The sequence below is a fragment of the Neobacillus sp. FW104-15D2 genome (assembly GCF_058790155.1).
Window position 1 is genome coordinate 57,285 of the sequence record NZ_JBYTCJ010000022.1, and the last position, 42,360, is coordinate 99,644.

39 protein-coding genes (1 of these 39 cut by a window edge) are annotated in these 42,360 nt (G+C 40.4%); 35 read left to right on the plus strand and 4 right to left on the minus strand.

Annotated features, from left to right (window positions below; genetic code table 11):
* The 24 genes from AC3WR0_RS17195 to AC3WR0_RS17310 form a co-directional block, all read left to right on the plus strand.
* Nucleotides 1–108, plus strand: partial view of an EthD family reductase gene (locus AC3WR0_RS17195; RefSeq protein WP_492553453.1) — the end only. Its footprint begins 201 nt before the window's first position; 108 of the gene's 309 nt are visible here — the last part of the coding sequence; its start codon lies beyond the left edge, outside the window; it ends in the stop codon at nucleotides 106–108.
* Nucleotides 101–877 carry an enoyl-CoA hydratase/isomerase family protein gene (locus AC3WR0_RS17200; protein ID WP_492553454.1) on the plus strand — a complete coding sequence of 259 codons (777 nt, stop codon included), beginning with the start codon at nucleotides 101–103 and terminating at the stop codon, nucleotides 875–877. Before AC3WR0_RS17195 ends, AC3WR0_RS17200 begins: the two co-directional genes overlap by 8 nt.
* A gap of 11 nt (nucleotides 878–888) precedes the next feature.
* Entirely contained in the window at nucleotides 889–1,662 is a 774-nt protein-coding gene (locus AC3WR0_RS17205; RefSeq protein WP_492553455.1) for an enoyl-CoA hydratase-related protein, read from the plus strand.
* A gap of 67 nt (nucleotides 1,663–1,729) precedes the next feature.
* Nucleotides 1,730–3,247: an aldehyde dehydrogenase family protein gene (locus tag AC3WR0_RS17210; RefSeq protein ID WP_492553456.1), complete on the plus strand. Its 1,518-nt coding sequence runs from the start codon at nucleotides 1,730–1,732 to the stop codon at nucleotides 3,245–3,247.
* 77 nt (nucleotides 3,248–3,324) lie between these two features.
* Complete coding sequence (locus AC3WR0_RS17215) at nucleotides 3,325–4,185, plus strand: 3-hydroxyacyl-CoA dehydrogenase (RefSeq protein ID WP_492553457.1); 861 nt, start codon at nucleotides 3,325–3,327, stop codon at nucleotides 4,183–4,185.
* A gap of 16 nt (nucleotides 4,186–4,201) precedes the next feature.
* Nucleotides 4,202–5,413, plus strand: coding sequence for a 3-oxoadipyl-CoA thiolase (gene pcaF / locus AC3WR0_RS17220; protein ID WP_492553458.1), 1,212 nt, complete (start codon nucleotides 4,202–4,204; stop codon nucleotides 5,411–5,413).
* Nucleotides 5,414–5,416: 3 nt separating this feature from the next.
* Nucleotides 5,417–6,193 carry an enoyl-CoA hydratase-related protein gene (locus tag AC3WR0_RS17225; RefSeq protein ID WP_492553459.1) on the plus strand — a complete coding sequence of 259 codons (777 nt, stop codon included), beginning with the start codon at nucleotides 5,417–5,419 and terminating at the stop codon, nucleotides 6,191–6,193.
* A 102-nt stretch (nucleotides 6,194–6,295) separates the two neighbouring features.
* A complete protein-coding gene (gene paaX, locus AC3WR0_RS17230; RefSeq protein ID WP_492553460.1) occupies nucleotides 6,296–7,171 on the plus strand; it encodes a phenylacetic acid degradation operon negative regulatory protein PaaX in 876 nt (291 codons plus the stop codon).
* 45 nt (nucleotides 7,172–7,216) lie between these two features.
* Nucleotides 7,217–8,164 carry an NAD(P)H-dependent flavin oxidoreductase gene (locus AC3WR0_RS17235; protein WP_492553461.1) on the plus strand — a complete coding sequence of 316 codons (948 nt, stop codon included), beginning with the start codon at nucleotides 7,217–7,219 and terminating at the stop codon, nucleotides 8,162–8,164.
* A gap of 523 nt (nucleotides 8,165–8,687) precedes the next feature.
* Complete coding sequence (locus AC3WR0_RS17240; RefSeq protein WP_492553462.1) at nucleotides 8,688–9,686, plus strand: ABC transporter substrate-binding protein; 999 nt, start codon at nucleotides 8,688–8,690, stop codon at nucleotides 9,684–9,686.
* Between the two features lie 90 nt (nucleotides 9,687–9,776).
* The gene (locus AC3WR0_RS17245; protein WP_492553493.1) at nucleotides 9,777–10,808 is read left to right on the plus strand and encodes an ABC transporter permease; all 1,032 of its coding nucleotides are present in this window, start codon (nucleotides 9,777–9,779) and stop codon (nucleotides 10,806–10,808) included.
* Complete coding sequence (locus AC3WR0_RS17250; RefSeq protein WP_492553463.1) at nucleotides 10,783–11,577, plus strand: ABC transporter ATP-binding protein; 795 nt, start codon at nucleotides 10,783–10,785, stop codon at nucleotides 11,575–11,577. Before AC3WR0_RS17245 ends, AC3WR0_RS17250 begins: the two co-directional genes overlap by 26 nt.
* A 25-nt stretch (nucleotides 11,578–11,602) precedes the next feature.
* A complete protein-coding gene (locus tag AC3WR0_RS17255) occupies nucleotides 11,603–11,989 on the plus strand; it encodes a thioesterase family protein (RefSeq protein ID WP_492553464.1) in 387 nt (128 codons plus the stop codon).
* Between the two features lie 126 nt (nucleotides 11,990–12,115).
* Nucleotides 12,116–13,261 carry a Leu/Phe/Val dehydrogenase gene (locus tag AC3WR0_RS17260; RefSeq protein WP_492553465.1) on the plus strand — a complete coding sequence of 382 codons (1,146 nt, stop codon included), beginning with the start codon at nucleotides 12,116–12,118 and terminating at the stop codon, nucleotides 13,259–13,261.
* A gap of 23 nt (nucleotides 13,262–13,284) precedes the next feature.
* Nucleotides 13,285–14,355, plus strand: a complete 1,071-nt coding sequence (gene pdhA, locus AC3WR0_RS17265) for a pyruvate dehydrogenase (acetyl-transferring) E1 component subunit alpha (protein ID WP_492553466.1) — start codon at nucleotides 13,285–13,287, stop codon at nucleotides 14,353–14,355.
* Complete coding sequence (locus tag AC3WR0_RS17270) at nucleotides 14,352–15,347, plus strand: alpha-ketoacid dehydrogenase subunit beta (protein ID WP_492553467.1); 996 nt, start codon at nucleotides 14,352–14,354, stop codon at nucleotides 15,345–15,347. The genes pdhA and AC3WR0_RS17270 overlap by 4 nt, the downstream gene beginning before the upstream one ends.
* A 14-nt stretch (nucleotides 15,348–15,361) precedes the next feature.
* Nucleotides 15,362–16,618 carry a dihydrolipoamide acetyltransferase family protein gene (locus AC3WR0_RS17275; RefSeq protein ID WP_492553468.1) on the plus strand — a complete coding sequence of 419 codons (1,257 nt, stop codon included), beginning with the start codon at nucleotides 15,362–15,364 and terminating at the stop codon, nucleotides 16,616–16,618.
* Nucleotides 16,619–18,067 carry a dihydrolipoyl dehydrogenase gene (gene lpdA, locus AC3WR0_RS17280; protein ID WP_492553469.1) on the plus strand — a complete coding sequence of 483 codons (1,449 nt, stop codon included), beginning with the start codon at nucleotides 16,619–16,621 and terminating at the stop codon, nucleotides 18,065–18,067. It abuts the gene before it with no gap.
* Between the two features lie 99 nt (nucleotides 18,068–18,166).
* Nucleotides 18,167–19,282 (plus strand): 4-hydroxyphenylpyruvate dioxygenase, encoded by a 1,116-nt coding sequence (gene hppD, locus AC3WR0_RS17285; protein ID WP_492553470.1) that lies wholly within the window; start codon nucleotides 18,167–18,169, stop codon nucleotides 19,280–19,282.
* Between the two features lie 336 nt (nucleotides 19,283–19,618).
* The gene (hisC, locus tag AC3WR0_RS17290; RefSeq protein ID WP_492553471.1) at nucleotides 19,619–20,731 is read left to right on the plus strand and encodes a histidinol-phosphate transaminase; all 1,113 of its coding nucleotides are present in this window, start codon (nucleotides 19,619–19,621) and stop codon (nucleotides 20,729–20,731) included.
* Nucleotides 20,721–21,341 (plus strand): flavin reductase family protein, encoded by a 621-nt coding sequence (locus AC3WR0_RS17295; protein WP_492553472.1) that lies wholly within the window; start codon nucleotides 20,721–20,723, stop codon nucleotides 21,339–21,341. Before hisC ends, AC3WR0_RS17295 begins: the two co-directional genes overlap by 11 nt.
* 5 nt (nucleotides 21,342–21,346) lie before the next feature.
* Nucleotides 21,347–22,264, plus strand: a complete 918-nt coding sequence (locus AC3WR0_RS17300; RefSeq protein WP_492553473.1) for a fumarylacetoacetate hydrolase family protein — start codon at nucleotides 21,347–21,349, stop codon at nucleotides 22,262–22,264.
* Nucleotides 22,265–22,278: 14 nt separating this feature from the next.
* A complete protein-coding gene (locus AC3WR0_RS17305; RefSeq protein ID WP_492553474.1) occupies nucleotides 22,279–23,439 on the plus strand; it encodes a homogentisate 1,2-dioxygenase in 1,161 nt (386 codons plus the stop codon).
* A gap of 76 nt (nucleotides 23,440–23,515) precedes the next feature.
* Nucleotides 23,516–24,142, plus strand: coding sequence for a CPBP family intramembrane glutamic endopeptidase (locus AC3WR0_RS17310; RefSeq protein WP_492553475.1), 627 nt, complete (start codon nucleotides 23,516–23,518; stop codon nucleotides 24,140–24,142).
* Nucleotides 24,143–24,183: 41 nt separating this feature from the next.
* On the opposite strand, the gene AC3WR0_RS17315 is transcribed toward AC3WR0_RS17310, so the two are convergent.
* Nucleotides 24,184–25,047 (minus strand): DegV family protein, encoded by an 864-nt coding sequence (locus AC3WR0_RS17315; protein ID WP_492553476.1) that lies wholly within the window; start codon nucleotides 25,045–25,047, stop codon nucleotides 24,184–24,186.
* A gap of 224 nt (nucleotides 25,048–25,271) precedes the next feature.
* On the opposite strand from AC3WR0_RS17315, the gene AC3WR0_RS17320 reads away from it, so the two are divergent.
* The 5 genes from AC3WR0_RS17320 to AC3WR0_RS17340 all read left to right on the plus strand — a co-directional run bounded on the left by AC3WR0_RS17320 (nucleotide 25,272) and on the right by AC3WR0_RS17340 (nucleotide 30,479).
* Complete coding sequence (locus AC3WR0_RS17320; RefSeq protein WP_492553477.1) at nucleotides 25,272–26,513, plus strand: MDR family MFS transporter; 1,242 nt, start codon at nucleotides 25,272–25,274, stop codon at nucleotides 26,511–26,513.
* Between the two features lie 35 nt (nucleotides 26,514–26,548).
* A complete protein-coding gene (locus tag AC3WR0_RS17325; protein ID WP_492553478.1) occupies nucleotides 26,549–27,628 on the plus strand; it encodes an NAD(P)H-dependent flavin oxidoreductase in 1,080 nt (359 codons plus the stop codon).
* 209 nt (nucleotides 27,629–27,837) lie between these two features.
* Nucleotides 27,838–28,488, plus strand: coding sequence for a phosphatase PAP2 family protein (locus AC3WR0_RS17330; protein WP_492553479.1), 651 nt, complete (start codon nucleotides 27,838–27,840; stop codon nucleotides 28,486–28,488).
* Nucleotides 28,489–28,590: 102 nt separating this feature from the next.
* A complete protein-coding gene (locus AC3WR0_RS17335; protein WP_492553480.1) occupies nucleotides 28,591–29,790 on the plus strand; it encodes an MFS transporter in 1,200 nt (399 codons plus the stop codon).
* Between the two features lie 149 nt (nucleotides 29,791–29,939).
* Complete coding sequence (locus AC3WR0_RS17340) at nucleotides 29,940–30,479, plus strand: hypothetical protein (protein WP_492553481.1); 540 nt, start codon at nucleotides 29,940–29,942, stop codon at nucleotides 30,477–30,479.
* A 19-nt stretch (nucleotides 30,480–30,498) separates the two neighbouring features.
* Here the strand turns inward: AC3WR0_RS17340 and AC3WR0_RS17345 are convergent, their stop codons facing one another.
* Nucleotides 30,499–30,837 (minus strand): hypothetical protein, encoded by a 339-nt coding sequence (locus AC3WR0_RS17345; RefSeq protein ID WP_492553482.1) that lies wholly within the window; start codon nucleotides 30,835–30,837, stop codon nucleotides 30,499–30,501.
* Between the two features lie 197 nt (nucleotides 30,838–31,034).
* Here AC3WR0_RS17345 and AC3WR0_RS17350 point away from each other — a divergent pair, with 197 nt between their 5' ends.
* Together AC3WR0_RS17350 and argH are read left to right on the plus strand one after the other, a co-directional pair.
* A complete protein-coding gene (locus AC3WR0_RS17350) occupies nucleotides 31,035–32,258 on the plus strand; it encodes an argininosuccinate synthase (RefSeq protein ID WP_492553483.1) in 1,224 nt (407 codons plus the stop codon).
* 10 nt (nucleotides 32,259–32,268) lie between these two features.
* Nucleotides 32,269–33,657, plus strand: a complete 1,389-nt coding sequence (argH, locus tag AC3WR0_RS17355; protein WP_492553484.1) for an argininosuccinate lyase — start codon at nucleotides 32,269–32,271, stop codon at nucleotides 33,655–33,657.
* Between the two features lie 74 nt (nucleotides 33,658–33,731).
* Here argH and AC3WR0_RS17360 read toward each other — a convergent pair whose 3' ends face one another.
* On the minus strand, nucleotides 33,732–34,901 hold the full coding sequence (locus tag AC3WR0_RS17360; protein ID WP_492553485.1) for an MFS transporter: 1,170 nt from the start codon (nucleotides 34,899–34,901) through the stop codon (nucleotides 33,732–33,734).
* A 210-nt stretch (nucleotides 34,902–35,111) separates the two neighbouring features.
* Between AC3WR0_RS17360 and AC3WR0_RS17365 the strand changes: the two genes are divergently transcribed.
* Nucleotides 35,112–35,966, plus strand: coding sequence for an arginase family protein (locus AC3WR0_RS17365; protein ID WP_492553486.1), 855 nt, complete (start codon nucleotides 35,112–35,114; stop codon nucleotides 35,964–35,966).
* Nucleotides 35,967–36,181: 215 nt separating this feature from the next.
* Here the strand turns inward: AC3WR0_RS17365 and AC3WR0_RS17370 are convergent, their stop codons facing one another.
* A complete protein-coding gene (locus tag AC3WR0_RS17370; RefSeq protein WP_027319552.1) occupies nucleotides 36,182–37,735 on the minus strand; it encodes an ABC-F family ATP-binding cassette domain-containing protein in 1,554 nt (517 codons plus the stop codon).
* A gap of 474 nt (nucleotides 37,736–38,209) precedes the next feature.
* Between AC3WR0_RS17370 and AC3WR0_RS17375 the strand changes: the two genes are divergently transcribed.
* From AC3WR0_RS17375 to AC3WR0_RS17385, 3 genes are all read left to right on the plus strand, one after another.
* On the plus strand, nucleotides 38,210–38,641 hold the full coding sequence (locus tag AC3WR0_RS17375) for a GNAT family N-acetyltransferase (RefSeq protein WP_492553487.1): 432 nt from the start codon (nucleotides 38,210–38,212) through the stop codon (nucleotides 38,639–38,641).
* Between the two features lie 101 nt (nucleotides 38,642–38,742).
* The gene (locus AC3WR0_RS17380; protein ID WP_492553488.1) at nucleotides 38,743–39,936 is read left to right on the plus strand and encodes an MFS transporter; all 1,194 of its coding nucleotides are present in this window, start codon (nucleotides 38,743–38,745) and stop codon (nucleotides 39,934–39,936) included.
* A 463-nt stretch (nucleotides 39,937–40,399) separates the two neighbouring features.
* Nucleotides 40,400–42,112: a methyl-accepting chemotaxis protein gene (locus AC3WR0_RS17385; protein WP_492553489.1), complete on the plus strand. Its 1,713-nt coding sequence runs from the start codon at nucleotides 40,400–40,402 to the stop codon at nucleotides 42,110–42,112.
* The last annotated feature ends 248 nt before the right edge of the window (nucleotides 42,113–42,360 follow it).

Here is a 42,360-nt window from a genome sequence, read left to right on the forward strand (position 1 = left end):
TTTAAGGCAGCCATGAAAACAGACGAGGCAAGGGCTTCCGGAAAAGATGTTATGTCCTTTGCAGGTGATCTGGTAAACCTCATGATTGGTGAGGAAGTAAATGAGTAATTATGAATTTATTGAAACAAGAGCAGAGGGCGGAATAGGTTTTATTGAACTTAACCGCCCTAAAGTTCTGAATGCACTTAATCGCGGGATGATTTCTGAGATATTGGCTGCAATGGAGGCTTATGACCGGTCTGAAGAAGTACGAGTCATTATGTTAAGCGGAAAGGGTCGCTGCTTTGCAGCTGGAGCTGATATAGATGAAATGGCCAATGCAGATTCCATCAGTATTGAAAGGTTAAATCAATTTACAGACTGGGATAGGCTTGCATGGATTAAAAAGCCTATTATCGGTGCCATTCATGGCTTTGCCCTGGGCGGAGCTTTTGAGCTGGCCTTAAGCTGCGATTTGCTTATTGCAGCAGAAGATGCTGAATTTGGTTTTCCTGAGGTAAACCTTGGAATCATGCCTGGTGCAGGCGGAACCGTCCGTCTGACAAAATTGGCTGGTAAAACAAAAGCTATGGAATGGCTATTTACTGGTAAAAGAATAACAGCTGCGGAAGCTTTGCATTATGGAATCATTAATAAGACAGTATCAAAAGAGCTGCTGCTCGAGGAAGCTGTCCGTTTTGCCAAGGCAATTGCAGCCCAGCCCCCTCTATCCATTCGGTTTATTAAGGAGTCAGTTCTTAAAGCGATTGATTCTAGTATTTATGAAGGAATGCAGTATGAGCGAAAGAATTTTTCAATGCTCTTTTCCTCGCAGGATCAAAAGGAAGGTATGAGGGCTTTTATTGAAAAAAGAAAACCTGATTTCACCGGAAGGTAGGGGATCCATTCATGTTTGAGACAGTTACATATGAGGTGCGCGGCAATACGGCATGGCTGACATTGAATCGACCGGAGAAGCTAAATGCCTTTAATGCGCAATTAAACAAAGATGTCCAAAAAGCAGTAAAAGAAGCTTCAAAAGATCCAAATATCAGGGTAATAGTTTTAACTGGCGCCGGAAGGGCCTTTTGCTCTGGGCAGGATCTTGAAGGTGTTGATGAACAAACGAATCTTGGTGATGTACTCAGAACACTTTATAATCCAATGGTTCTGGAGATTGAGAAATGCGAAAAGCCAATCATTGCTGCGGTTAACGGTGTTGCGGCAGGGGCGGGAATGAGTCTGGCGCTTGCCTGCGACTTTAGAATTGCTTCTGATAAAGCAAGCTTTCTTCAAGCGTTTATCCATGTCGGACTGATTCCGGATGCGGGTAATCTTTACTTTCTTCCACGTCTGGTTGGCCATGCGAAGGCTCTTGAACTTGCTGTACTTGGCGAAAAAATTCCGGCTGAAGAAGCCCTTCGTCTTGGCCTGGTTACCAGGCTAGCTCCAGCTGATTACTTCCTGGAAGAAACAGCTGCTTTTGCAGAAAGGCTCGCTGCCATGCCAACAAAGGCAATAGGCTTGATCAAACGGAACTTAAAAGCCAGCTGGCATGAAAATCTTGAAGAATTTCTGGAAAGAGACGCTCAGGGCCAGAGGATCGCCGGACAAACAGAGGACCACCGCGAAGGTGTTGAAGCCTTCCTATCCAAAAGAAAGCCTGTTTTCAGAGGGAGATAGATTAAAACAATCATAGTTGAAACCTTTTCTTGCAATCTAAATGAACAATCCAAAGGAGCTGATTTATTTGTCAACTGTAAAGGATAAAAAGCTGGAACCAATGGAAACAAAAAGAGAATTCTATCAACTGATTATTAATGGCGAAAGAACCGAGAGTATAACAGGGGGAACTTTTACCACTTACAATCCTGCTACAGGGGAAGCTGTTGCAACTGTAGCAAAGGCTTCAACAGAGGATGCAGAGAAAGCAGTAAGAGCTGCCAGAAATGCTTTTGATTTTGGAAAGTGGCGCACTTCACCTGTAAACAAGCGCTCCCGTACTTTAAATAAAATTGCAGGAATTATGCGCTCCAGGTTCAATGAATTAGTAGAATTGGAGATTCTGGATACTGGTAAGTCCCTCGCAGCTGCCCAGGGACAGGTTATGCAGGCGATAGAGGATTTCGAATTCTACGCAGGTGCAATTGTGAGTCACCGGGGGGCAGTTAATAGCATGCCAGGTGCTTTTCAGAACATTACTGAAAAAGAACCTGTTGGTGTATGTGCCCAAATCATTCCCTGGAATTATCCATTAATGATGGCGGCATGGAAGATTGCTCCAGCAATTGCTGTAGGCTGTTCGGTTATTGTGAAGCCAGCTTCATTAACCCCGCTGACTGCAATTGTACTAGGTGAAATCTGTATTGAAGCCGGAGTGCCTGAGGGTGTCGTAAATATTATTCCTGGAGCAGGATCAGAAGTGGGTAACTATCTGGTTGAACACAAGCAGGTTGATAAGGTAGCGTTTACTGGCTCAACTCCTATCGGAAAGGATATTATGGGAAAGGCTTCCCAAACGCTAAAAAGAGTAACCCTAGAGCTTGGGGGTAAATCACCGAATATTGTTTTCGAAGATGCTGATCTGGATGCGGCTGTAGATGGTTCGCTGTTTGGAATTTTTTATAACAGCGGACAATCGTGTGAAGCCCGCTCCCGTTTATATGTACAGGAAACTATTTATGATGCTTTTATGGAGAAGTTTATTGCAAAAACAAAGAAACTGAAACTGGGTAATCCTTTTGAAAAGGATACCCATGTTGGTGCCATTATTGATAGAAAACAGCTTGAGGTTATTGATGGTTATGTTCAATCTGCCATTAAAGACGGTGCTGAAATTGCTGCAGGGGGTAAAGAGGCTTCTGTGGAAGGCTACGAAAATGGATTCTGGTATGAACCAACCATCATTACCAATGTAAATCACGAAATGAAGGCAGTCAGAGAAGAAATCTTTGGCCCGGTTGTTGTTGTCATGAAATTCCGTGATGAAAAAGAAGTGATTGGACTGGCAAATGATAGCGAGTATGGCTTGGGTTCAGCAATCTGGACAAAGGATTATGGAAGGGCAACTTGTGTTTCAAAGCAAATCCAGGCCGGTATTGTGATGGTGAATTGTCCATTTTCAGCCTTCCCGGGAACACCGTTTGGCGGCTACAAACAGTCAGGCTTTGGACGTGAACTTTGTGTGGAAACACTGGATCTTTATACTGAAACAAAAAGTGTCATTTCCTACTATGGAGGCCGTCCGCTGAATCCTTTTGGAATTTAACACAAGACGGTTTAGACATTTGCGAGCACCAATTATGCTGGTGCTCGCCATATTTTTTTATGAAGGTGGCTTTGAATATGCAAAAAGTAACTGTAATTGGTTCTGGTGTAATGGGCAGAGGTATCGCATATGTATGTGCTGCTGGAGGATTTGATGTCACTCTTGTCGATATAAAACAAGAGCAGCTGGACAATGCAGAAAAAGAAATTTTGTCGATTATGGAAAAGGGAATGGCAAGAGGGAAAATAACCGTAAGCAAAAGAAACCGGACTATTAATCACTTAAACTACTCTATCGATCTGGAAGATGCAGCAGGAAATTCGGATTTAGTTATCGAAGCAGTACCTGAAGTCCTTTCTATAAAAAAAACTATATTTGAAACTATTGATAAGTTTGCTCCTGAAAATTGCCTTTTTGCTACGAATACGTCAACAATGAGTCCAACCGAAATTGGCTCCTTTACCAAGAGGCCTGATAAGGTAATTGCTATGCATTTTTTCAATCCTGTCCATAAAATGAAGCTTGTCGAAATCATTCGCGGGCTTGAAACAAGCGACAGTAAAGCAGAAGCAATTCGCATAGCAGCAGAAAGAATGGAAAAAGAAACAGTCGTGGTTAATGAATTTCCTGGTTTTGTAACTAGCAGGATCAGTGCCCTGGTGGGAAATGAAGCCTTTTATATGCTTCAGGAAGGAATAGGAACACCTGAAGAAATAGATAAGGCAATCAGGCTTGGATTAAATTATCCAATGGGCCCATTTGAACTTGGAGATCTTGTTGGGCTTGATACCCGCCTGAATAATTTAAAGTATCTCCATGAAAAGCTTGGGGAAAAGTACCGTCCTACTCCGCTCTTGGAACAATACGTCAAAGCGGGAAGACTTGGGCGAAAAACAGGGCGGGGCGTTTATGATTATCGGCAAAATCAAGGAGAATAAATAAGGGGGAATTTTGATGAGGGAAGCTGTTTTTGTAGATGCTGTAAGGACACCAATAGGCAGGTATAAAGGTGCTTTAAAAAGCGTACGCCCGGATGACCTTGGTGCTGTGGTTATAAAGGCCTTAATCGAACGAAATCCGGGAATTAATCCTTTAAGGATTGAAGAAGTCGTATTCGGATGTGCAAACCAGGCGGGAGAGGACAACCGGAATGTGGCACGCATGTCAGCCCTATTAGCGGGACTGCCAGTAGAAATAGGAGCTGTAACCGTTAACCGTCTCTGCGGATCAGGTCTTGATGCAGTTAATTATGCAGCAAGAGCTATTCTGGCCGGAGAAGGCGAGGTATTTATTGCTGGCGGCACTGAAAGTATGACCCGGGCTCCGATGGTAATGGCAAAACCAGCATCTGAATTTCCAAGGGGCAATATGGAACTCTTTGATACAACAATTGGCTGGAGATTTATTAATCCAGCTTTACAAGAGATGTATGGAACTGACAGCATGCCTGAAACAGCCGAAAATGTGGCCAGAGAGTTTGGAATCAGCAGGGAGAACCAGGATGAATTCGCATATTTAAGCCAGAAGAGAGCCATGGCTGCAATAGAATCCGGACGTTTTAAGGAAGAACTTGTCCCTGTAAGTATAAAAGGAAGAAAAGGAGAAGTAACAATTTTTGCCCAGGATGAGCATCCCCGTCCTGAAACTTCTCTTGAAAAGCTATCTAAACTAAAACCACTATTTGAAAATGGCACAGTTACCGCTGGGAATGCTTCTGGTGTAAATGACGGGGCATCTGCCTTAATGCTTGCAGATCATGAAGCGGCTAAGGAAATGGGACTTACACCTCTGGCCAGATATGTTACTTCAGCAACAGCAGGACTGGAACCCCGAATCATGGGCGTTGGCCCAATATACGCGGTTAGAAAAGCTCTTAAAAGAGCCCATCTTTCAATTGAGGATATAGGTCTTGTTGAATTGAATGAAGCTTTTGCTTCCCAGTCGCTTGCCTGTATTAAGGAACTCGGCTTTGATCCAGAAAAAGTGAATGTAAGCGGTGGTGCTATTGCCTTTGGGCATCCTCTCGGAGCAAGTGGGGCACGAATTCTAACAACGCTGATTCATGAAATGAAAAAACGGGGAGTCAGATACGGACTTGCCACCATGTGTGTAGGAGTAGGACAGGGAATTGCGACCATAGTTGAAAACATGAACTGGGAGGCATAAAGTATGAGCCATATTAGGCTGGAAACAAAAGGCCAAATAGCTTTTCTTACCATTAACCGTCCTAAATCTCTAAATTCCTTTAATTATGAAGCACTTGTTGAATTGGGGAAAAAAGTAGATATACTTCACAGCACAAGGGAAGTAAGAGCCATCATCATAACTGGTGAAGGCGATAAAGCCTTCAGTGCCGGTGCGGACCTTAGGGAAAGAAAAGGTCTGGGAGAAGCAGAGGTACGGCGAAATGTAAAAAAAATACGAGATGTATTTAACAGTATAGCCCAGCTGCCACAGCCAACTATTGCTGCTGTTAATGGGTATGCCCTGGGAGGGGGCTTTGAACTGGTGCTGGCATGTGACTTTAAAATTGCGGCAGAACACGCCAAAATGGGACTAACGGAGGTAAGCTGGGGTATCATTCCCGGAGCTGGGGGTACACAGCGATTAACTAGACTTATTGGAGAGATGAAGGCAAAGGAGCTAATTTTTACAGCAAGGAAAATAAATGCACATGAAGCCTTTCATTGTGGAATTTTAACCAAGGTTGTATCAAAAAATAGTCTTATACCGTGTTGTCTGTTACTTGCAGAAGAGATAATTCAAAATGCTCCTCTTGCTGTAGCACAAGCAAAATATGCCATTCAGTATGGTGCAGACCATGATATACAGACCGGTCTCGCTTTTGAAGCCAATGCTTATGAGGTTATAATTCCTACCCGCGACAGAATTGAAGCCCTTGAAGCATTCAATGAAAAACGGAGGCCAGTTTTCATAGGCAAGTAAAATTAATTATTCTAAAAGTATTTTCGCCAACTTATCCCATTTCTAGTAAAATAGAAGCTGGTCTTTACAAGAATTTTTCAAACGAAAAGGATGTTATGATACGTGAATACCAGATCAATGATCTTTACATTATATGGCGATTATATATCTCACTATGGCAATAAAATATGGATTGGCAGCCTGATTCGGCTGCTTGAAGAATTTGGCCATAACAGCCAATCCGTCAGAGCAGCCATTTCAAGAATGAACAAACAGGGTTGGGTACAGGCTGAGAAGTCTGGCAATAAAAGCTACTATTCCCTAACAGAGCGGGGGATTAAAAGGATACAGGAAGCCGGTAATAGAATTTTTAAATTAAAGCCCGAGAATTGGGATGGTAAATGGCGGATTCTCATGTATACCATCCCTGAAGAAATCCGCAGTGTACGGGACGAACTCCGAAAGGAACTGATATGGAGCGGATTTGGAACACTATCGAATAGCTGCTGGATTTCCCCAATCAGTCTTGAAAAGCAGGTCTATGATTTGATTGAGAAATATGAAATAAAGCCGTATATTGATTTTTTTATTGCCGAATATGACGGCCCTTATCAAAATAATAGCCTTGTAAGCAGAGCTTGGAATCTAGAAGAAATTAATGATAAATACAGACAGTTTATTAGCGAATACAGCCAGAAATATATTATTGATAGAGGTAAATTAAACAAGGGCCAGATGACTGATGCGGAATGCTTTGTTGAAAGAGCAAAACTCGTACATGAATATCGTAAATTCCTATTTTTTGATCCAGGCCTGCCAGAAAAGCTTCTTCCCGAAGAATGGCTGGGCAACCATGCAGCTTCACTCTTTTCCAATTACTATAAAGAACTCGCCGAGCCTGCATCCAGATTCTTCGAAGGGGTTTTCAGGGATGGCAACGAACTAGAGGAAAAAGATTCTTCATATAATATGATGGACCATCCTTATATTACTGACTGATAATATCATTCTATAAACCCTTTTTAAACGGAGGGAGGGACTTTTATGAACTTATTAACCGAGGCACTAAATATCAGGTATCCCATCTTTCAGGGAGGGATGGGGAATATCAGTAATAGTATTTTAACTGCAGCTGTTTCCAACGCCGGGGGTCTTGGAACAATAGGTGCTGGAACCATGGACCCAAATCAGGTTGAAAAAATAATCCTAGAGACTAAAAAGCTTACAGACAAACCTTTTGCTCTAAACCTGGCATTAAGTATTTCCCCCTATATTAAAGAAATGCTCTCGCTTGCAATCAAATACTCGGTACCGGCTGTTTCGCTATCTGCAGGAAATCCTGCTCCTTACATACCAAAGCTTCATAAACATAACATAAAAGTTATTACGGTAACTGCCTCTGTCAGACAGGCGGTGAAAGCTGCGGAGGCAGGGACGGATATTATTGTAGCAGAGGGTTATGAGGCAGCGGGAATAAACTCTCCTTATGAAACCACTACTTTGACATTAATCCCACAAATCGTAAAAGCAGTAAATGTACCGGTTGTGGCAGCAGGAGGGATTGCTGATGGCTGTGGCCTAGCAGCCATGCTAATGCTCGGAGCACAAGGTGTTCAAATGGGAACACGGTTCATTGCAACTAAGGACGCGCCCTTTCATCCAAATTATAAGGAAAAAATTCTCACCGCTGGAGATACAGAAACGGTTATTGTTGGGAGGTCTGTCGGCAGAATTCGAAGGGTAATCAAAACTCCGTATTCAGAAAAACTTTTACTATCAGAAAAACACGGAGTTTCTCTTGAAGAATTTAATAGTTTAACAACAGAGGATATTCATAAAGTAGGAGCTATAGAAGGAAACGGAGAACAGGGATTTATGAACAGCGGGCAAATCTCGGGGTATATTGATGATCTGCCCACTGTTTCAGATTTACTGGATAGCATGATGGCGGAGGCAAGTTCGCAAATAAAGAAAATCTCAAATATTTTTTAACAGGAAGCAGAAAATAACTGCTTCTTTTTTTTGAAGAAACTATGAGCAAAAATAGACGAGACACTGCGAAAATGCTTTCGCATTTTCTTCGTGCGGTGACGGTTTACCGATGCACTCTCAACGTCTCGCAGGAAAGCAAGCCAGGCAGTCGTTAGCGACCGAGGAGGCGTGCCGAAGCAGCCAACCTTCAGCTCGTCGCAAAGCGTCTATACACAGATGTTTATCAAGAAGTATTTACAGGCAGTAGTTTGATTTACCTGTGGAAATCGAGTCCATTTTTGTTTTTAAAACAACAAAGTTTACGAAAAGAGCCTTCTTGATAAAAGGCAATTAAAATCCCACTTGCACTTTATGGTTTTATTGATATAATTTTATAAATATATCAAATTTTTAGAATATTATTGACTTTAAGAATAATAAAGTGATAGTATAACGATATATTTACGGTGTCTATATTACATATCATACGATACCGGTTTGTATTACATAATGACAGTCCATTAATAAAAAGAGGGGGATTTTAATGAAAAAACATGTTCGGTCGTTTTCGATTGTTTTGGCCGGAATGCTTCTTCTTGCAGGTTGTGGGAGCAAAGAAACTTCGGGAGGTTCAAAAAAAGAAGCATCCGAAAAAGAATTTAAAATTGGAATCACTCAATTTGCCGAGCATCCATCTCTTGATGCCGCAACGGATGGTTTTAAAAAAGCGCTTGAAGATAAGGGGATCAAGGCTAAGTTTGACGAGCAAAATGCACAGGCAGACATGAATAACACACAGACGATCGCTAATAACTTTGTGGGGAACAAAGTTGATTTGATTTTTGCCAATGCCACTCCTAGTGCGGTTAGTGCTTTGAATGCCACTAAGGATATTCCAATCCTGTTTACTTCGGTTACAGATCCTGTTGGAGCGGGACTGGTAAAATCCTTTGATAAGCCTGGCAAGAACATTACAGGAACAACAGATAATCATCCTGAAGCAACAGGTAAAACCATTAACTTTATTACGGATGAAGTGAAAGCCAAGAAAATTGGTGTTGTTTATAATTCCGGGGAACAAAATTCGGTCGTACAGGTGAAAGCAGTAAAGGAACTGGCAGAGAAAAAAGGGGCTAAGCTTGTAGAGGTTTCTGTTTCTACATCTGCAGAAGTGAAGCAGGCAGCAGAATCTTTAGTTGGTCGTGTTGATGCTATTTATATTCCTACTGATAATACAGTTGTTTCTGCCCTTGAGACAGTTATTTCGGTTGCTAATAGCAAGAAGATTCCGCTCTTTGTAGGGGAGCTAGATTCAATGAAACGCGGTGCGGTTGCAGCAAGCGGATTCAGCTATTATGACCTTGGATATCAAACCGGGTTAATGGCAGCAGATATACTTAGCGGTAAAAAGAAACCTTCCGAAATTCCGGTTGAACTTCCAAAAAGCCTGAAGCTCGTAATTAATAAAAAAGCAGCTGAGGCACAGGGCTTAAAAGTAAATCCGGATTGGGAGAAACTTGGAGAGTTTTACGACGGTAAGTAATTATAAGTAAGCGGGCGGATGAGGGTTAATACCTATCCGCCCCTAATCCATGTCTTTAAGATTTAAAATCCAAAAGAGAGGATGATGAAATTGTTTACAGCCATTTTTGGATCCTTCGAATCAGGAATCATCTACGCAATTATGGCACTAGGTGTCTATCTATCCTTTCGAATCCTTGATTTTCCCGATCTAACGGTCGATGGAAGCTTTGTAACTGGAGCGGCAATTGCGTCGATTATGATGGTCAACGGCACAAACCCTTTTATTGCCACCATTTTCGCTTTAATTGCTGGATTTTTGGCAGGCTGTCTGACTGGTATTCTCCATACCATTGGGAAAATTAATGCCCTTTTATCTGGTATTTTAATGATGATCGCCCTGTATTCGGTTAATCTCCGGATTATGGGAAGATCCAATATACCTTTATTAAACACTGATACGGCTTTTACAAGTGTAAGCCGACTATTTCAAAAAACAGGTATTGATTCTTTTTTTAATAATCTTTTAACCTCAATAGGTCTTGGCGATAGCCTGCCTGAAACATGGGGAATCCTCATTTTTATGATTATCGTCACATTCCTGATTAAATGGTTTACCGATTGGTTCTTAAACACCGAAATTGGGCTTGCTGTCCGTGCTACCGGCGATAACAAGCGTATGATTCGGAGCCTTTCTGCGAATACGAATCTGCTGATTATTCTTGGACTGGGGATTTCTAACGCATTAGTTGCTTTCTCAGGGGCTCTTATCGCCCAGCAGGGAGGATTTGCTGATGTGGGAATGGGAATTGGGATGATCATCATTGGCCTTGCTTCTGTCATTATCGGGGAAGCACTTTTTGGCACAAAAACGATTGCCCGTACAACACTTGCAGTTATTGGCGGTTCGATCATTTATAGAATTGTGGTCACTCTGGCGCTGAGAATTGAATTCCTGAATCCCGGTGATATGAAAATGATTACGGCCGCTATCGTCATTATTGCCCTGACGGCTCCGAAAATTATTGAAGGATCAAAGGAAAGAAAAAGAAAAGCACGCAGGAAAATAGAGCGAATGAATATTGTTCCTATCCCAGCCGACCGAAAGGGGGATAATCATGCTGCAATTAAATCAAATTCATAAGGTGTTTAATGAAGGAACCCCTGATGAAAAAATGGCGATCGATCATGTGAATTTGTCTCTGAAACCTGGTGACTTTGTTACTGTTATCGGAAGCAATGGGGCCGGAAAGTCTACATTAATGAATATTATTTCTGGTGTTCTTATTCCTGATGTAGGTGAAATCCACCTTGATAGCAAAAACGTTACGAATATGACCGAGTACAACAGGTCTAAACTAATCGGCCGGGTATTCCAGGACCCTATGGCAGGAACTGCACCAACGATGACAATTGAAGAAAACTTAGCAATGGCATATTCCCGAAATAAGACAAGAACCTTTCGGCGTGGTGTGACAAGAAGCAGACGGGAGTTTTTTAAGGAAGTATTGGCATCTCTGCATTTAGGTCTTGAAAATCGCCTAACCGCAAAGGTTGGACTTTTATCAGGCGGAGAACGCCAGGCTCTATCTTTGCTAATGGCTACCTTCACGGAACCGGCCATCCTTCTTCTTGATGAACATACAGCAGCCCTAGACCCGTCAAGAGCCGAGTTGATCACAAACCTGACAAGGGAAATTGTTGATCGGTATAAGTTAACTACTATGATGGTAACTCACAACATGCAGCAGGCAATTGATCTGGGAAACAGGCTGATTATGATGGATAAGGGACAAATCATTTTTGAGGTTGATGAAGAAGAAAAGAAAAAATTAACCATTGAAACCTTACTCCTGGAATTTCAAAGGATTCGTGGAGTCCAAATGGCGAATGACCGGGCAATTTTATCATAAATATCTATTAATATAGGAGTTTACGATGAAACCAGGAATTAATGTTGGTCAGTCTATTAGTATTGAAGTGGAAGTTACAGAGGAAATGTTTCCCTGCTTTGAAGGAAAGCTTGTACATCCTGTTTTTTCGACTGCTTCTTTGGTCCATCATATGGAGTGGGCATCAAGGCTTTTGCTTCTGCCTTACCTTGAGGAAGGGGAAGAAGGCATGGGTGCTTCTGTAAATGTTAAACATTTAGCTCCTTCCATTTTAGGTGAGCGGGTGTGCATATCAGCAGAAATCAAAAGTGTAACAGTCAATTCGCTAATAACCGAAGTACGGGCCGAAACCCAAAAAGGAATTATTGGCACTGGCGAGGTGAAGCAGGTCATCCTGCTAAAAAGCAAAATTTATGAATTATTAAAACCATAATCTGTTAGAAAAAAAGAAACAGCCTTTTAGGTTTGTTTCTTTCGTATTTTAATAGGAATAATTTACTTTAAAGCGGCAAAGCAATATGGATTAATTTTTAAATAATGGTTTTGGAGGCAAAGAAAAATGAAAGCGTTATCATCCTTTAAGGGAGAGAAAACAAGCATGGATATCTTTCAAAAAATCAGCGAACATGAACAGGTTGTTTTTTGTAATGATGAGGCTACTGGCCTAAAAGCAATTATTGCGATTCACAGTACACAATTGGGTCCTGCTCTCGGTGGCTGCCGAATGCTGCCCTATAAATCAACCGAGGGAGCTCTCGAGGATGTTCTAAGACTCTCCAGGGGAATGACCTATAAATGTGCCGCTTCGGATGTTGACTTTGGCGGTGGCAAGTCAGTCATTATCGGAGATCCAACCAAGGATAAAAGCCCGGAATTATTTAGGGCTTTCGGACAGTTCGTTGACTCTTTAAACGGGAGCTTTTACACGGGAACAGATATGGGAACCAGCCCTGAAGACTTTGTCCATGCCATGAAGGAAACTCATTGTATTGTAGGGGTTGATGAAGCTTATGGCGGAAGCGGTGACTCCTCCGTTCCAACTGCACTGGGGGTTATCTATGGAATCCAGGCGACAAATCGTGCCATTTGGGGATCCGATACCCTCGCTGGAAGAAGCTACTCCATCCAGGGCCTTGGAAAAGTCGGATTCAAGGTTGCAGAGCAACTGCTTGATGCAGGGGCAGATTTATATGTGACAGATATTAATCCTGATGCTATTGACCGGCTATCAGAAAAAGCAAAGTCCATGGGAGCCAGCATAAAGGCAGTAAATAGTGATGAAATTTATTCTGTACCGGCAGATGTTTTCGTACCTTGTGCACTTGGCGGAATTATTAACGATGACACCATCCCCCTGCTAAAGGTTACGGCAATTGCAGGTTCGGCTAATAATCAGCTGCTGGAACTTAGACATGGCAAAATGCTGCAAGCTAGGGGAATTTTATATGCACCGGATTATATCGTTAATGCAGGAGGATTAATACAGGTAGCTGATGAGCTGTATTCTCCAAATAAAGAGAGAGTTCTTCAAAAAACGAGGGCTATTTATGAAACTCTTACAGATGTTTACCGTCATGCAGAGGCAGATGGTAAAACCACAGTTGAAGCAGCAAATTATTTTTGTGAAAGCAGAATTGCTGCCAGAGTAAAAAGAAATAGCTTTTTCTCTCATACAAAGCGACCTAAATGGTCGGTCCGTTCTTAAATCATTGAAAGTAAGGTGATCAAATGGAAACCAGCTTTCCGATTATACAAATGATCGACCAAAACGGCAATATTACAAAAGAACAATATCACGACCAGATTACAGAGGATTTAATAAGAAGTTTTTATAAGCATATCATCCGTATGCGACTTTTCGACAGGAAAGCAATCAGCCTGCAAAGACAGGGAAGAATTGGCACATATGCCCCTTTTGAAGGACAGGAGGCGGCCCAGGCAGGCAGCGCTCATGCTTTAAAGAAAGACGACTGGTTATTTCCAACCTACCGTGACCACGGTGCAGCTATGGTTTTCGGACATTCTTTAAGGCAAATCCTGCTGTTCTGGAACGGTAGAAATGAGGGCTGTATCCCGCCTGAAGGAAAGAAGATTTTCCCTCCCGGAATTCCGATTGCTACTCAAATTCCTCATGCAGCCGGTGCGGCATATGCAGAAAAGTTAAAAGGGAACAAAAATGCTGCCATTGTTTATTTTGGTGACGGCGCTACTTCCGAAGGAGATTTTCATGAAGGATTAAACTTTGCCAGTGTCGTAAAAGCTCCAGTTGTCTTTTTTAATCAAAATAATGGCTATGCCATTTCTGTTCCTATAGAAAAACAAATGAATTCAAAAACCATTGCCCAAAAGTCTCTTGCCTATGATATTCCCGGAGTAAGAGTGGATGGAAATGATGTGTTCGCTGTTTACTTTGAAACCTTAATTGCACTAGAAAGAGCCCGAAGCGGTCAAGGGCCTACTTTAATAGAAGCTGTAACCTGGAGGAAGGGGGCCCATACCACTGCTGACGACCCCTCAAAATACAGGAATCAGGGAGAAAGTAAAATTTTCCAGGAACAAATGGATCCTTTGAAAAGATTAGACCGATTAATGAAAAATAAAGGGATTTATAACGAGGAATGGATTAAGTCGATTGAAGAAGAAGCAAGCAGAGAAATTGATCAGGCTGTATTGGATATGGAAGCGTTCCCTCCCCCTGATCCGGCCACAATTTTTGATTACGTTTTCGCTGAACTGGTCTGGCCACTTCAAAAGCAAAAAGAAGAATACCTTGCCTTGATAGGTGGTGGAATAGAATGAGCACGGCAACAGGAACGAAAACTTTGACCTTCATCCAGGCAGTAAACGATGCCTTGGCGATTATGCTTGAAGATAATTCAAATGTCATCCTTATGGGTGAAGATATCGGTAAAAACGGGGGGGTTTTTCGAGCAACAGACGGCTTACAGGAAAGGTTCGGAGAGATAAGGGTAATGGACACACCATTAAGTGAGGCTGGTTTTATTGGAGCCGCTATAGGGATGGCCGTTAATGGTTTTATTCCTATCACCGAAATTCAATTTCTTGGATTTATTTATCCCGCATACGAACAAATCATGACACACGCTTCCCGTCTTCGGATGAGAACATTAGGGCATTTCACTGTACCTATGGTTATCCGCGCGCCTTATGGTGCGGGTGTCAGAGCACCAGAAATCCATTGTGACAGTACGGAAGCTCTATTTACCCATATGCCGGGAATTAAGGTGGTCTGCCCTTCTTCACCGGCCGATGCTAAAGGATTGCTGATCGCTGCAATTGAGGATCCTGATCCTGTTCTTTTCCTTGAACCAATGAGGTGTTACCGGTCAGTCAGGGAGGAAGTTCCAGAAGGAAAATATACTATTGAAATCGGAAAAGGCAAAAAGCTGGTCGAGGGCTTCGATGTTACTCTTCTCACCTGGGGTGCAATGGTTCCGCCAGCCATCAAAGCAGCAGAGGAAATGAAAGAAAAAGGGATTAGCTGCGAGGTAATCGATTTAAGAACACTTTATCCGCTCGACCGCGATATTATTGCGGAATCTGTCCAGAAAACAGGGAGGACCGTCATTGTCCATGAGGCCCATGGGACAGGAGGAGTGGGGAATGACATTATGTCGATTATCAATGACACCTCTTTTCTTTATCAAAAAGCACCGGCTGAAAGAGTTACAGGCTTCGATGCACCAGTACCTTACTTTGGATTCGAGGACCATTACCTGCCGAATGCCAAACGTATCGTTCATGCAATTGAAAAAGTAATTCGCTTTTAAGGAGGTGAACCAAGTTGGAAGTTAAACTGCATGATATTGGAGAAGGCATGACAGAGGCTGATATCAACTGTTTTCTCGTAAAGCCGGGAGACATGGTAAAGGCAGATGATCCCCTTCTTGAAGTACAAACCGACAAAATGACAGCAGAAATCCCCTCGCCAGCCTCAGGAAGAGTAGGTGCCTTTAAGGTGATAGAAGGGCAGACGGTTAAGGTGGGAACAACATTATTAATTCTTGAAATAGCTGATGCATCAGGAGTAAATCAGCCAGCCATTCCATTACCTGAAAAAACATCTTTTCACCAGGAGGTATTAGAAACATCAAATGGTGTTCTAAATAATTGTAACCAAATAAAAGATAAAAGAATTCTTGCGTCTCCATTTACTAGAAAGATAGCAAGGGACAATAAAGTAGAAATTGAAAAAATCCAGGGAACTGGGCCGGCAGGGAGGATTACTGACGAGGATGTATACCAGTACATCAGCCAACATAACGAAGAAAAACAAAAGGAAGAATTATATGTCACTGTCATAAAGGAAAAACCGGAAATTGTGTCAGAAAAAGAAGAGAAGAACACGGACAATACACTGCCTTTCCGTGGCCGCAGAAAACAAATAGCAAGGAAAATGCAACATTCTGTTTACACAATACCCCATTGTACGCATTTTGAGGAAGTAGATGTAACAGAATTGATCCAGTTCCGGGAAGAGTTAAAGAAAGATAAAGAAAACATTTCAGCTACTGTATTTTTCATGAAAGCATTGTCTGTTTGCCTAAAGAAATACCCGATTTTTAATGCCGTGCTGGAGGAAGAGAAAGAAAGGATTAGGCTTTTAACTGAGCACCATATTGGTGTTGCAGTTGATACTGAAGATGGCTTGATTGTACCCGTTGTAAAAGATATCGACAAAAAGTCACTTCGCGAAATACATCAGGAAATGAAGGATCTAACCCAGAAAGCCTTAAGGGACCAGTTAACTATTCATGATATTTCAGGAGGAACTTTTACCATCAGTAATGTAGGTCCTTTGGGGGGAAGCCTTGGGGCAACGCCTATTATCCAGCATCCACAGGTTGCATTGGTTTCATTTCATAAAACAAAAAAAATGCCGGTAGTAATGGAGGATGACCAGATTGCTATTCGTTCTGTTATGAACATTTCGATGTCCTTTGATCATCGTGTTGCAGACGGGGCAACAGCAGTAAGGTTTACGAATCTATTCTCGCAGTATATTAAAAACCCTAAAAAGCTTTTACTGGAGTTGATTTAAATGGTCGTTGGAGAAATGGCCCATGAACGTGATTTGGTCATTATTGGCGGCGGCCCAGGGGGCTATCATGCAGCTATTCGGGCTTCCCAGCTCGGCCAAAAAGTTACTCTCATTGAAAAGGAAGAACTCGGAGGAATCTGTCTAAATAAAGGCTGTATTCCTTCGAAGCTTCTGGCGGCCCAGGCGAAAAAACATCGGGAAATTTTAAGTGCGGGCAATATGGGTTTTGAAATTAGTCATTTGAAAATAAATATGGAAAAGCAGGCCTCTAATCGGAAGAAAGTAATGGATCAGTTGAAAAAAGGGATTGAGGCACTTTGCCAGGCTAACAAAGTAGAGCTCCTTAAAGGAAGTGCATATTTTTTATCAGCTGATCGAATTGGAGTAGAGAATGGTGACAGTTTTGAGGTTTACCGGTTTAAAAATGCCATTATTGCCGCAGGAGCAAAACCTGATGTGACTCCGAGCATCTCTTTTGACGGGAAAAGAATACACAATCAGTGGACGATTTCTTTTTTAGATCAAATTCCTGCACATCTTGCGATATATGGAAGTGACGTAAATGCGCTGGAAATAACTGCGGCCTACAGAGCCTTGGGTTCTGAGGTAACCCTTTTGCTTGAAAAAGGAAAAAATGATTTTGGCTTTGATTCAGCGATATCCAAAGAAATAAAAAGAATTTTTAAGAAGGAAAAAATTACGATTCTTAAAGATTCTGAGATACAAAGTACTAAAACAGACCAGGAAGGTGTAATACTTACCTATAAATCTGGCAGTGAGGAAAGAACTCTTACTTGCACCCATTTATTTATTTCATCAAAAAACAAGCCAAATACGTATGATATTGGCGCAGACCGGCTTGGAATAGCAATGAACTCGGCAGGATTCATTCAGGCAGACCGGCAGTGCCGAACTTCAATGCCAAATATATATGCTATTGGAGATATAACTGAGGGTCCTCCTCTGGCAATTAAGGCAATCAGTCAGGGTAAAGCTGCAGCAGAAGCAATCGCTGGACTCTCTCCTGAGATCGACTTGCGCTTTATGCCTATAGTAGTTCATACATTCCCGCCTATTGCTACAGTGGGATTAACTGAGGAAGAGGCTGCAGAACAGGGACTTAATATAAAAATCGGCCAATTTCCACTTATGTCGAACGGTTATTCTACCCTGTCCGGAAAAAAAGAAGGGTTTATAAAAGTAGTTTCCGAGTTTGATACTCATTTAATTCTTGGTATCCATATGATTGGTGAAGGGGCACTTGAATTAATCACAGCTGGAACTATTGCCCTTGAAATGGGAGCAAGGGATGAAGATTTAACTTTCCCTCTCTATCCTCATCCAAGTATCAGCGAGGCAGTGTTAGAAGCTGCCGAAATGCTGAATGGAAAGGCAATACACATTCCGCCGAAGCCAAAAAGTGAAAAGATGAAAGTAAAGTTTCTTTAATACAGAAAAGCGTTTTAGCTTTAGAACGAACTCTTGAAAAGATCAATTGATTTTTAATACTATTAATTCAGAAAATTAAAATACTTGGGAGGGCTACATATGAAAGAACAAATTTTAAAAACAGAAACTTTAACGGAGGACTTTTTTCCAGTAAAAGATGTCGATTACCTTGAGATCTACACAGGAAATGCTAAACAAGCATGCCACTTTTTTGCTACAGCATACGGTTTTACACCTGTGGCGTATTCTGGCTTAGAAACAGGGAACCGCGAAACAGTTTCCTATGTGCTTCAGCAAAAGAAAATCAGGCTGGTAATAACAGGTTCTCTAACAGAAAAAAGCAGAATTGCATCCTTTGTAAAGACACATGGTGATGGAGTAAAGGATGTGGCACTCCTTGTTGATGATGTAGAAAAGGCATTTCATGAAGCAGTAGAGCGCGGTGCGATCGCTATTGCAGCCCCTTTTGAGCTCAGTGATGCTAATGGATCCGTTAAAAAGGCTGTCCTAGGCACATATGGTGATACCATTCATACTCTTGTGGAAAGAAAAAATTACAGCGGTGTCTTTATGCCTGGCTTTGAACCATATACCTTTAGCCTTCCGGTTAAAGATGCAGGTTTAATCGGTATTGATCACGTAGTTGGCAATGTAGAAAGCATGGATGAGTGGGTAGAGTACTATTCAAAGGTGATGGGTTTTAAGGAAATGAAGCACTTCACCGATGATGATATTAGTACAGAATACTCCGCGCTTATGTCGAAAGTAATGCATAACGGAGGAAGAATAAAGTTCCCGATTAACGAGCCGGCAGAAGGTAAACGTAAATCTCAAATTCAGGAATATCTTGAGTTTTACAATGGAGCTGGAGTACAGCACCTTGCCATCCTGACAGAGGATATCCTCTCCACAGTAGCAACATTGAAAAACAACGGGGTTGAGTTTTTGTCCACTCCAGATTCTTATTATGAGGCACTTGGTGAGCGAGTAGGAAAAATCGACGAGGATATCGCAAAGCTGCGAGAGTTAAGCATTTTGGTAGACCGGGATGATGAAGGATATCTCCTGCAAATCTTTACAAAACCAATTGTTGACCGTCCTACACTATTTATTGAAATTATTCAGCGTAAAGGCGCCCGTGGATTTGGAGAAGGAAACTTTAAAGCTTTGTTTGAGTCAATTGAGCGTGAACAAGAAAAACGTGGGAATCTATAGAGCAGATTCGTTCATAGATTAAAAAAGGGAGAATATATTCTCCCTTTTTTAACTAATCAGAATATACATCCCAAAATTTTGAACGCACGACGGACAGGATAAGGAAGGCTTCGTCAGCATTATCATCGCACGAAGGAAAAGCACCTGCTTTTCCGAGGAAGTCCTAGTCAGGCGAAAGCACAGGACAAGGAAAGCTACGTCAGCTTTGCCTCGCACGAAGAAAAAGCATAGCTTTTTCGAGGATGTGCCGATTTGAGCGTGATAAGTAAAACTAAGGCTGCCAAAAGGACTTTGAGAATGCCAAGTTTTTCTAATAGAAGGGGGTGGCAAGCTAGGATGCTAGTTAAGCCGAGAAATGAATTAAAGCGTATGGTTCCATACCAGACGGGAGAAACGCTAGAAGAGCTTTGTAAAAGATATGGCGTTCAAGAGATGATTAAAATGTCTGACAATGAAAATCCATATGGTTTTTCGCCGGTTGTAAAGGAAGTTATTTTAAAAGAAACGGAAAAGATGCATTTTTACCCTGATGGCAGCTGCACCAATCTTGCTGTAAAGCTCGCTACCTTCCATCAGCTGCCGGAGGATCATTTTATTATTGGAAATGGATCGGATGAAATCATTCGTATTTTGACTAGAGCTTTTATCAATAAAAATGACGAAGCTGTCATGGCAGCAGCTACATTTCCAAGGTATCAAACAAATGTCGTTATCGAAGGCGGTATTCCTGTTACCGTACCTCTGAGGGATGGAATACATGATTTGGATGCCATGAAAGCAAAGATTAAGCCACAAACAAAAATGGTTTTTATCTGTAACCCTAATAATCCAACTGGAACAATTACAGGAAAAATAGAACTCCTTAATTTTATTAATTCTGTCCCAGAAAATATTTTAATAGTGATTGATGAAGCTTACGCCGAGTACGTAACATCGATTGATTACCTCGAAGCGATTCCTTTGGTGGAACAGTTTCCAAACCTTGTAGTCTTAAGGACTTTTTCAAAAATATATGGACTTGCAGGACTGCGGGTGGGCTATGGAGTGATGCACCCGGAAACTGCAAAGGAATTAAAAAAGGCTAAGGATGTATTCAATATAAATGTTTTTGCACAGGCTGCTGCTTCAGCAGCACTGATGGACCAGAAGTTTGTTCAAAGGTCCTCTGAAGATAATTCTAGGGAAAGAGAATATGTAAGTAACGGATTGAGAAAAGCTGGATTTAATTCGCTTCCTTCAGAAACCAATTTCCTATTTGTCCCCTTAAATGACCAGGCCCCAGCTATATTTGAATCTCTTTTAAAGGCAGGTCTTGTGGTAAAACCAATGCCGATCCCTGGGATTGCAAACGGTATGAGGGTCACATTGGGTCAAAGAGAGATAAATAATAGATTTCTGCAAGTACTTAATACCTATTCAAGGAAAGGGGTTATGTACCATGGAAATTAACCCACAAAGCTTGGAATGGCGTGATGCCTATAAACTTCTTGTTGGCTCGATTTTGCCCAGGCCAATTGCATTTGTATCGACAGCCAGTAAGGACGGAATTGCAAATGCTGCACCTTTCAGTTTTTTTACTGCCATATGTGCGGATCCCATGCTGATTTGCTTTTCACCAATGAGAAGAGGGACGGATGGTGCAAAGAAAGATACTCTCATAAATATTGAAGAAACAGAAGAGTTTGTCATCAATATTGTCAGCCAGGACTTGGCTGTACAAATGAATGACTGTGCACCGGAATACCCTGCCGAGGTAGATGAAATAGAAGCAGCGGGATTAACGAAGGAAAAAAGTGTTGCTGTTTTCCCGCCTCGAATAAAAGAATCTCTCGTCCATCTTGAATGCAGACTGGAACAGGTTCTCCACTTTGGAGATCGGCCTGGAGCAGGAAGCATTGTTATAGGAAAAGTTCTTCATGTCCATATAAATGATGAGTTGTACGACAACGGAAGAATTGACAGCCAGAAGCTAAAGCCGGTCGGCAGGATGGCAGGGAATACATATACAAACCCGCTTGCAGACCTATTTGAATTAATTCGTAAAACAGAAACAAGGTGATAACAATGAAATGGATCAGTTTTTTAAAAGAAGATGGAAAACAGAGGTGCGGTATTCTTTCAGAGGACGGCTTTGTCATCGATATTCATGAAGCTACATGTAGTGAACTTCCTGATAATTTACTGGATTTTCTTGAAGGATTGTCCTTGTACGAAGACAAAGTAAAGGACCTGACTTCCTTAAAATTATCTGATAAGGGGACTTATCCCATTGAAAGTATTAAGCTGCTGGCTCCGCTGCCAAAACCCAAAAGCTTTCGTGATTTCTATGCATTTGAACAGCATGTTAAAACAGCAAGGGAGAATCGGGGACTGGAAATGGTTCCTGAATGGTATGAAATTCCCGTTTTTTATTTTTCAAACCATATGGCCATTACAGGGCCGGAAGAAAGTATTAATAAACCCGCTGAGTGTGAATGGCTGGACTATGAGCTTGAAGTTGCGGCTGTAATAGGAAAAGAGGGTCGTGATATCCCGGCAGAAGAAGCAGAAAATTATATTTTTGGATTTATGATTTTGAACGACTGGAGTGCCAGGGACCTTCAAAGAAAAGAAATGAAGGTGGGCCTTGGTCCTGCAAAAGGTAAAGATTTTGCCACTTCAACCGGACCTTGGATTTTAACAAAAGAAGAATTAGAGGATGACAGAAAAGGCAAGGGCTACAATCTTCAAATGAAGGCATTTGTAAATGGAAAATTATTATCTCAGGGAAATATGGGAGAGTTATATTATTCGTTTGGAGAAATGATTGAAAGGGCTTCTGCAGGGGTTACTCTTTATCCTGGGGAAATCATAGGATCAGGGACAGTAGGAACAGGGTGCATACTTGAGTTAGGAGCTGATGCACACCGGTGGCTGCAGCCAGGGGATGAAGTAGAGTTACAAATTGAAAAACTTGGAGTTTTGAAAAATACAATAGAATAAATAGGGGTGAAAAAATGTTCTATCGCCAAATGGGCCAAATTCCAAAAAAACGGCATACAATCTTTCGTAAGGAGGATGGCTCGTTATACAGAGAACAAGTTATGGGTACCCGAGGATTCTCTGGTTCGCAATCCATTCTTTACCACCATTACCTGCCAACTAAAGTGGTAAGGGCAGAATTAGTTAATAGCTATCTGCCCGAATACGAAGAGCAGGCAGCTCTTAAACACCGCCATTTTATTACTGATAATATTTCGATAACAGGTAATGCACTAGATGCCAGGGAGTATTTACTTGGAAATCAGGATTTACTGATTGGAACCATTAACGTAAGTGAGCCAATGGAGAGCTTTTACCGAAACGGCGATGGAGATGAGATGCTCTTTATTCATAAAGGGTCTGGAAAGGTAGAGTCAATGTTCGGTACTATTTCCTACAGGCCAGGAGATTATATAATTATTCCAATCGGTACCATATACAGGGTGATTCCAGAAGGAAATGAAACGACCAAAATTCTGTTTATTGAATCCTTCAGCCAGATCACCACACCAAAAAGGTACAGGAATGAGTATGGACAGCTACTTGAACACAGTCCTTTTTGCGAGCGGGACATCCGAGGGCCAGAGAAGCTAGAAACCTTTGATCAAAAAGGCGAGTTCGAGGTGCTGACCAAATCCAGGGGATGTATCAACTCTCATATCCTTGGCCACCATCCTCTCGACGTAGTTGGCTGGGATGGTTATCTTTATCCATGGACTTTTAATATTGAAGATTTTGAGCCTATAACAGGGCGAATCCACCAGCCGCCGCCTGTTCATCAAACATTTGAGGGGAATAATTTTGTTGTTTGCTCGTTCGTCCCGCGCCTTTACGACTATCATCCGGAGGCTATTCCGGCACCGTACAATCACAGTAATGTCAATAGTGATGAACTGCTTTATTACGTTGAAGGCAATTTTATGAGCCGTAAAGGAATTCAGGTAGGAAGCATTACGCTTCATCCATCCGGCATTCCGCATGGACCGCATCCTGGAAAAACGGAAGGAAGTATTGGCAAAAAAGAAACATTAGAGCTAGCTGTCATGATCGATACTTTCCATCCTTTAAAAATAGTAAAAAATGCAGGTAACATAGAAGATCCCAACTATATGTATTCCTGGTCAGAAAGAAAATAAAGGAATTACCCATCCTGCACTAAGCGGGGTGGGTTTCATTTTTAAAAAAAGAATGAAGGATGAAGGAGGTATTTCAATGAAACGATCGGAAATATATGCACTTATCATTTACTTTATGAGTCTCTTTGGAGTAAAAGCCTTTCTTGATTATATTGATATTGATATAAAAACAAGAGCAATTATAAATCTAGGGATTTTCCCTATTATTTTAATACTATTAATTTTTATGCTAAGAAGAGATCTGGGAAAGCCTGGATTTAAAGGGAGATCGATTTCTTTTGGAAAAGCTATTCTTTGGATAATCGGAGGTTTTATTGCTGTAATAGCTGCCCAAAAGTTTGCTGTGCTATTAAAAGAGAGTTTTTTGGGAATAGAACCAGAGGGAGCAGCTTCAGATAGCTTAATAAAGGCTATTCCTTTGTTAATTGTATCTTCAGCCTTTTTTGCGCCAATGGTAGAGGAGATTATATTTAGGAGGATCATAGCCAGATTCCTGATCCTCAGGATAAATCCATTTATAGGAATACTCTTGTCTGCGGTTATTTTTTCAGCCATTCATTTATCATGGCAAGCTTTTTTAAATTTATTTTTTGTTGGCATTATTTTAAGTTATGCCTTTTACAAAACAAACAGATTACTCGTTCCCATTGGGATACATATTCTATTAAATTTGTTGATTGATATTATTGAATTATTATCATAATAAATAAAGGTTGTCCCAAAACTGAACAACCTCTTTGTACTTTATACTTTTATCGATTCCTTATGAAACTGGATAGCAAGAGTTCCTTCACCGGAATGAACGGCAATGGTGGAACTGATTTCTCCTATTACTGTACTAACTGAAGGGAAAGCTGCTTTAATTTTCTGTTCTAATTCTTTAGCTTTTTGTGGAACATTTCCATGCATGATTTGAACCTCGGAAATATGAAACTTTTCCATGTTTTCACCGAGAAGTTCAATTAATCTGTTCACGGATTTCTTCTCTGTACGGACCTTTTCATAAAGCTCAAATTCACCATTTCGATTCATCCGGATAATAGGTCTTATTTGAAGAATATTTCCTAAGAGGTATTGAGTACCTGACATTCGTCCGCCTTTATAAAATTGCTCAAGGCTTCCCAGGAGTATATAGTTTTCAAGATTCTCTGTTTCTTCCTGTAGTTTAGCTGAAATTTCTTCTAGAGAGAGACCTTCTTTTTCCCATTCAATACCCATCTTCAATAACGAGGTTATAGCATAACCCATTGATTTGGAATCAATCGTTTCAAGCGTAAATTCAGCCATTTCCGCCCCTGACTTGCAGCTGTAAAGGGTACCGCTAAGCTGGCTTGAAATATGGATGGCAATTGCACCTTCATATTCTTCCTTCAGCTTTTCAAATAAGCTTAAGAATTTGCCCGAAGAAGGTTGTGAGGTTTTCGGGATGTCTTTTTCTTTCTTTATTCGCGAATAAAGTTCTTCTGTGTCTAAATCGATACCATCCTGAAATGCTTCAGTTCCAAAAATGATATCAAGCGGAACAACATAAACATCGGTATTGTCTATTAAATCCTTTGTCATATATACGGTACTGTCCGTAATCCAGGCCATTTTCTTTTTGGTCATATATGGATATTCCTTTTCGTTTATTAGTTAGAGTATTATTTTTTTCCGTTTATGTTAGAGGATATTCTCTATTCAAAGATTCAACTTATTATATCTTATTTTTCCGAGAATATGGGGTTTTTCTTTATATGAATGATAAGGAACTTATTTGCCGAATACCCAAAAACCGGGTAAAATAAGCCAGATAATTCTATTATTTTTAAACTAACTCAGGAGTACAACAAATGAAAATATTAAAAAATCTGCATCCCGTAATATTGAATATTATTATTGGGACAATGTTTGGCCGGATGGCCACTTCTATGAGCATCCCTTTTTTGGCCATTTATTTAACGAAAGTAATGCATATTTCCTCGTCTAAAACAGGTATGATTATTGCTATAAGTGCCTTAATTGGCATTTGCACCAGTTTTTTTGGAGGATATTTATCAGACCGGTTTGGCAGAAAAATAGTTTTGTATATAAGCATTTTTATATGGTCAATGGTTTTTGTTGGCTTCGGGATAGTTCAGACCGTGGCAGGGTTCTTTATTATTAACGCAATGAATGGATTTTGCCGCTCTGTTTTCGAACCAACCTCCAGAGCTTTACTGGCCGATCTGACAGAACCAAAAAACCGTCTGGCGATTTTTAATTTACGCTATACCGCGATTAATCTAGGGGTAATATTTGGACCCCTTCTAGGTTATTTTTTGGGATCGTCTAAAACAACCTTTCCTTTTTTTATTGCGGCGGGGGTATACATCATCTATGGTCTTTCATTAGTATTAACCTTTCGAAATTCCAAATTGGAAATATCAGCTTCATCTTCCATACAAAAACCTGTAACTATGAAGGAAGCTGTCCAAATTGCACGGGCGGATTCCATCCTTTTGCTTTCTTTAATCGGACTGATTTTGGCTACACTGGGCTACTCACAGTTTGGTTCTACTCTTCCTCAATACTTGTCCAACTCAGATTCTATAAAAAACGGAGCCCAATTGTTTTCTTTGCTTTTGGCTTTAAATGCAGCTATCGTAATTTTTATTCAATATCCACTTTTGAAAATAGGAAAAAAAAATTCCCCTATTTTCAGTATCCTATTTGGCAATATTGTTAGCAGTGTCAGCCTTTTAGGTTTTGGGTTTGCTAAATCAATCCCTGTTTGGATTATTATGGTTTTCCTGTTTACCATTGGTGAAGTATTAATGTTTTCCATGACAGATGTCTTTATGGATGCGATTGCAAAACCAAATCTCCGTGGGACATATTTTGGAGCCATGGGCTTCACTCAGATTGGGCAGGTGGCTGGTCCGGCTCTCGGCGGTTTCCTTCTGGATCATTTCGGTTACAATCATCCGTTCATGGTGTTCAGTACAGTGGGCGCTCTTTCTATTTTGGGAGTGCCGATGCTGTTAATTGTTCATTGGAAACAAAACAAAAACAGGGTAACTGGTAAAGAAGCTGATATTGAATCCTTAACATAAATCGAATAAACGTTTCTATAAAAGGAGGAAGCATTATGTGGAAGACAAGAATTACGGAATTGCTCCAAATTAATTATCCAATCATTCAGGCACCAATGGCAGGAGGTCCAACTACTTCTGAACTGGCAGCTGCGGTTTCAAACGCCGGAGGGCTGGGAACGATAGGTGCCGGGTATATGACCCCTGAACAAATTCGCAAACAGATTCGAGAAATTAGGGATCTAACGGATAAACCCTTTGGAATTAACTTATTTGTTCCTTCCAGTTACAAAGCTAGCCAGGACGAGCTGGAAATAGGTATTAGGCATGCAAGAGAAATGGCCTCTATGCTTGGTAAAAGCTTTGATTATCCAGATTTCCCAGACTATGAAGGGGACTTCGATGTATTTAACGAACAATTACAGGTTGTAAAAGAGGAAGGAGTAGCGGTTTGTTCCTTCACTTTCGGATTGCCGAGTAAAGAAAGCATTCAAGATTTAAAGGAATTAGGAATCATTGTAATGGGGACTGCTACGACAGTGGATGAAGCCATTCTTAATGAAGAAGCAGGAATGGACGCTGTAACAATGCAGGGAAGTGAAGCTGGGGGACATAGAGGTACATTCACAATGGGAGTCCCGGAAAGCCTAATTGGCTCAATGGCACTTATTCCGCAAGCTTCCGATTCCGTTCGAATACCAGTTATTGCAGCAGGAGGAATTATGGATGGCAGGGGATTGCTTGCTGCCAGAATCCTTGGGGCAGAAGGAGTACAAATGGGCACTGCTTTTTTAACTACACAGGAAAGCGGCGCCCAGCAGGTTTATAAAGATAAGCTTCTTTCTTCAACAGAAACACAGAGCGTGTTAACCCGTTCTTTTTCAGGCAAATTAGCAAGAGGTATTGAAAATGAATTTATACGCAGGTCCAGGGATCTTGAAAATTCACTGCCGCCATATCCAATACAGAACACTCTAACCAAAGGAATTCGTAAATTGGCCGGAGAACAAAAAAACCCCGAGTACCTTTCACTTTGGTCGGGACAAAGTGTGCGGCTCGCACGGAACTTAACGGCAAGTGTGCTAATGGGGAGAATTATAAAGGAAGCAGAAAAAGCGGCCAACTTAATTAAATAAACTTTTTAAGCAGGGGATATGCACATCTCCTGCTTCTTTTAATAAATAAGTATATGGGCTAGTGGTGGGTAAGTGATCACTTTTAGGTTCGTAATATATTGGTAAAATAAACCAAAGAAGGGGTATTTATGATACAATAAAAGATGATTCGACAAATATCCTGGTGGGTATATAGGTATTAAATCATATAGAAAAAGGGAGGATACAAAATGAAAAAATATCTGTTAAAAGCTCCCTATTTGCTTTTATTATCTGTTTGGCCTGTGATGGGGTTAATCTATCAGGTGTTGAATGAACATCCACAAAAACCGGCCGATATTTCTACTTCTTTGGATCATAATATTCCATTCATTCCTGTTTTCATTATTCCATATATAATCTGGTATGCCTATATGTTCGTGTACCTTGTCTACTTTTGCTTTAAAGATACCAGAGTATTTATTAAAACCTTAATAATGATAGTTTTAGCCGAACTAGTTTGTTTTACAATCTACTTCTTTTTTCAAACTACTGTACCAAGGCCTAATCCCCAGGGCAATACCCTGATGATTCAATTGGTAAAAATGATTTATGCTAACGACCAGCCTTATAACTGTTTTCCGAGTATTCATGTGCTAACAACCTTTTCTATTATGCTAGGATCATTGAATCTTCAGAATAAGCATCTATTAAATAATATTTCTATTCATTTAATCGGATCTCTGATCATTATTTCAACTCTCTTTGTAAAACAACATGTAATACTCGATATGATTGGCTCCATGTTCCTGATTACATTTATTTATGGTATAGTATTCGAGATTTCCAATCTTTGGGTTTCTCAGAAGTCTGAAGCCATCTATGTAAAGAATAAGGGGTAAAACTTGGGTATATTGGATACATTATATTAAAATGAAAAGAAGGGCAGAGAGCATAAAAGCTTTCTGCCCGAACTATTATTGCAGCGGATAGGGGGCCATGGAATGGAATCTACTCAGACAAAAAAGGTTATCGGAATGAGTTCAGTCATTTTTTGGGTAGGTATGGTAAGCCTTCTAACAGACCTTTCTAGTGAAATGATTGTTCCCATTCTTCCTTTATTTTTAGCCGGAACCTTACATACCCAGGTAGGAACAATAGGTATAATTGAAGGTATCGCTGAGAGTACAGCAAGCATACTTAAGCTGTTTTCGGGCTGGCTTTCTGACCAAATGGGAAAAAGAAAGCCATTAATGATTGCAGGATACGGTTTTTCAAATCTTGTAAAGCCCTTATTCGGACTAGCTTCCTCAGGCTGGCATGTACTGCTGATAAGATTTGGAGACCGGTTTGGCAAAGGGATAAGAGGCGCACCAAGGGATGCTTTAATTGCTGATTCAACGTCCAAGGAAGAGCGGGGGAAGGCATTTGGCTTTCACCGTTCAATGGATACACTGGGCGCAGCGATTGGACCGCTTGCTGCATATTTGATTCTATCTTTTTATGAAGGTAATTATCGGATGGTTTTTTGGGCTTCAGCAATTCCCGGTATTTTGGCTGTCCTTGTCCTAATTTTTTTTCTGAAGGAGAAACAGCCAAAAGAACAAAAGATTCACAGAGGATTGCCGAAAATAAGTTTTAAGGGGATGAGCCGCGAGTTCATTGGATTTACCCTTATTTCCGCCTTGTTTGCTTTGGGAAATTCATCTGATGCTTTCCTTATTTTACAGGCTAAAAATGTCGGAATGAAGGAAGCCTATATCCCGCTCGCCTATTTGGTGTTTAACATAACTTATGTCCTGTTTTCTCTGCCCGCTGGGATTCTCTCAGACCGGATAGGAAGGAAACCTATTCTTATATCCGGTTATATCATTTTTGCACTTATTTATTTAGGTTTTGGAATGGTCCATGGCAGCACTGGGATTTGGATTTTGTTTATCTTTTATGGTTTATATTACGCTGCAACTGAAGGAATACAAAAAGCTTATATTGCCGATATTGTGCCTTCAGGTAAAAGGGGAACTGCATTAGGAACATTCAATGCGATAACTGGAATAGCTGCTCTTCCCGCCAGCATAATCGCCGGATATCTTTGGCAAGCTTACGGACCTTTAGCTGCATTTGGAGCCAGTACTGTCTGTGCTGTCCTTGCTGCCATCCTCTTATTTATTTTTAGGAAAGAAACGGCAGACTTACAGGAATAAAGGATTAAACTCGGCTTGCCGAGGTTTTTTTTTTTTTGTAAAATTTTAGGATAGTCCAAGTGTTTTTCGCTAGAGTAAATTTTTTTAATAGTGAAAAAAATGCAAATGAAATGTATAATAAAGGAAGTACCGAAAAAGGAGTTAGATACATGAAGTTTTTTAAAAGGTATGGGATCATCACATTTTTATCAGCAATAATGCTTGCGGCTGCGGTTTGGGGAGGATATAAGGTTATATCTTATTTGAAAAATCATGAAATCGTGGGTCCACAGGCTAGTGAAAAAACAGGGGAAGCAGATTCTTCAAAAAAAGTAGTAAATAAGCCAGTGGACAAGTCATTAATGGTTTTCAGCAATTCTCCCGATAAAGACAGCCATGAATTTATAGGCAGTATGCATGAATTTTATAATGATACTCTTTGTTACGGAAAACTTGAAACTGCCGATTATATTGAACAAAAGGATAAAGCAAACGAAATTCTTGAAGATTTAAAAGGAATCACCATCAAAGATGAAAAACTTGCAAAAGATATGGAAGAAATACGTACAAACGCTAAAAAAGTCGCCAATTCAGATAACCGTGGTGCCATGAAAAAACTTCACCGCTTGTTTCATGACCTGGATATTTATTTTAACGGCTATAGCTATCATGAGGTTTTTGGAATTACGGCGTTTAGAGGAAAGGAGTAAAAAAAGGAAAAGGGCGCTCCTAGCGCCCTTTTATGCTGTTATAATCCTTATATTTTAAGCTATCTGTTTTTGAGGTAGGAGTGGATTTTAAAATATTTCCATCCTTATCTTTATAAACTTCATATTCCCTGTACGTCTCCACAATATATCCGCCTTTTTCCTTACGGCTCTCCAGCTTTTCCTCCAATACCGGCACTTGAGAAGGTTCTCGATTATTCTTCATTACGCTTATTACCGGCTCTGTTTTAGTATAAAGAAATGGTTTATTTAAAAAGGAATAAGGAGAATCCAAATAGGCATAAACGCATAACATGAGAAAAAGACCGAAAAGGGATAGTTTGGCTGAACTTGACTTCAATTTGATCGCCACCTTATACAAAGTTTTCTGTTTAACATTGTATGCATGTCCCCAAAAGATATGTCTAAGGAAGCTTAGAGAAATAGGCGTAAAAAATTTTGAAAATAAAAACTTTTATCAAATATAATGCATTTTGTATAAAAATACGATAGAATACATATTAATTCATATTTTATAAAAAGGATGTGGCTTTTTTTATGAGCAAAGGTAAAGTAGTATTGGCATACTCCGGAGGATTGGATACTTCCGTAGCGATAAAATGGATACAGGAAAAATACAATTATGAAGTAATTGCACTTGGACTTGATGTAGGTGAAGGCAAGGACCTGGCTGCCATTAAGCAAAAAGCATTGGATGTGGGGGCAATCAAAGCCATTATGATTGATGGAAAAGAACTTCTAGCGAAGGAATATATTCTGCCTGCATTAAAGGCAAACGCGATGTATGAAGGAAAATATCCTCTTTCCTCCGCGCTTTCCCGACCACTAATTTCAAAGCTGCTTGTTGAAGCAGCAGAAGCTGAAGGGGCTGTAGCTGTTGCCCATGGCTGCACGGGGAAGGGGAATGACCAGGTGCGTTTTGAAGTATCCATCCAAGCGTTAAATCCAAATATCGAAGTCATTGCACCGGTTCGTGAATGGGGCATGACAAGAGACGAAGAAATAGCTTATGCAGCAGAAAATAATATTCCTATACCAATAGATCTCGACAACCCATTTTCTATAGATGCTAACATTTGGGGGCGTGCATGTGAAGCTGGTGTACTGGAAGATCCGTGGGCAGAGGCTCCTGAAGCAGCATTTGACTGGACAATGCCAATTGAATCAACTCCCGATACTGCTGAATATATCGAAATTGATTTTGAACAGGGTGTACCAGTTTCCCTTAACGGTGTAAAGATGGAACTTGTCCCATTAATTGAAAAACTTAATGAGCTTGGTGGAAAACATGGTGTTGGCCGAATCGATCATATCGAAAATCGCCTGGTAGGCATTAAATCGCGTGAAGTATATGAAAATCCAGCAGCTCTTATTTTAATCAATGCCCATAAAGAATTGGAGTTTCTCACTTTACCAAGGGAAGTTTCTCAATTTAAAAGCTTAATAGACCAGCAAATGGCAAAAATTATCTATGAAGGACTCTGGTATTCGCCATTAAAAAATGCGCTTGATGCCTTTGTGGATGAAACGCAGAAAGTAGTAAGCGGAAAAATCCGAGTCAAACTTTTTAAAGGTAATCATACAGTAGTGGGCAGAACCTCCGCTAATTCACTTTATAACGAAGAACTAGCAACATATCTAAAGGGTGATATGTTCGATCATAATGCCGCGGTTGGCTTCATTAAACTATGGGGTCTGCCAACTAAGGTTTATGCAGAGGTGCATCAGGAAGAGAAAACAAATAAGAGTTTGAAGGTTTAGGAGGAATACAATGAGTAAGCTTTGGGGCGGCCGTTTTGAGAAGGAAACAAATAAATTAGTAGAAAAATATACGGCCTCAATCGAATTTGACCAGCGTCTGGCTTTAGAAGACATTGAAGGCAGTCTTGCACATGTACAAATGCTGGGAGAATGCAAGATTATCCCCTTGGGGGATGTTGAAAAAATAAAGAGCGGATTACTGATAATCAAAGAGAAAGTGATCTCGGGCAATGTTAGTTTTAGTGTTGAAAACGAAGATATCCATATGAATATCGAAAAAATGCTAATTGATGAAATTGGACCTGTGGGTGGAAAGCTTCATACAGGCCGAAGCCGAAATGATCAGGTTGCTACTGATATGCACTTGTATTTAAAAAGAAAAACACAGGAAATGATTGATCTCCTGCAGAATGTCCAGGAAGCAATCCTGCTTCAGGCAAAAAGCCACATTACTACAATCCTTCCTGGATATACTCATTTGCAGAGAGCACAGCCGATTTCTTTTGCTCATCATCTAATGGCTTATTTTTGGATGATGGAAAGGGATAAGGAGAGATTTACTGATAGTATAAAAAGAACCAATATACTGCCGCTTGGTGCAGGAGCGCTTGCTGGAACGACTTTTCCAATTGATCGTACGCGGACAGCCGAGCTCCTCGGGTTCGAAAAGATTTATCCTAATAGTCTCGATGCGGTAAGTGACCGCGACTTTATTGTTGAGTTTTTATCAGATGCTTCAATACTCATGATGCATATTTCGCGCTTGTCAGAAGAAATGATTATCTGGTCAAGCCAAGAGTTTCAATTTATTGAACTTGACGATTCTTTCTGCACTGGTTCGAGTATCATGCCACAAAAGAAAAATCCTGATGTGCCGGAATTGCTTAGGGCCAAAACCGGGCGCGTATATGGTAACTTGTTTGGTTTACTGACGGTTCTTAAGGGGCTTCCATTAGCCTACAACAAAGATATGCAGGAAGATAAGGAAGGCATGCTTGATACCATTGATACACTTGAAGGGGCATTGCAGTTATTGGCTCCTATGATCGAGACCATGAAGGTAAATAAACATCGGATGAATCGTGCAGTAACTGAGGATTATTCAAATGCGACTGACATTGCTGATTACCTTGTAAACAAAGGGTTACCTTTCAGAGAAGCCCATGAAGTGATCGGAAAACTTGTACTGTATGGGATACAGAATAAAAAGTATCTATTGGAGTTAACCCTTGAGGAATTTCAAGAATTCAATCCAATGTTTGAGGATGATGTCTTTACGGTTTTACTTCCTGACAACGTGGTTAATGCGAGGAAAAGTCAAGGAGGTACTGCTTTTTCCGAGGTTGAAAAGCAAATCCTTCTGGCAGAACAGGTTATCAAGAAATCTGTTCTCATATAGTTGCAAAAAGCGTGTGAGATTCTCACACGCTTTTTTTCATAAGTAACCTCACCATAGAGATGCGAGGGTTTGAGCTATGAAACAATTTGATGCTTTGTATCCTTTACCCTAAATACCTGATATAGAAGAAAGGCAATAGCAGAAAGAATTGCACCTGATATATATGGTAGCCCGGCCGCTAATGAAAACAGCCAACCTCCCAGCGGAGGTCCCACAATTCTTCCAAGGGAATCAAAGGAAGACAATAAACCAGTGGTGCTCCCATGCCCTCCAGTTGATCTTTTGGTTAGAAGGGAAGAAACACTTGGCCGAATTACACCATTTCCAATTCCAAAGATTGTTAAGAAGACAGCAGCAGTTGCAAAACTGTCTACAAGGAGAATGAGCAGAAAGCCAATAGCAGAAATAATGACGCCCCCCTGAATGACTGCACCTTCTCCATATTTCTTTGTCAGCCTGCCAACCAGACCGCCTTGGACGAATGCCCCGGCAAGTCCCATAATCATAAAAATATATCCAAGATGCGTTGTATCCATTCCTGCCTTTTTGGCTGCAAAATAAGCAAAAGTTGCTTCCAATCCAGACATGGAAAGAGAAATAAATAATTGCATGATGAATAAAATGGAAATTGTCCCTCTAAAGGATGTCCATAATGAGGCCTTATTTGCTGAGTTTTCTAGTCTGCTTTCTTTTGTTGATGATTCCTTCAATAAAAGAAATACAAGAACTAATGTGAGCAGAGCAGAAAAGCCAGAAATATAAAAAGGGAGACTCAGACTAGTCTTCGAAAAAACTCCGCCGATAGCTGGGCCGAATACAAAACCAAGGCCCACAGCGGCTCCGATTATTCCCATACCTTTTCCCCGATTTTCTTCTGAGGTTATATCCGCAACATAAGCCATTGTTGTCGGCATATTAGCGGAAGAAAGAAGACCTCCGATAATACGTGCAGCAAATAACATCCATAAATTATTGGCCATGCCCATCATAAAGAAAGAAAGGGACAATCCAGCAATCCCAATCATCATTACAGGTTTTCGGCCTATTCTGTCAGAGACCCGTCCCCACATAGGAGCAAAAATAAGCTGCATTAGCGAATATACAGCCATTAGAAGGCCGAGCTGTGTTGGACTGGCTCCTATTTTTTCTGCATAGAAGGGGAGAACGGGAATTATAATTCCAAACCCCACCATTACCATAAACATGACTAAAAACAAGATAGGCAATGCTTTTTTTGTTTCCAACCATTTCACCCCAATTCTACTTCATTTTCTAAATTTACCATAAACCATAACTATAGGGAAATTCTCTTATTGATAGCTTTAATCTAAAAAAGAAAGGAGTAACTTTTTGTAAAATTAGAAATATATTCTAAAAATTAAAGCTGTTTGCTATGATATTTTTATAACCTTATTTGATAAAACTGAAGTTTTTTAGGTGAAGGGGGAAGTGATTTGAAAATAAATATTTTTGGACTTCCGGTTAGTGCCGGGGCACTTTATAAAGGGACAGAGCAATCACCTGATGCACTCCGAAACGCAGGTCTTGTTGATAGATTAAGAGAGGCAGATCTTGATGTGCAGGACCATGGCAATATCACAACAGAGGCTGAGCGGCTTCCAAGGCATAATATCAGCCCTGTACGGAATTGGCCAGCTTCGAGATTGGTGTGGGAAGCAACGTTAAATACAGCTGATCAACTATTTAATGAAGAAGAGTTTACTATCATCCTTGGGGGAGACTGCAGCATTGAAGTCGGCACTTTTTCAGCATTTCGAAAAGTATTTGGAGAAGATGTTTATTTGTTGGTCCTTGACGGCCATGTAGATACACTAGCTCCATCAGGAAACCGGTGTGTAGGAGCTGCAGGAATGGGGCTATGGTTTTTAACTCAGGACAGAAAAGTGTGGTGGCAGGAGGAGCCCTTCCCAGCGGAAAGTATTACTGTCATCGGAAATCATACATCGGCAGACAAGGAATATGGAATCAAAATAATCCCTTTTGAAGAAACAAATATAGAAAGAGTAAAACAAAGTCTGAACAACATTCCTGATACCAGCAAAATCCTTGTTCACTTTGATGTGGATGTTCTTCACAAAAGTGTGATGCCGTCAGCCTATTCTCCTAGCGAAAAAGGTCTATATATGAATCAGGCTACAGGAATTCTTAAAACTATTTTAGCCGATCCTAGAGTCAAGGGACTCGAGGTAACAGAATTTTCGGCTGATAAGGATATCGACGGAAAAAGTTCAGAGGCAATTATTGAACTCCTCTCATTAATTTCTGAAAGAGAGAAAGTTGTACTATAAATGATTGTGTCGAATTAAAATACATAAACAAAAGGCTGTCTCCCTTAAGGCGACAGCCTTTTCTGTTATCGACAAGCTTCAACAAAAAATGCTAGCAGAAATGATGAGGACTGCTAACATTCAGTTATCAATCTGATAGCAGATTGATAGCAATTAGTTATCTTTAGAAATACATAAAAAACCCCTGCAGTGGCAGGGGTTAAGAGTAATCTTCCTTATACTGTTTGTTGAGACCATTCCTCAACATTCCAAACCTTAGTTACCCAATCTTCATAAAAGTCTGGTTCGTGGCAAACAAGCACTACAGTTCCTTTGTAGGCTTTCAGAGCCTTTTTCAATTCTGCCTTTGCTGATATATCTAAGTGGTTGGTTGGTTCGTCAAACAGAAGCCAGTTGCTTTCGTTCATTTGGAGCTTGCAAAGACGAACTTTAGCCTGTTCACCACCGCTTAGCTGGCTCATAGGGCGAGAAATATGTTCATTCTTTAAACCGCAGCGGGCAAGAGCTGCACGTACTTGATGCTGGTCCATGCCTGGGAAAGCATTCCATATCTCATCGATTGGCGTTATATTACCTGCTTTAACTTCCTGTTCAAAATAGGAAGGAAAGAGGAAATCGCCGCGCTCCACTGAACCAGACAACGCATCAATTTTACCAAGCATTGTTTTTAAGAGAGTAGATTTTCCAACACCGTTACACCCAGTAATGGCCACTTTTTCACCACGTTCGATTGTAAAATCCATTTTCGGAAGAAGTGCCTGATCATACCCAATCTCCAGGTTCTTTGCTTCAAATACATAACGGCTGCTTGAACGGGACTCTTTAAATTCAAAGGAAGGCTTTACAGCTGTTTCCGGCCGGTCGATTCGTTCAATTCGATCAAGCTGCTTCTGGCGGCTTTTCGCCCTGCCTGTAGTTGAATAGCGTGCTTTATTTTTGGCAATGAAATCTTCCTGCTTTTTAATAAATTCCTTCTGTTTTTCGTAAGCATTAATATGTTGGTTTTTATTGATTTCGGCCAGTTCAAGGAATTTTTCATAGCTTGCTGTATAACGTGTAAGCTTCGAAAATTCAAGATGGAAGATGGTATTCGACACCTGATTCATGAATTCTGTATCATGGGAAATCAGGATAAAGGCATAAGGATATTCTTTCAAATAAGATGCAAGCCAGCGGATATGCTCAACATCCAGATAGTTGGTCGGCTCATCGAGCAATAATACCTTAGGCTGTTCAAGCAGAAGTTTAGCAAGGAGAACTTTTGTACGCTGTCCCCCGCTTAGTGCTGAAACATCACGGTCAAGACCAATGGCATCCAAACCAAGTCCGCGTGCTGCTTCTTCGATTTTTATATCAAGGGAATAAAATCCGCCAGCATCCAGTGCATCCTGAATTTCTCCCATTTGCTCCAATAGGATCTCAAGTTCATCAGGAGTTGCATCGCCCATTTTTGCTGTAACTTCATTTAGTTCTTTTTCCTTTTCGAATAAGGGAAGGAAGGCATCACGCAGAACATCCCTCATTGTTTTACCAGAAGTAAGGACTGTATGCTGGTCTAAATAACCATAAATTGTACCAGGTGTCCATTCAACACGCCCACCATCATGGATCAGCTGGTTTGTGATAATGTTCATTAGTGTAGATTTCCCGACACCATTAGCTCCAACAAGTCCGGCATGATCTTCTGCTAAAAGGCGGAAAGAAACATCTTTAAATAAGGTACGGTCGCCAAATGTATGAGATAAGTTTTCTATTGTTAATAAGGCCATTTTATAGCTCCCCACTTTGTCCAATTAATTTTCCATTCCATCATCATACTAAATTTTTGTGAAATCTACCATAGCAATTAAAAGGAAATTAATTGGGATTATGTTTTTAGCTCTTTTTTAACCTTCTGTCCGGCGTTAAACAGCTTAATCTGTTCCCTTTGGTTCTTCTTTGCGGATATAGCCCGAACCCCGATGCTGCTTTCCATGGTTATACAAAAGACTTCGCCAGAGGGGTAACGCTGAATCCAGGGAGATTATAGGTTAGTGCTAAAATCTAATATGACAAATGGAGTGTTTTACTGTGCTTATCCCCAAAATCCCCATTTGAGCTTTACCTAGAAATTCATTTATTTTTTAATATCTCATAGGCTCTAATTCTATTGCAGCTTTCAAAACCTTTGGTAGTATATGTTTAAAGGAAATAAAGAATATACATATAGGAAAATAACTCATTTAATTGAAAGGGGTAAAGAATTGATACGACTTAAAAAAATTACAAAAGAGATCTGGGAAGAAGCTGCAAGCTTAAGAGTAGGGAAGGATCAGGAGAAAAATGTAGCCTCTAACCTTTACTCAATAGCAGAAATGCAGTTTTTGCCTGAGTTTGAAGCTATGGCTATTTATAGCGATGGTACAATGGTGGGTTTTGCCATGTATGGTATTGACGAGGATGATTATAACTATTGGATTTACCGTTTTATGATTGATCAAAGGCATCAGGGCAAAGGTTATGGCAAAGCAGCTTTAAAGGGAATTCTTCGCGATATAAAAAACAGGCCACTATCTAAAATTATTTTGATTGGTTATAAGCCGGAAAATACTCAGGCAGCAAGACTATACAGGTCAGTGGGATTTCGGGAAGAAGGCCCGGCACCATGGGGTGAAATACTAGCAAAATATGAATAAAGCATGTTAGCAGTCAAGTTTTTTGAGTTGACTGCTTTTTCTTTTTAGGCATATATTTATCTAGTTGTATTTTTTTATTCATTCAACTGGAGGTTGCATATTTGGAAAAACAAAAATTATGGACAAGAAATTATATTAATGTTTGTTTAAGCAGCTTTTTTCTATTTTTAGTTTTTTATTATTTACTCGTAAGTCTGCCGATATATGTTATACAGGATTTGCATGGAAGTGCCTCAAAAATAGGTTTAGTGGTCACCGTCTTCCTCATTTCTGCTATCATAATAAGACCGTTTACCGGACAGTGGATTGGTAAGGTAGGAGAAAAAGTAATTCTAATGGCTTCAGTCATTATTTTTACTGTTGCAACAGCCTTCTACTTTGTACCTCATACTTTGACAGGCCTGCTTATTTTACGTTTTTTTCATGGCATTGGATTTGGCATGGCTACCACCGCAGTTGGAACAATCGTAGCAGAAATTATTCCTGATTCCAGACGGGGAGAAGGCATGGGCTATTATGCCATGTCAATGAACCTGGCAATGGTAGCAGGACCTTTCCTTGGTTTAAATACGATTCAAAATTTGGGAGGTACTTGGACCTTTGTGATTGGTCTCCTTTTATCCTTCTTCGGGTTGTTAACCTCATGGCTGATCAAACTTGATGCAAAGGAAAAGACGGGGGCTGTTTTACGAAAAGCTGCTCCGCTACGATTCCAGGACCTATTTGAGAAATCAGCCGTAAAAATTTCGCTTGTAGGTGCTTTATTCGCTCTGGTTTATTCCTCCATTCTTTCATTTGTATCAGTATTTGCCAAAGAGCTTGGGCTGGTAGAAACGGCAAGCTTTTTCTTTGTGGTTTATGCTATTATTCTGCTGTTAAGCAGGCCTTTCACAGGTAAATGGTTTGACCTTTATGGTGCCAATATCATTATTTATCCATCTATTCTTTTGTTTGCTATTGGAATGCTTCTGCTTAGTAAAACAACTGGACCTTCCTTATTTTTAATTGCTGCTGGCTTTATTGGCCTTGGCTGGGGAACTGTCTTTCCAAGTCTCCAGACAATTGCCATCCAGGAATCTCCTCCTAACAGAAGAGGGCTTGCCACAGCAACTTTCTTATCCATTTTCGACCTGGGGATTGGAACAGGGTCTTATTTAACGGGTCTGGCAGCCGCGAAAATTGGTTTTAGTTCTCTTTATTTCTCTGGCATGTTTGTTGTAATTGCCGGTTTGATATTGTATTTTTTACTGCACGGGCGCAAAGAATCTCTTATTAAACGTCAGACCAGTCTTTAAACCACCAGCTTGGTGGTTTTTTTTTAGTTAATCAGAATTTATTTCCTTAAATTCTGAACGCATAAGTAAAACTAGGGCATCCGCCAAAGGGACTTGGCGAATGCCAAGTTTTTCTAATGGCTTTTTAGAATTCATTGTTGATTTGGTCCAAGGTTAGAAGTTTCTAGATTTTTGAAACTCCTAATTTCAAGGATGCTTACTTGTGCTATCACAGTTCCTTCGTACGGTGATTATTCACTAATGAAATTCCGATATCCTTGAGGAAAAGCGGGTCAAGGGAGACCCCGATTGCGGAAAGATACCACAAAGCCGAAATCAAAAGGCAAAATTAATGAAAAGAGCTTTTTATAGATAAAAAAATATATAAGTCCCCTTGATAATCTATTTACATTTAGGTTTAAAGATTTACAATATAAAGTAATAATTAAACCGTTTTCACAAACGGCAGGGGGATCACTTACATATGAGAAGATTATCAATTGGACAAAAGTATGCAACCGTTTTCGCAGGCACTATTATTCTTTTTCTCCTGGCATTCATTTATATTTCCTCCAATGTTAAAGGACTAATGAATCTTTCCCATGAAGTAGAAATAAAGGATACCAACGCTCTCGAACTTATGGAAATGTCATCCGCTTTTAAGCAAAAATACATAGCACTTACCGATTTCATTACCAACCCGGAAGAATTAGGAGATCAGGTATACAAGCTCCAGTCTAAGAAATTCCTGGCTTCCGCCGAGAAGGTAGCAAATCATTTTGAAACCCAAGATCAAACTAAACTTTACAAGGCTATTCTTGTCGCAAATAAACAGATGGATGATGTATTCTATAATACGGTACAGCCAGCTGTAAAAACTGCCCAGAGTAACGGACAGCAGGTCGACGTTATTCAACAGATTTCACTCCAAAATAAAGCCTCCTTATTACGAAATTATAATGTTGAAAAACTAAATAATTTAAAGGGTATGCTTTTAAAGGAAAGAACAACTCTAACGTCTAAAATGGAAGCCGACTCCTCTTCCACAGTTTATATCATGTTAATCACAGTAATTGTCGCTTGTTTGCTGTCTGCAGCATTATTATTTCTTGTCAGCAGAAGTATTAGCTCTAAATTGAAAAAAGCTGTTTATTTATGTAAGGAGATGGCAAAGGGAAATCTTCTTTCTGAGAGAATGGATTATAAAGGTAAAGATGAACTAGGAGAAATTGCTATGGCGATGAATGAACTGGCCGATAGTCTTCAAAACTCAATTAAACAAATAATGGACAGTTCAGTAATAGTCAGCGATTTATCTGATACATTAAAAGGACACGTCGAAGCATCTACATTTGCGAACGAACATATTACTCAATCGATACTGGAAGTTGCAGCAGGAGCCGAAAACCAGGCAACAAGCACTACGGAAACAAAAGAAGTGGTGCAAAATGTATCACAGGACTTATCCAATATATCATCCAGTATGCAGGATGCAGTAAAACTTGCTTCAGGAACGGAAGAAAAGGTTCAGCAGGGCACTCAGTATGTTGAAAATGTTACTGCTCAGATGCTTACCATAAATGATAAGGTTCTAAATCTATCTGCAGCAATCAGAACTCTAAATGAGAAATCACTTCAAATAAATGAAATTGCCGCCTTAATAACAGACATTTCGCAACAAACAAATCTTTTAGCCTTAAATGCTGCAATCGAAGCAGCAAGAGCAGGAGAACATGGAAAAGGGTTCGGTGTTGTCGCTGATGAGGTAAGAAAACTTGCTGAACAATCAGCTCGTGCAGCCGGGGATATACGAAACATACTTGAATATATAACAAAGGAAACAGCAAATGCTTCATTAGCTATGGATGATAGCGCTGAGGCAGTAAATAAAGGCGGAGAGATAGTCGAAAATGTAGGAATGATTTTTGACGAAATTCTTGATGCGACAGGAAATGTAAAACAACAAAGTGAAGCCGTTCAAATTGCAGTGGAACTGACAAACCAGCGGATGGAGTTACTTCTTGAGTCAGCAGAAGAGATTGCGTGCATTTCATCCAGTTCGGCTGAAAGCATCGAAAAGGTTGCGGCGACAACCGAGCAGCAAAATGCAGTAATGCAGGAGCTTCTTGCTTCCTCTGAAGAACTTGCTAAGATGTCTGGTACATTAAAAAGATCTTTTTCGAAGTTTTATATTTAATCTATCATCACAAACAGTCTGTCATTTACGAGGCTACTGAAAATCTTCCGATTTTATAGTCCTACTGAGAAAATACAATTGAAAAAAGCCGGGTTTATTCCATATTTTTGGAATTAACCCGGCTTTTTTCTTGTTTTCAGTTTACATTTTTACTCTACTTTTATTTCATCTGCTTCAGAATCCTTTTTAGATTGACTGTAAATATGGCCATGGCACCTTGTATTTCCATACCAATTAGACCCGAGGAT

What these genes read in the sequence shown, in the direction of transcription:
- pdhA (WP_492553466.1), top strand. Translation starts at nt 13,285, where the DNA reads ATGGAAACCAGCTTTCCGATTATACAAATGATCGACCAAAACGGCAAT.
- AC3WR0_RS17340 (WP_492553481.1), top strand. Translation starts at nt 29,940, where the DNA reads ATGAAGTTTTTTAAAAGGTATGGGATCATCACATTTTTATCAGCAATA.
- AC3WR0_RS17305 (WP_492553474.1), top strand. Translation starts at nt 22,279, where the DNA reads ATGTTCTATCGCCAAATGGGCCAAATTCCAAAAAAACGGCATACAATC.
- AC3WR0_RS17295 (WP_492553472.1), top strand. Translation starts at nt 20,721, where the DNA reads ATGGAAATTAACCCACAAAGCTTGGAATGGCGTGATGCCTATAAACTT.
- AC3WR0_RS17270 (WP_492553467.1), top strand. Translation starts at nt 14,352, where the DNA reads ATGAGCACGGCAACAGGAACGAAAACTTTGACCTTCATCCAGGCAGTA.
- AC3WR0_RS17235 (WP_492553461.1), top strand. Translation starts at nt 7,217, where the DNA reads ATGAACTTATTAACCGAGGCACTAAATATCAGGTATCCCATCTTTCAG.
- AC3WR0_RS17300 (WP_492553473.1), top strand. Translation starts at nt 21,347, where the DNA reads ATGAAATGGATCAGTTTTTTAAAAGAAGATGGAAAACAGAGGTGCGGT.
- AC3WR0_RS17215 (WP_492553457.1), top strand. Translation starts at nt 3,325, where the DNA reads ATGCAAAAAGTAACTGTAATTGGTTCTGGTGTAATGGGCAGAGGTATC.
- hppD (WP_492553470.1), top strand. Translation starts at nt 18,167, where the DNA reads ATGAAAGAACAAATTTTAAAAACAGAAACTTTAACGGAGGACTTTTTT.
- AC3WR0_RS17255 (WP_492553464.1), top strand. Translation starts at nt 11,603, where the DNA reads ATGAAACCAGGAATTAATGTTGGTCAGTCTATTAGTATTGAAGTGGAA.
- AC3WR0_RS17200 (WP_492553454.1), top strand. Translation starts at nt 101, where the DNA reads ATGAGTAATTATGAATTTATTGAAACAAGAGCAGAGGGCGGAATAGGT.
- AC3WR0_RS17325 (WP_492553478.1), top strand. Translation starts at nt 26,549, where the DNA reads ATGTGGAAGACAAGAATTACGGAATTGCTCCAAATTAATTATCCAATC.
- AC3WR0_RS17260 (WP_492553465.1), top strand. Translation starts at nt 12,116, where the DNA reads ATGAAAGCGTTATCATCCTTTAAGGGAGAGAAAACAAGCATGGATATC.
- AC3WR0_RS17370 (WP_027319552.1), bottom strand. Translation starts at nt 37,735, where the DNA reads ATGGCCTTATTAACAATAGAAAACTTATCTCATACATTTGGCGACCGT.
- AC3WR0_RS17225 (WP_492553459.1), top strand. Translation starts at nt 5,417, where the DNA reads ATGAGCCATATTAGGCTGGAAACAAAAGGCCAAATAGCTTTTCTTACC.
- lpdA (WP_492553469.1), top strand. Translation starts at nt 16,619, where the DNA reads ATGGTCGTTGGAGAAATGGCCCATGAACGTGATTTGGTCATTATTGGC.
- AC3WR0_RS17335 (WP_492553480.1), top strand. Translation starts at nt 28,591, where the DNA reads ATGGAATCTACTCAGACAAAAAAGGTTATCGGAATGAGTTCAGTCATT.
- AC3WR0_RS17205 (WP_492553455.1), top strand. Translation starts at nt 889, where the DNA reads ATGTTTGAGACAGTTACATATGAGGTGCGCGGCAATACGGCATGGCTG.
- pcaF (WP_492553458.1), top strand. Translation starts at nt 4,202, where the DNA reads ATGAGGGAAGCTGTTTTTGTAGATGCTGTAAGGACACCAATAGGCAGG.
- AC3WR0_RS17385 (WP_492553489.1), top strand. Translation starts at nt 40,400, where the DNA reads ATGAGAAGATTATCAATTGGACAAAAGTATGCAACCGTTTTCGCAGGC.
- hisC (WP_492553471.1), top strand. Translation starts at nt 19,619, where the DNA reads ATGCTAGTTAAGCCGAGAAATGAATTAAAGCGTATGGTTCCATACCAG.
- AC3WR0_RS17315 (WP_492553476.1), bottom strand. Translation starts at nt 25,047, where the DNA reads ATGACCAAAAAGAAAATGGCCTGGATTACGGACAGTACCGTATATATG.
- AC3WR0_RS17310 (WP_492553475.1), top strand. Translation starts at nt 23,516, where the DNA reads ATGAAACGATCGGAAATATATGCACTTATCATTTACTTTATGAGTCTC.
- AC3WR0_RS17320 (WP_492553477.1), top strand. Translation starts at nt 25,272, where the DNA reads ATGAAAATATTAAAAAATCTGCATCCCGTAATATTGAATATTATTATT.
- AC3WR0_RS17330 (WP_492553479.1), top strand. Translation starts at nt 27,838, where the DNA reads ATGAAAAAATATCTGTTAAAAGCTCCCTATTTGCTTTTATTATCTGTT.
- AC3WR0_RS17350 (WP_492553483.1), top strand. Translation starts at nt 31,035, where the DNA reads ATGAGCAAAGGTAAAGTAGTATTGGCATACTCCGGAGGATTGGATACT.
- AC3WR0_RS17240 (WP_492553462.1), top strand. Translation starts at nt 8,688, where the DNA reads ATGAAAAAACATGTTCGGTCGTTTTCGATTGTTTTGGCCGGAATGCTT.
- argH (WP_492553484.1), top strand. Translation starts at nt 32,269, where the DNA reads ATGAGTAAGCTTTGGGGCGGCCGTTTTGAGAAGGAAACAAATAAATTA.
- AC3WR0_RS17250 (WP_492553463.1), top strand. Translation starts at nt 10,783, where the DNA reads ATGCTGCAATTAAATCAAATTCATAAGGTGTTTAATGAAGGAACCCCT.